Origin of the sequence: Streptomyces sp. NPDC005408 (assembly GCF_040606445.1) — a bacterium.
GTDB lineage: Bacteria > Actinomycetota > Actinomycetes > Streptomycetales > Streptomycetaceae > Streptomyces.
In genome coordinates, this window is the sequence record NZ_JBEXEX010000058.1 from 1 (window position 1) to 43,669 (window position 43,669).

Annotated in this window: 44 protein-coding genes and 4 pseudogenes; 16 read left to right on the forward strand and 32 right to left on the reverse strand. The window is 68.7% G+C overall.

Translation table 11 applies throughout. From position 1 onward, the window contains the following. From ABZS64_RS33395 to ABZS64_RS33405, 3 genes and pseudogenes are all read right to left on the reverse strand, one after another. Positions 1 to 500: pseudogene (locus ABZS64_RS33395) on the reverse strand (hypothetical protein); the annotation flags it as partial. Positions 501 to 612: 112 nt separating this feature from the next. Continuing rightward, a complete protein-coding gene (locus ABZS64_RS33400; RefSeq protein WP_355837808.1) occupies positions 613 to 1,002 on the reverse strand; it encodes a hypothetical protein in 390 nt (129 codons plus the stop codon). A gap of 35 nt (positions 1,003 to 1,037) precedes the next feature. Then, positions 1,038 to 1,481 (reverse strand): hypothetical protein, encoded by a 444-nt coding sequence (locus ABZS64_RS33405; protein ID WP_355837810.1) that lies wholly within the window; start codon positions 1,479 to 1,481, stop codon positions 1,038 to 1,040. A 278-nt stretch (positions 1,482 to 1,759) separates the two neighbouring features. Here ABZS64_RS33405 and ABZS64_RS33410 point away from each other — a divergent pair, with 278 nt between their 5' ends. Beyond that, a complete protein-coding gene (locus tag ABZS64_RS33410) occupies positions 1,760 to 2,413 on the forward strand; it encodes a hypothetical protein (protein WP_355837812.1) in 654 nt (217 codons plus the stop codon). Between the two features lie 82 nt (positions 2,414 to 2,495). Here the strand turns inward: ABZS64_RS33410 and ABZS64_RS33415 are convergent, their stop codons facing one another. The 9 genes and pseudogenes from ABZS64_RS33415 to ABZS64_RS33455 form a co-directional block, all read right to left on the reverse strand. Then, complete coding sequence (locus ABZS64_RS33415) at positions 2,496 to 3,263, reverse strand: Ku protein (protein WP_355837814.1); 768 nt, start codon at positions 3,261 to 3,263, stop codon at positions 2,496 to 2,498. Between the two features lie 64 nt (positions 3,264 to 3,327). Then, complete coding sequence (locus ABZS64_RS33420; protein WP_355837816.1) at positions 3,328 to 3,684, reverse strand: hypothetical protein; 357 nt, start codon at positions 3,682 to 3,684, stop codon at positions 3,328 to 3,330. After that, the gene (locus tag ABZS64_RS33425; protein ID WP_355837818.1) at positions 3,681 to 4,151 is read right to left on the reverse strand and encodes a DUF6247 family protein; all 471 of its coding nucleotides are present in this window, start codon (positions 4,149 to 4,151) and stop codon (positions 3,681 to 3,683) included. The genes ABZS64_RS33420 and ABZS64_RS33425 overlap by 4 nt, the downstream gene beginning before the upstream one ends. 65 nt (positions 4,152 to 4,216) lie before the next feature. Continuing rightward, complete coding sequence (locus ABZS64_RS33430; RefSeq protein WP_355837892.1) at positions 4,217 to 4,903, reverse strand: DUF4190 domain-containing protein; 687 nt, start codon at positions 4,901 to 4,903, stop codon at positions 4,217 to 4,219. A 12-nt stretch (positions 4,904 to 4,915) separates the two neighbouring features. Beyond that, positions 4,916 to 5,430: pseudogene (locus ABZS64_RS33435) on the reverse strand (Ku protein); the annotation flags it as partial. A gap of 325 nt (positions 5,431 to 5,755) precedes the next feature. Further along, positions 5,756 to 6,565 carry a Crp/Fnr family transcriptional regulator gene (locus ABZS64_RS33440; protein ID WP_355837820.1) on the reverse strand — a complete coding sequence of 270 codons (810 nt, stop codon included), beginning with the start codon at positions 6,563 to 6,565 and terminating at the stop codon, positions 5,756 to 5,758. Next, the gene (locus ABZS64_RS33445; protein WP_355837822.1) at positions 6,565 to 6,825 is read right to left on the reverse strand and encodes a hypothetical protein; all 261 of its coding nucleotides are present in this window, start codon (positions 6,823 to 6,825) and stop codon (positions 6,565 to 6,567) included. Before ABZS64_RS33445 ends, ABZS64_RS33440 begins: the two co-directional genes overlap by 1 nt. Before the next feature lie 904 nt (positions 6,826 to 7,729). Next, positions 7,730 to 8,818 (reverse strand): integrase, encoded by a 1,089-nt coding sequence (locus ABZS64_RS33450; RefSeq protein WP_355837824.1) that lies wholly within the window; start codon positions 8,816 to 8,818, stop codon positions 7,730 to 7,732. A gap of 2 nt (positions 8,819 to 8,820) precedes the next feature. Beyond that, complete coding sequence (locus tag ABZS64_RS33455) at positions 8,821 to 9,867, reverse strand: serine/arginine repetitive matrix protein 1 (RefSeq protein WP_355837826.1); 1,047 nt, start codon at positions 9,865 to 9,867, stop codon at positions 8,821 to 8,823. Between the two features lie 330 nt (positions 9,868 to 10,197). Between ABZS64_RS33455 and ABZS64_RS33460 the strand changes: the two genes are divergently transcribed. Then, the gene (locus ABZS64_RS33460; RefSeq protein WP_355837828.1) at positions 10,198 to 11,595 is read left to right on the forward strand and encodes a hypothetical protein; all 1,398 of its coding nucleotides are present in this window, start codon (positions 10,198 to 10,200) and stop codon (positions 11,593 to 11,595) included. A 580-nt stretch (positions 11,596 to 12,175) separates the two neighbouring features. Then, a complete protein-coding gene (locus ABZS64_RS33465) occupies positions 12,176 to 12,628 on the forward strand; it encodes a hypothetical protein (protein WP_355837830.1) in 453 nt (150 codons plus the stop codon). A gap of 108 nt (positions 12,629 to 12,736) precedes the next feature. On the opposite strand, the pseudogene ABZS64_RS33470 reads toward ABZS64_RS33465, so the two are convergent. Then, a pseudogene (locus tag ABZS64_RS33470) lies at positions 12,737 to 12,925 on the reverse strand (hypothetical protein); the annotation flags it as partial. A 180-nt stretch (positions 12,926 to 13,105) separates the two neighbouring features. Further along, a complete protein-coding gene (locus ABZS64_RS33475; RefSeq protein WP_355837832.1) occupies positions 13,106 to 14,269 on the reverse strand; it encodes a hypothetical protein in 1,164 nt (387 codons plus the stop codon). Between the two features lie 200 nt (positions 14,270 to 14,469). Here ABZS64_RS33475 and ABZS64_RS33480 point away from each other — a divergent pair, with 200 nt between their 5' ends. Then, positions 14,470 to 15,162 (forward strand): hypothetical protein, encoded by a 693-nt coding sequence (locus ABZS64_RS33480; RefSeq protein WP_355837834.1) that lies wholly within the window; start codon positions 14,470 to 14,472, stop codon positions 15,160 to 15,162. Positions 15,163 to 15,225: 63 nt separating this feature from the next. Further along, a complete protein-coding gene (locus ABZS64_RS33485) occupies positions 15,226 to 15,693 on the forward strand; it encodes a DUF6233 domain-containing protein (protein ID WP_355837836.1) in 468 nt (155 codons plus the stop codon). Positions 15,694 to 16,952: 1,259 nt separating this feature from the next. Here ABZS64_RS33485 and ABZS64_RS33490 read toward each other — a convergent pair. Then, complete coding sequence (locus ABZS64_RS33490) at positions 16,953 to 17,222, reverse strand: hypothetical protein (RefSeq protein WP_355837838.1); 270 nt, start codon at positions 17,220 to 17,222, stop codon at positions 16,953 to 16,955. A 130-nt stretch (positions 17,223 to 17,352) separates the two neighbouring features. Then, on the reverse strand, positions 17,353 to 18,537 hold the full coding sequence (locus tag ABZS64_RS33495) for a hypothetical protein (protein ID WP_355837840.1): 1,185 nt from the start codon (positions 18,535 to 18,537) through the stop codon (positions 17,353 to 17,355). A 579-nt stretch (positions 18,538 to 19,116) separates the two neighbouring features. On the opposite strand from ABZS64_RS33495, the gene ABZS64_RS33500 reads away from it, so the two are divergent. From ABZS64_RS33500 to ABZS64_RS33515, 4 genes are all read left to right on the forward strand, one after another. Next, on the forward strand, positions 19,117 to 19,308 hold the full coding sequence (locus ABZS64_RS33500; RefSeq protein ID WP_355837841.1) for a hypothetical protein: 192 nt from the start codon (positions 19,117 to 19,119) through the stop codon (positions 19,306 to 19,308). Further along, entirely contained in the window at positions 19,305 to 20,003 is a 699-nt protein-coding gene (locus ABZS64_RS33505; RefSeq protein ID WP_355837843.1) for a restriction endonuclease, read from the forward strand. Before ABZS64_RS33500 ends, ABZS64_RS33505 begins: the two co-directional genes overlap by 4 nt. Positions 20,004 to 20,135: 132 nt before the next feature. After that, on the forward strand, positions 20,136 to 20,819 hold the full coding sequence (locus ABZS64_RS33510; protein ID WP_355837845.1) for a hypothetical protein: 684 nt from the start codon (positions 20,136 to 20,138) through the stop codon (positions 20,817 to 20,819). Further along, positions 20,816 to 21,664 carry a hypothetical protein gene (locus ABZS64_RS33515; protein ID WP_355837847.1) on the forward strand — a complete coding sequence of 283 codons (849 nt, stop codon included), beginning with the start codon at positions 20,816 to 20,818 and terminating at the stop codon, positions 21,662 to 21,664. The genes ABZS64_RS33510 and ABZS64_RS33515 overlap by 4 nt, the downstream gene beginning before the upstream one ends. A gap of 60 nt (positions 21,665 to 21,724) precedes the next feature. On the opposite strand, the gene ABZS64_RS33520 is transcribed toward ABZS64_RS33515, so the two are convergent. From ABZS64_RS33520 to ABZS64_RS33555, 8 genes are all read right to left on the reverse strand, one after another. Beyond that, positions 21,725 to 22,435, reverse strand: coding sequence for a hypothetical protein (locus tag ABZS64_RS33520; RefSeq protein ID WP_355837849.1), 711 nt, complete (start codon positions 22,433 to 22,435; stop codon positions 21,725 to 21,727). Beyond that, positions 22,432 to 22,839 (reverse strand): hypothetical protein, encoded by a 408-nt coding sequence (locus tag ABZS64_RS33525; protein ID WP_355837851.1) that lies wholly within the window; start codon positions 22,837 to 22,839, stop codon positions 22,432 to 22,434. The genes ABZS64_RS33520 and ABZS64_RS33525 overlap by 4 nt, the downstream gene beginning before the upstream one ends. After that, positions 22,836 to 23,300: a DUF4326 domain-containing protein gene (locus tag ABZS64_RS33530; protein WP_355837853.1), complete on the reverse strand. Its 465-nt coding sequence runs from the start codon at positions 23,298 to 23,300 to the stop codon at positions 22,836 to 22,838. Before ABZS64_RS33530 ends, ABZS64_RS33525 begins: the two co-directional genes overlap by 4 nt. After that, positions 23,300 to 24,811, reverse strand: a complete 1,512-nt coding sequence (locus tag ABZS64_RS33535; protein WP_355837855.1) for a DNA cytosine methyltransferase — start codon at positions 24,809 to 24,811, stop codon at positions 23,300 to 23,302. The genes ABZS64_RS33530 and ABZS64_RS33535 overlap by 1 nt, the downstream gene beginning before the upstream one ends. Further along, positions 24,808 to 25,236 (reverse strand): hypothetical protein, encoded by a 429-nt coding sequence (locus ABZS64_RS33540; protein WP_355837857.1) that lies wholly within the window; start codon positions 25,234 to 25,236, stop codon positions 24,808 to 24,810. The genes ABZS64_RS33535 and ABZS64_RS33540 overlap by 4 nt, the downstream gene beginning before the upstream one ends. Continuing rightward, positions 25,233 to 25,511 (reverse strand): hypothetical protein, encoded by a 279-nt coding sequence (locus ABZS64_RS33545; RefSeq protein WP_355837859.1) that lies wholly within the window; start codon positions 25,509 to 25,511, stop codon positions 25,233 to 25,235. The genes ABZS64_RS33540 and ABZS64_RS33545 overlap by 4 nt, the downstream gene beginning before the upstream one ends. Then, positions 25,508 to 25,687, reverse strand: coding sequence for a hypothetical protein (locus tag ABZS64_RS33550; protein WP_355837860.1), 180 nt, complete (start codon positions 25,685 to 25,687; stop codon positions 25,508 to 25,510). The genes ABZS64_RS33545 and ABZS64_RS33550 overlap by 4 nt, the downstream gene beginning before the upstream one ends. 169 nt (positions 25,688 to 25,856) lie before the next feature. Continuing rightward, complete coding sequence (locus ABZS64_RS33555; RefSeq protein ID WP_355837862.1) at positions 25,857 to 26,051, reverse strand: hypothetical protein; 195 nt, start codon at positions 26,049 to 26,051, stop codon at positions 25,857 to 25,859. Positions 26,052 to 26,300: 249 nt separating this feature from the next. On the opposite strand from ABZS64_RS33555, the gene ABZS64_RS33560 reads away from it, so the two are divergent. The 4 genes from ABZS64_RS33560 to ABZS64_RS33575 all read left to right on the forward strand — a co-directional run bounded on the left by ABZS64_RS33560 (position 26,301) and on the right by ABZS64_RS33575 (position 30,624). Beyond that, entirely contained in the window at positions 26,301 to 26,480 is a 180-nt protein-coding gene (locus tag ABZS64_RS33560) for a ribbon-helix-helix domain-containing protein (RefSeq protein WP_355837864.1), read from the forward strand. Positions 26,481 to 26,555: 75 nt separating this feature from the next. Then, positions 26,556 to 27,881 (forward strand): DUF2637 domain-containing protein, encoded by a 1,326-nt coding sequence (locus tag ABZS64_RS33565; protein WP_355837866.1) that lies wholly within the window; start codon positions 26,556 to 26,558, stop codon positions 27,879 to 27,881. 191 nt (positions 27,882 to 28,072) lie between these two features. Next, positions 28,073 to 30,040, forward strand: coding sequence for a type IV secretory system conjugative DNA transfer family protein (locus tag ABZS64_RS33570; RefSeq protein WP_355837868.1), 1,968 nt, complete (start codon positions 28,073 to 28,075; stop codon positions 30,038 to 30,040). Then, the gene (locus tag ABZS64_RS33575) at positions 30,037 to 30,624 is read left to right on the forward strand and encodes a hypothetical protein (protein WP_355837870.1); all 588 of its coding nucleotides are present in this window, start codon (positions 30,037 to 30,039) and stop codon (positions 30,622 to 30,624) included. Before ABZS64_RS33570 ends, ABZS64_RS33575 begins: the two co-directional genes overlap by 4 nt. 61 nt (positions 30,625 to 30,685) lie before the next feature. Here ABZS64_RS33575 and ABZS64_RS33580 read toward each other — a convergent pair whose 3' ends face one another. Further along, positions 30,686 to 31,246, reverse strand: a complete 561-nt coding sequence (locus ABZS64_RS33580) for a hypothetical protein (RefSeq protein ID WP_355837872.1) — start codon at positions 31,244 to 31,246, stop codon at positions 30,686 to 30,688. A 438-nt stretch (positions 31,247 to 31,684) separates the two neighbouring features. After that, complete coding sequence (mobF, locus tag ABZS64_RS33585) at positions 31,685 to 36,202, reverse strand: MobF family relaxase (RefSeq protein WP_355837874.1); 4,518 nt, start codon at positions 36,200 to 36,202, stop codon at positions 31,685 to 31,687. A gap of 359 nt (positions 36,203 to 36,561) precedes the next feature. On the opposite strand from mobF, the gene ABZS64_RS33590 reads away from it, so the two are divergent. Then, positions 36,562 to 39,567 (forward strand): Tn3 family transposase, encoded by a 3,006-nt coding sequence (locus ABZS64_RS33590; protein ID WP_355837876.1) that lies wholly within the window; start codon positions 36,562 to 36,564, stop codon positions 39,565 to 39,567. 46 nt (positions 39,568 to 39,613) lie between these two features. Here the strand turns inward: ABZS64_RS33590 and ABZS64_RS33595 are convergent, their stop codons facing one another. Beyond that, on the reverse strand, positions 39,614 to 39,754 hold the full coding sequence (locus tag ABZS64_RS33595) for a hypothetical protein (RefSeq protein WP_355837878.1): 141 nt from the start codon (positions 39,752 to 39,754) through the stop codon (positions 39,614 to 39,616). A gap of 95 nt (positions 39,755 to 39,849) precedes the next feature. On the opposite strand from ABZS64_RS33595, the gene ABZS64_RS33600 reads away from it, so the two are divergent. After that, positions 39,850 to 40,092 carry a transposase gene (locus ABZS64_RS33600; RefSeq protein WP_355837880.1) on the forward strand — a complete coding sequence of 81 codons (243 nt, stop codon included), beginning with the start codon at positions 39,850 to 39,852 and terminating at the stop codon, positions 40,090 to 40,092. A 73-nt stretch (positions 40,093 to 40,165) separates the two neighbouring features. Here the strand turns inward: ABZS64_RS33600 and ABZS64_RS33605 are convergent, their stop codons facing one another. The 3 genes from ABZS64_RS33605 to ABZS64_RS33615 form a co-directional block, all read right to left on the reverse strand. Beyond that, positions 40,166 to 40,366, reverse strand: coding sequence for a hypothetical protein (locus ABZS64_RS33605; RefSeq protein WP_355837882.1), 201 nt, complete (start codon positions 40,364 to 40,366; stop codon positions 40,166 to 40,168). A 182-nt stretch (positions 40,367 to 40,548) separates the two neighbouring features. Beyond that, a complete protein-coding gene (locus tag ABZS64_RS33610) occupies positions 40,549 to 40,848 on the reverse strand; it encodes a DUF4158 domain-containing protein (RefSeq protein ID WP_355837884.1) in 300 nt (99 codons plus the stop codon). A 159-nt stretch (positions 40,849 to 41,007) separates the two neighbouring features. After that, positions 41,008 to 41,808: a hypothetical protein gene (locus ABZS64_RS33615; RefSeq protein WP_355837886.1), complete on the reverse strand. Its 801-nt coding sequence runs from the start codon at positions 41,806 to 41,808 to the stop codon at positions 41,008 to 41,010. A 243-nt stretch (positions 41,809 to 42,051) separates the two neighbouring features. Here ABZS64_RS33615 and ABZS64_RS33620 point away from each other — a divergent pair, with 243 nt between their 5' ends. Next, a complete protein-coding gene (locus tag ABZS64_RS33620) occupies positions 42,052 to 42,609 on the forward strand; it encodes a recombinase family protein (protein ID WP_355837888.1) in 558 nt (185 codons plus the stop codon). Positions 42,610 to 42,824: 215 nt separating this feature from the next. Here the strand turns inward: ABZS64_RS33620 and ABZS64_RS33625 are convergent, their stop codons facing one another. Further along, positions 42,825 to 43,343 (reverse strand): hypothetical protein, encoded by a 519-nt coding sequence (locus ABZS64_RS33625; protein ID WP_355837890.1) that lies wholly within the window; start codon positions 43,341 to 43,343, stop codon positions 42,825 to 42,827. A gap of 11 nt (positions 43,344 to 43,354) precedes the next feature. Then, a pseudogene (locus ABZS64_RS33630) lies at positions 43,355 to 43,669 on the reverse strand (hypothetical protein); the annotation flags it as partial.

Sequence of the window (43,669 nt, forward strand, 5' to 3'; positions counted from 1 at the left end):
GGGGCGTCCAGGTGCGGCAGGGATGCCGCCTCCAGCTTCCGTATCACCGCGGCGTACGCGGACACGGTGGCGGCCGTGATGCTGCAGCTGGAGAAGCCCAGCACGGGCTCCGCCTTCTTCGGTGGCTCCAGCCCCACCTCCTGCGCCAGCGCGGCGAACTTCTTGTTGTGCCACCGGTTGCCCTGGCTGGACGTGTCCTTGATCCGTCCCCGGACGAACGCGAGGGCGTGCGCCGACTCGTGGAGCATCGTCTCCAGCACTTGAGTGCCGCCCATCGCGATCGTCTCGCCCGCTACGAACAGCTCGGGACGACGGCCCGAAGCTGCGGCGTCGATCCAGCGCTCCGGGCTGTGGTGCCCCAGCTTCAGGTAGTTGCCCCGGCGCGGCTTCCCCGAGCCGGTCACGACCACGACGTCTGGAACGTCCGGATGCTTGCGCTGGATCGCGGCCCATGCCGCTTCCAGCGCGGTGATGATGCGGGTTCCCTCCCGAGTGACCATCACAAAATCCTAGCGTGTCCACGCTAGGACTTTGAGAGTGCTGCACCAACTTGGAACGGCTGACTTCAGCCGCTGGAAAGGCTGTTCCAACTGTCGGCCGCGAGCGCGGCGGTCACGCCCGGCCCCATGCGTCGTACTCCTGGCGGACGTACGGGCGGGCGCTCGGGTCCCACTCGATCGAGTCGGGTCCGCGCGGTCCGGAGACGAGGTGGCGGTGCTCGCGGTCGAACTGGGCGAGGGTCTGGGACAGTTCGACGGCCTCCCGCTGGTACCGCTCGTCCTCGGGCTCAGCAATCGCCATGCGGTCGGCCAGCGCCGCCCGGCGGAGTATGTATAGCCGCTCCTGCTCCTCATCGAGTTCCTGGCTCTGCTGGGCCTGGACGGTCAGCTGGGTGGAGATCCGCAGCAGCGCGGCGGCCTCCTGGAGTGGGTCTGGCGCGACGCGGTACGCGGCGTCCGGAGTGGGGGCGTCGAATCCGGCGCCGGTCTGCGGGTCGGGCACGTTTTTCCTCCCCGATCGTTGGGTGTGTACGGCGGTCAGCTGGTCGGGTAGCGGTCGGCGCGGGCGGTGTTCTCGGTGAGCCAGGGCCGGAAGTCGTGGGTGCCTCCGCCGGCGATGCGGTCGTGCCGTTCCTTCACCGTGGTGTGGTGCTGCCCGATCCCTTCACCCAGCTCGCGCCACGACATCTTGTTGCGGGCGTCGGCGGGCTCGCGGGCGATCAGCAACAGCTCTTCTTCGATGGCGGCCAGGCGGTTCTTCAGGCGGCGGATGTCGCGCAGGCCGTCCCAGATCAGCTTCTGCTGCAGGGGCTCCTCGGACTGGATCGCGTCCATGGCCAGGATGGCGGTGTTGGCCTCGCCCGCGATCTGCTGCTGCTTCCCGCCGTGGAACGCGAGCGTGTACGTGGACACCCCGTCGTTCCAGTGCGCGAGGCGTCCGGATGTCTCCCATACCTCCATGTCCGGTCGGTTGGCGGTCATCGGTTCGTCTTCCGGGTTCGGGAGGGGCTGGTACTGAGAGGTCATCATGTGCGGTTCCTTTCCTCGGTGTTGGGGTTCCCCAACACCTATGAATGTAGGGGTTCCCCAACACCCCGTGCAAGCGGTTCGGCACATCCGCGTCAGCCAGATCTGTGGCCAATCACCCGGCCCGGCTGGCGGGACGCCACCGCGAACGGGTATCTCTACGGACACGAGCGAACGGGGCAGGCGGTGATGGGGAGTTGACGCAGTTGGAGCTGTGGTGGAGGCGCGCGCCCGTGCCGGGCTCGCGCCGGTCTGCCCGCCAGCGCCAGGTCTCCGAACTGCACGCACAAGGGCTGTACGGCCCGACCCTGCGCGATGTCCTCCCGGGCTTCGTCGGTGTCGGCGTCGCGATCGGGTTACCGCTCGCCTTCCTCGTCTGGATGTACGAGCGCCTCGGCGTCCTCGGCCTCGTGCTGAGCATCGCGATCCTCGTCGGCCTGGCCGTCACACTGGTGCGCTGGCGGCAGGCAGTCGCCCGCCGACGGGGCGGCATCTACAGCGCGGCCCAACTCTCCGACCTGGACGAGCACGGCCTGGCGGTCGCCGCGCAACGGTTCCTGCGCCGCGACGGATGGCACGTCGTCTCGGTCCCCTTCAAGGGGCGGCCGCGGCTGTCCGCCCGCGACCGTACGGGCCGACAGCTGGACGTCACCTTCCGCCCGCCCGGCGCGTCCGCAGAGGGTGAACCTGGACGCGCTCCCCTTCGCGAGGCGGGGCGTCAAGGCGTCGACCGCATCATCCGGGTCATGGTCAACCCCGGCTCGTACAGCCGTACCGATGTGCTGTGGGCCAGTCGACAGGGCGGCGTCCATCTCCTCGACGGCGTGCAGCTGCGGCAGTGGGCCGCGGGGGCGTCACTCGACGACTTGGGCCTGCCCGCCGGGTAACAGTCCGCGTGACTGTTACCCGGGATGAGCTGGGAGACTTCTAAAAATGGGCCCCTATTTGAGGGCGCGTGCGTGGCTGCGGTCAATCCCCGCGCGCGGCCTTCGCCGTACGGACGCTCTCCTCCAGCGCGGCCATCAGATCTACCGCGGGCACCGCCTCCTGCAGCGGGGCCAGTTCGCCGCCGGCGGCCTTCGCCGTGACCAGCTGCTCAAGGGCATGGGCGTACTCGTCATGGAGCTCGCGTACCTCGATGCCGGTCAGCTCCCTGATCAGGACCTCGGCGAGCTCCAGCTCCCGGTCTGTGACCGGTGCGGACGGGGCAAGGTCGCCCGGGTCCCGCAGCTCGTCCTCCCAGAGCAAGGTCTGCAGGATGAGGATCCCGTGCCGTGGTCTCAGCAGCGCCAGGCGCTCGCGGCTCCTGATGGCGATCTTGGCCACGCCCACGTAGCCGGTACGGGCGAGCGCCTCGACCAGTAGCGCGTACGGCCGGTCGGCACCCGGGCTGTCGGGCCCTGCGTAGTACGGCCGGCTGTAGCTGATGGGATCGATGTCCTGCCCCGGGACGAAGCCGAGGACCTCGATGGTGCGCTTCGTCGGGAGCGGGAGATGCGCCAGGTCCTCGTCGGTGAGCGGGACCATGCGGCCGTCGGCCATCGCGAAGCCGCGCCCGACTTCCTCGTACGGGATCTCCCGGTTCTCGGCCTTGCAGAAGCGCCTGTGCTCGACCCTGGAGCCATCCGCGGTGTGGATCTCGTGGAGTCGCACCGGGTGTTCTTCGGTGGCCGCGTACAGCCTGACGGGCAGCGCGACCATCCCGAACTGGATCAGGCCGGACCACGTCGCCCTCATATCTCCAGCGTCAGCCGCCGCTGGTCAGGGCGCATCCCAGGGGTGCAGGGCGATGCGAGGCTGTCTAGCGGTCGGTGGCCTTGGGGTGCCCGGTGGAAGCGCGGTCGATCCAGACTGTGCGGCGCTCGACGTCGAGCAGGTACCAGATGCGGCCGCCGGCGGTGACTTCGATCTGCCAGCGGTCCATCGTCTCGCCGCGGTGGGTGCCGCGCGCGAGCTCGCCCTTGAGCCGGTGGTGGCGTTCGGTGCGGGTGGCCGGGGCCGGGTCGGTCCGCATGAGGTACCAGGCGGCGCGGGTGTTGCCCGCGGCCTGGGTGCCCAGCTGTTCCCAGCCCTTGGCGGCCTCTCCGTTGGCGAATCGGATGTCCCACTCGTCCGCGGCGGGCGGCGGTGCTGCGCGGTCGCCGCGCTTGGGGCTCACGCTGCCGCGCCGGGATCGGGCACGGGTCCGTAGTCCTCGCCCGAATCGGTGGTGAGCGCGGCGTACAGCTCGGGGTCGGCGTGCACCTCGGCGGTGTGCCGCCACTCGGTGATGAGCTGGGCGACGGCCGCCGTGTTGTCCAGCTCGGTGGCAGCGCCCAGGGCGTCGACCAGCTCGACGGAGAAGTCGCGCACGTCGTGCGCGGGGAGGTAGCGCACCCAGGGGAAGGTGGCGGGCAGCACGTCCAGCACCAGGGTGCGGCCCGCCGGCGTGCGCATCATTTCCACGAACATGCGGCTGGTCGCGCCCATCACCTCCTGGTCCTGCTCGGCTCGTGCGGCCGTGGTCAGCACCAGGTCCTCATCGCCTCGACGCCGGAGCACTATCCGGCGGGCGCCCCGGAGCGCGGCCAGCGTCGCCTTCGGCTTGTTCAGCAGATCCGACAGGTTCGTCTCCATCACGCTCATGAGTTGAAGCTTAGTTGACAAGTCTGCCGGATGGGAGGTCGTCGGCGGCGTGGTGGCAGCCGGGATCACTTCGGTGTGATGGTGAACGTCCACCGCCCCTGAGCGAACTGTACGTCGATGTAGTAGGTGCCCTTTTCGAGGTCGTAGACGTTCGTGTCGCCCGAGCCCGACCGGCCGATCTCGTTGACCAGCGACTCAAAGGCGGTTGTGTTGCCCGTGCCCTGCAGGGCGGCGACGAAGTTTGACCCGGTATCACCGGGGCCGAGGACGTTGTCCTTGTAGGTCCATTTGATGTTGTAGTCGCCCGACAGCTCCACTCGCTCGGTCTTCTTCTGGCCCTTGCCGGAGAAGGTGACGGCCTTGCCTTCGGTCTGGGCCGTCGCTGACGGGGTGGCTGAGTTCGTCGCCGTTGGGGCGCTGGCCGAGGTTTCGACTTTGACGGGAGTGCTCGTCTTGCCGTCCGTGTCGCCGACAACCGCTGCGATGATCAAAATCAGCAGGAAGATGCCGTACCCGACGCAGCCGAGGATGCCGGTCACCAGCCCGGCGATGGCCATGCCATCACCCTTCTGCCCGGTCCGCTTGATCTCCTTGCGGGCCTTGCTGGCAAAAATGACGGCCAGCGGGCCGGTGATGAGGCCGACGAACGGCACGACGAGGGCCGTTATACCGGTGACCAGGGACACCACAGCCTTGCCACTGGTCTCTGGCTGCGGCTGATTCTTGGGGTACTGAGGCTCGGCGGTACTCATTACAGCTCCTCTACGGGCAGCATGTGCCCGGAGCGCGCGGTCCGCTACTCGAAGACATGCGAAGCACATGAGTGCCGCTTGCCACCGCCCACGTGCCACCGTCAGACGGCGACGGCCACCTTCGCGCTCCGCTCCAGCGCCTGCCGCAGCAGCTTGTGCGGCTTGGCGGACACCTGGCCGTCTGCCGCGAGATGGTAGGAGTCACCGATCCGTACGGGGTCGATCGAGTCCGCCGGCACGAACGCCACGATCTCGATGGCCTTGGCGGTGGGCAGCGGCATGTTCTCCAGGTCCTGGTCGGTGACCTCGACCAAGGTGTCCTTGGAGGCCTCGTACGCCCTGCCGACCTCGTCGTCGCGCAGCTGCTTCCCCTCGATCTCGCAGACCTTGCGGTACCGGATCCGGCCCATGTCCTCGGTGTGGATCTGGTGGAAGCCGATGTTGTGGTTCTCGGTCGCAGGTAGCACCTTGATAGGGATGGTGACCAGGCCAAACGAGATTGCCCCGCTCCACACAGGCCTCGGCATGAGACACCTCCTCCACCCGCTGGGATTCCAGCCTAAACGGCATAAAAGACACAGCATGCGGACGGAGCTGAACGGATCACTGGGCCGGTGAACCCCGCCAGCCGGCCTAAGCGCACTAAAGGGGCAATAGCGGATTTGATGCCCAGGTGGTATCAAAATGCTCACACGGACGCCCAGGCGCCGTGTTCTGAGCCGAATCCTTTCTCCTGAAAATTGCAGCTCTGGAGTTCCACTCGGCATTCCGCCCGGGTCTAGACCTGTGCATGAAAAAGACGCTGGTCGGGAATGTGAACCCCGGCCGGCGTCTCTTTTATAGAGGGAGGTTCTAAACCCCGGAAGCTTCTCCCGTAACCATCTGCGAGGGAATTCGCACCTTACCCATCTCGGCGAGCCGACGCTCGGAGGGGAACTCGTAGGTCCGGTACCCGGTGACCACCAGCTCCTTGTCGCGCAGTATCCGCATCGCCGTCTCAATGGTGGCCCGGCTGATGGAGAGCGCCGCAGCGAGGTCGCTCTGGGAGGGGCCCTCCAGCATCCGCCCGAAGCGCGAGTTGGGGACCGCGCAGCCGTGCAGCAGGTGCACGAAGAGCCCCGCCAGCCGCTGCTCAGGGGGCAGCATGTGCCGGTTGTAGACCTGCTCACCGACCGCAAGCCGCTCGGTTATCGAGTTGCCGAGCGCCATCATGATGACGGAGTTGTGCTCGGTCATCGTCCGCATCCGCTCCAGCGGCGCGGCGAGTGTGTATGTCGTGTTCAAGCACCAGGTGGAGGGCGCGTTCAGCTGCTCGTTGAACACCTCGGCGTCGCCCAGCACCGCGCCCGCCCCCAGGATGCGCACGCTGGTGGCTTCGCCGTACGTCGACTCCTCTGCCACGCAGCCGCTCAGGATGATGTGGACCATCGAGCTGACCGTGCCGCGCAGTTGCTGCTTGCGCTCGTACGCACGCGCCGAGGTGTTCGCGACGAAGTCCCCCAGGAACGCGCGCGGGACCTTGGCCAGGAACGGGTTGTGGTCGAGCAGCGCCCGCTGGCCAGAGACGCGGTAGTCGACCCGGCCGGTCTCCTCGTTCCGCTCGTAGAGCGAGGTGCCGATCAGCATGGGCCGTCGCCTGATCCGGACCTCCCTGGCCCCCATCAGACCGCTCCCATCCCGGTCTGCGGTGCGGGCGGGACGGTGGTGGGTGAGATCGACCTGTTGCCCGGGGGCGGGGCCGGAGGGGAGGTGTAGCCGGGGGTCACCGGCGCGGGTACCTGGACCGTGACGGGCTCGGGCCGCAGTGGTTCCAGCACGTGCGGGATGGCGATCACCAGTCCTGCGATCGCTGCGATCACCGCAGCGATGCGTGCGGGGGTGGAAGAGAGGTACTTGACGGTCAGCACGACCGTCCCGGCCAAGATTGCAACGATCAAGACTGACGCTGCGAGAAATCCGTTCACAGACGGAGCCCTTTCACTTCTTCGTGATCGGTTATTTGGAGGGTGCAGCCGGGTAGTGCATTTGAAGATCACCGTGGATTGGTGGTCCACTCGAAATCGCGACCTTCTTGATCGGGCAGGATATAACACGGACATGCGGTTACGGAAACGTCACCCTGTCGGCATGGATTTAGTGCGGCGCTGATGCACTGCGTACGGGGATGCATTCCTTGAATCGAGGGAGTTACCCGAGGGTAGACGTGATAAATCCCTAACCTTAGGGAATGGATTCGGGGCAGGCACCGTTACATTCAACAAGCTGACGTTGAGCCTTGGAGGGTGCAGCATCAGCCGTCGGGTGGGGCCCCAGGGGGTGGTGCCCCGGGGGCCCCCCGACTCCGCACAAGCTTCCTACCAGGGAAGAGACAACCGAATGAACGGCTCATCATCCTGAGTGGCGGCGCGATGGCGTCGCCACTCAACGTTTTTCGGGGCGCTCGTGCTCGACTCGGTCAGAGGGGCGATACCAGCGTCAGCCGACTGAGCCGCGTGTGACCTGAGCCACACGAGAGCCTCCCGGGACGGGCACAGAGGATCGCTCTTCTCCCATGCCGGGCGTCTGCCGACACAACGATACGGTGCACCACTGACAGTCCGGCCAAACGGGCAAATGTCAGTGGGGGCCGCGCTGTTGGACCGGGTCCACTACCGGGCCCTGAGCAGGTGCCTTCCTCGTCGATCCCTCCCGGCAGGTACTAACGCGAGTACCTGCTGAGGGCAGCTCGACGGGCAACTAGCCGATCTCGAGGGCGTCCGAAGGAGGCGAACCGTCCCCTTCTTGATGTGCACGATCAGCTCCGCCAACTCAGTGGCGGCTGTGCTGTCAGGTCAGTCCGGCGGCGGCGTTGTCGTCCCAGCCGTCGTCGCGCTGCATGTAGCCGAGCATCGAGCGGGAGTGGCGGGCCCAGCCGCCCTGGTCGGCGATGGCGATGCCGTCCTTGCCCTGCTTGCGGCCGACGGAGGCCAGTCCGATGCGCAGGGAGTGGCCGGTCCAGTGGATCGGCACCCCGGCCCGCTCCGAGATCCGTTTGATCGCGCGGGTGACGGAGTCGGGGCTCATGCCGCCGGTGACGTTGCCCCACTGGTCGATGCCGACGAAGGCCGGGGTCGACGGGTCGGCCCACTGCTGGCCGTGCTCGGCAACCAGCCTGGTGCGGTAGGAGGTCCAGGCCCGCACCGGGCACAGCTCGGGGTCCTGGGCGTAGCCGATCTTCGCGTTGCGCACAGAGTGCTTGGTCTTGCCGGTGAGCACCGCAACGACCAGGCCGCGCGCGTGCAGGGTGACGTCGCTGGTCTGTAGTCCGGCCGGGTCCTGCGAGCGGGAGGCGTAGTTGAAGCCGGTCAGCACCAGCGCCTTGTCCCGGTCGCCGCTCAGGGTGTCGGGGCAGGAGCGGACGATGGCACGCAGGCCGCCGACGTCGGCGCTGACCGCCTGCCCGCGGCCGCGCCGCTCCCCGGCCTGCAGCAGCTTCACCGCCAGGCCCTCCAACGCGGCGCGGGCCTCGCCCTGGTCGTCTCCGCTGACCGCGACCTTGCGCTTGCGCAGGCCGACGACGGCGGCCGCGAGGTGGGTGCTGGCTGAACTCGGGGCGTAGCCCTTCCCGTTCTGCTGGCCCTCGCGCAGCATCCAGCTGACGAACGCGATGAGGGCGCCGCGGCTACCCTCCCCCTCCGGCAGGCCGGTGGCGGCGGTGAACCGCAGCCACACGCGCCACGACTTCGCGTACGTGTCGAGCGTGTTGTCGGGAGTGATCTCGGCGGCAACCGCGTCGGCGAGGTCCTCGGCCTCGGCGAGGCGGCGGGCTGCGTCGACGCCGTGACGTTCGGCCCATCGCTCGAGGAGGGCTTGGCGCTCGTCCAGCACCGCAATCGGTGCTGGGAGGGTCAGCGCTTCATCGGCGACGTCGATCACCCTTATCCCCACTCACCGTCGAAGCCGTAGTCCTCGGGACCTTCGTACTGCCGGCCGTACCGCTGCTCGTCTTCCAGGTCGCTCCAGCAGATGCCACAGAGGATTGTTCCGGTGTCTCCCTTGGCGTCGATCGGTCGCATGCACCGTTCGCAGGGCACAACGGTGGGGAACGCCATGGCGCAGGAAAAGCAGACGTGGACCGGCTTCGCGGGGTCGCTGCGGACGCGAACGGCCCACCCGAGCGTTTGCTGATCGCACTGCGGGCATGTGTTGAACTCGCTGGGCTCTTCCTGGTCTTGCCCGATGAAATAGCCCAGCAGCTCCTCCGGATCCCAGCCGCGCGCGCAGAAACGGCAGGTGGCGAGTTCGGACGCGGCAGTCGAGTCCGGCCCCTCGCACAGCACGAGGGCCAACTGCTCGCACTCGGGGCACTCGATGGTGCGGTTCTCGACGCCTTCGCTCTTCAACTCCCCGCCGAGCCGGTTCATCCGCTCGCGGACAAAGGAGTTGATGGCAGTCAGGCCGCCGCGGATGCTCGCCAGCATTGCCTCGGCCTGCGCCTTCTCCTGGCCGTCGTGAAGGTAGGGGACGAGACGGTCGTCGATGAAGCGGACCAGGAAGTCGAGCACCTCCGCCGCGCGGGCCTCGGCCACGCGCGCATCGAGGCTGGATCCGAAGTGCTGGAGCTTGTTGCGGTCGTCCCTCAGGTCCTTGAGCGCCTTCCGCTCCGAGTCCGTGAAGGGCACGCCCACGATGTTCCTGAGCCGGGTAATGGCCGCCTCGGTGGTGACACTCTTGAAGTCTGCACTGTCCCGCTTCTTCGGCGTCGCCTCGTCGGCGTTGGCGAAGACGAGGGTCCAGTGCTCCGCATACAGGCGCGCCTTGAAGAGCACCTCGACGGCCGCCTGGAGGTGGAGCACGGCGTACTTCACGTCCCGGTCTGTCACCTCGGACTGGTTCTCGTCCAGGTGGTCGACGACGCTCGCCAGGTAGTCCAGCCCGTTGCGGACGGGCGGGAAGTCGAGCTGGGGAGGTGCGGAGCGTCGCATCCGCCGGACTCGCTGCCGTGGAACGTCGTCCGATGTCGCAGCCGCCGACGTCGTCGCGGCGACCCCGTCTTCTCCGCTCTCTTGTGTCGGTGCCATCAGCCGTTCCCCGCCCCCTGTTTGACCCGTCGCCATGTCCGGGTTTGTCGCGTCGGATAAGGAGAGGTTATCCGACGCGATCACCTCCCGGGGCCGGTTGCCCGCGATTCACGGACGCCTGTCCGGGAGGTTGGCCGAAAGTAGCTGCACAAGACGGGTTGAGACCCATGTATAAGAGGGGAGGTAATGCGTTGCACAACACGTGCAGCACTCGACATGGAATGAGGAATCACGTTGGGCCACGTCCGTCCACTCGCCAACGGCCTGCGCACCGACCATCCGGTGCCGGGCCTGCCGTTCGTCGACGACTCCCACATCCCCCTCAACGAGGGGCCCGAGGCCATCGAGGCCGTCGGCCGCCACGAGGCCAGCGGCATGTGGGGCCGCTTCGACCCCAACCGTGAAGGCGGCGGCTGGCACGCCTTCACCACCGACCCTCTCCAGCACACCTTGGGCTGGTCGGTGCGCTACCACCCCGAGCACGGCCGGACCGTGCTGCTGATGAGCGACGGCGCCACGGCGTTCCTGCACAGCCAGTGGTCGCAGGACCAGCTGCTGTTCCGCGCCGGCGGCTACTGGTGGGACGGCACCAACTGGTACCGGCCCGGGCAGGTCTGGGATCCCGTCGAGGAGGACTACGAGCGGCGCAAGGCCCGCGCCGCCGTCACGGTCAGCGCCGCCGACATGCTCGACGGCCGTGCCGACCCCGCCCGGGCGTACATCGGCAAGGTCACCACCTTCGATCCCGAGGCCCCGGCCCCGGAGAACTGGCTCGACCACCTGACACTGTGGACCGAGCGCCACCAGGAGCAGGACGGCGCGCTGCCCCTGGAGAAGTGCGTGGTCGACGTCGCCAGTCCCGAGCTCACCGGCGCCCAGTTGCTCGGCATCCCGGAGATGGCCGAGCTCGGCGGCATCACCGCGTCCACGCTGCGGGCCTACATCTCGCGCAGCAACAGCGAGGTGCCCCAGCCGCAGGCGATGGTCGGCGGCCGCGCCCAGTGGGCGCGCGCGGTGGCGCAGGACTGGGTGGAAGCGCGCCAGCGCTCCTCGGAGGGCATCCGGGCCACCATGTCCGCCGGCGACCGCGACAACCTCTCACCCGGCGCGGCCGCGGTGCGAGACCGGTTCGCCGCCGACTTCCAGAACACTCTGTGGGGACGGCCGGACGTGCGAAAGCGGTGGATCCTGCGTCAGCGCAACGAGACGTCCGTACGCGAGGTCGCCGACACCCTGGCCTGGAGCGTCGCGGCCAGCCTGGACCGCATCCTGCCCACCGACATCCTGGGCCCGACCGTCCAGGGCGCCGTGCTCAACGACCTCGCCGAATCCATCGAGCTCCACGAGCACGGCAAGAAGCGGCAGAAGGACGCGTCGGAGAAGGCGTCCTGGTGGCACCTCAACCTCACGTTCCGCGTGGCCAAGATGCTGGACTGGTACATCCGCCATCACCCCGACGCCGCCCAGTGGTGCATCGGCGACATCATGCGCGAGGCCCACAGGCGGTGGGACGTCCCGCCCCAGCAGACGATCCGCACGCTGAGGCAGGCCCTCGCCCTCGACGGTGAACTGAGCGAGGAGGCCCGCGAGACGTACTTCGCCCTCCTCACGCCGCGCGAACACACCGACTGACCGCGTACGCCCAACAGCAGGGGCCGGAGCCAATGACAGTGGCTCCGGCCCCCTGCGCGCGACTGTAACCCGCCACGGTGCAGCCATCCACGCCGTGAACAACCGCGAGGTACTGCGGGACGCGTTCAAGGTCCACTCCCGTACGGCGGGGCGCTCCTATTACGGCCTCGGGGAACATCGGTACAGCCGTTGGCGCTGAGAACGATCATGGCTCCGTTGGCATGAGGATGCTGACGCGGTTTTCGTACTCGCGGCGGGCCTTGCGCTGGGCGGGGACCGCGGGAATGCCGTGGCCCCCGTCGAGCGGCTGGCAGCGGGTGAGGAGTCCGAGGTGCACGGCGGGGACGGCGTTGACGCGCAGGGTGTAGCCCTGGCCGCGTCGTACGTCCCCGTCGGGCGCTGCTGCAGCGGGTGCTGTACCTCGGACCGCTCCGGCGTCCACTTCGTCGCGGGACAGTGCAGCTCGGCGGGGGCTCTCACGGTCCGGATCCCGGCCTGTCAAGACTTCTCACAGCAACACCATTTTCCTGGTCCGTTCCTACTCGGAGCCCAACTCGTCTCACATGTAACGTGGTTGGCCGTGAGCAGCACCGATGGGGATGCCAACGAGACCGCCGAGCCACTCGAGATCCACGTTGACGCTCGAACGACTCTCTACTTCCACGGCCCCGTGCGCGCAACCCACGCCGCCGGGCCAGACTGGGTGATCCCGGTCATTGCTACGGCGAGCGTCCTGCCCTTCATGCAGGCGCTCGCTGCCGAGGCTGGCAGGCGCTCGTACGAGGCAGCCCGCGAGCGCGTTCGTAATCTGCTGCGCCGGGAGGGGATGTCCACACCACGCTATGACCTCCAGATCAATGTCCGAGAAGACACGTCTGGGCTCACCTTCGCTGTACCGGCGAACCTGCCCGATGAGGCTCTCGCGGCTTTGGCCGTCACGGATCTTGAACGACTCGTGCAGCCTGAGCATGGCATCCCGCCGAACGTCATCTACTGGGATGCCGCGGCCGGGAATTGGCAGAGCAGCCGATAATCTTGGAAGGGCTTTCCGCTGCCTTGCAGCTGATGTCCGAGCTGGGACTCAGGGGCAACGCCGTTCGCAGCCGACGCCGCCCTGGTGCCCGCTGGCTGACGGCCCGCTTCAGTCGGCGGCCGCCTCGTCCTCATCATCGTCCAGCTCCGGCGCATCCGGGTCACGCTGCGGGCGCAGGGCGCCGACGGCCGGGGTGGAGGCGGTGAAGCTGTAGCGGCCGAGCAGGTTCAGGTTGCGGTGCTTGAGCGGAGACAGGCGGGCGATGTCCTCCTCGCGGATCTCGTGGCCCTCAGCGCGGAAACGAGTGCGGCGGTACCGTGCTGACGATGTGACAGAGCGCCCCGGAGGCTCGACCCTTGGGGCGCGGATGGAGGGGGAGGCGGATGAGCCTCAAGGCAAAGTTCTACCTGCTGATCGCGCTCATCGTGATTGGCGTGCTGATCGGCCTCGGCAACCCGCCATCCTCCTGACCCGTCGTCAGCGGCGCGCCTTGTCGCCGCGGCCGTCCTGGCGGGGTACGTCGGATTTTGCGGGTCGAGTGGCGTGGGCGCTGATTCCGCTGCTGGCGGATGAGGTCTGCGCCGGCTGGCTGGGACGGGAGACGGCGTCTCGGTCGGCGTGCGTGCTGATGCCCTGCCGCATCGTCGCCACCGGTCGGGTAACGACGGCCACGGCCTGTTTGCTGGCCGGGTCGTAGCTGTCGCGGCGGGCGGCCACGATGTCGTCGCCCATGCCCGGGATCAGCCGGAACAACATCGCGCTGGCAAACACGGCGATAACGATGATGGCCAAACCCGAAACGATCGCGTTGGCAGGGTTGGTGTTCGGCTCACCGCCAGAGAGCGCAGAGGCGAGCATCAGCACGATGACGATGATCGGCTTTACAAGGATGATCGCCACCATCATGCCGACCCATCGGCGGACCCGACCCCAGAGGTCACGGTCAACCAGCCCCGCGTAGACGACCGTGCCGAGCACTGCGCCGACGTAGAGCAGCGCGGTCCGTACCACCAGCTCCAGCCACACCACTCCGGCGGCCAGGATCGACACTCCGGCAAGAATGATGCGCACGAGGGGGCCGCCGCTGTCGCCGCTCTGCTCCTTGCGCAGGGCTGCCGAGAAGGCCTCGAAGAATTTCGCTCCGGAGCTGCCGCCGGCGAGCGCGTCGGTGATGCTGTCGACGGCCGACACCACGGTGTAGAGGATCAGGGGTGTGAATGCCGATGCGAGAACGGTCAGCCACAGCAGGCCGACGGCTTCGCCCATTGCCCGGGTCAGTGGCACACCGCGTACGGCGCGCTTGGTGATGGCCCACAGCCACAGCAGGATCGTCAGGAAGGCGGATGCGGCGAACACCACGGCGTACGTCTTCACGAAACTTCCGTTGGCGAAGTCAACGTCGCCGGTCACTTTCACGGCGTTCGAGAGCTGATCCACCACCCACGCGGCCGCCTTGGCGAATCCGTCCGCCAACGACTGCAGGGGATCGAGTGCGTCCGTGGGGTCGTTGAGCGCCGGGCCTCCGCCTCCGCCGGTCGTGCCGTCTTCGCAGTAATCCCGTGCCAGGCCCTTGATCAGATCGCACTTGTTCTCTGTGGGTGAGGGGGAAGGTGTGGGTGCGGCGTGGGCGCTCGATGCCACGGCGATCGTTACGGCGGCACCAGCGACGGCAGATACACATGCGCGGGCCGCGGTACGTGCGGACACATCAACCCCCAGGCAGAGCAGTGAAATACGAGCTTCGCACGCGCATGCAGGTAGCGGCACCTGGGTGCCCGAGAAACAGACACCACGGCTACCGTCGTCCGCGAAGATGACCAAGAGGCGGAGGGGCGCACCAGATGAACACAAGCAACGGCCACGAGCAGGGCAGTCGTGTCAACGGCCACGCGGGAACGGCGCGCCTTCGATCGCCCCGTAGGTCTCGGCGCACCCTCATAGCCGCCGCCGGGGTCGTCGTCCTCCTCGTCGGAGCGATCGCTCTCACCGGGCGGGACTGGGACAGTGACCCCGGCTCGGCTCAACCGGCGCCCACAGACGGCTCCTCGTCCGCCGGGACGGTGCACAGCCAGCGAGGGGCGGAAGGCGCGGCCGCGCGCTATGCCGCGACCCTGGGCGGGGAGGGCATGTTCACCCCCGAGGCCCGGCAGGCGATCGTGCAGTCGATCGCCGACCCTGCCAAGCGTGGAGAGCTGCAGGCGGGCCTCGATGCGGACTACTCGACTGCCTTCAACGAGCGCATCGGCCTGGACGCCAGCGGGAGGCCTCCACAGGGCACGGTCTTCGTCAGCAGGACGATGCCGGCCGGGACGACCGTGGAGGTATACGAGGGCGACACGGCAACCGTGGCCGTCTGGTGCTCGGGGCTCTTCGGCGTGACCGGCAAGGACTCGAAAGCGCCCGTCAAGACCAACTGGTTCACCATGACCATGAAGCTCAAGTGGGCCGAAGGCGGCTGGAAGCTGACCGCGTTCACGCAGACGGACGGCCCCGAGCCCGCGCGGGGCGAGTTCGGCCAAGCTCCGCCGCTGTAGACAGCTGGTGGATGCCGGTCAGGGCAAGCAAGCACCTGACCGGGTCTCTCGTACCGTGGTGGCATGACCGCTCCGCCTCCGCCCCCGGTATGGGTCAAGCTGCCGGACGGCCAAGAGCTCCGCGGCCGACTCCACGCCAGGCTCCAGACGACCCGCGCGTGGATGTACAAGGTCGGGTTGCCGATGTGGCAGGGCACCGCAAAGGAGTGGGTGGAGCCTGCTGAGTACGTGGTGTGGGTGCCAGCCGACTACGTCCGGCCGATCGAGGGAGCCGATTACGACTCGGTACCCACGCAACGACTGCAGTCTGATGCTCCGCCTACGGATACCCGGTGGGCGTGGACCGTGCAGCGGCTCCAGGGACCTGACGGACGCGTACGCGGCACGGTGGTGCACTCGTACGACTGCGAGAACAGTCCACGCGGGGCGACGGAACTGAATCTGGACGAGGCGCTGACGGCTCTGCGGCGGCCAGGAGCATCGGCCTGCAAGGAGTGCGATGCGGCCGCGGCGCTCACACCGCTGGTGTAGAGCCGATCATCACTGCGGCGACTCCGCCCCTCGAATGACCATGACCGTACGGAAAAGGACTGCCACCCTGGCCGGTACCCGGGTGCGTTGGTGGCGAAGATAGTCGGTCAACTGCTGCACATGCGAACCCCTGTTCGGGCGGGAAGTGGGCCCTCCCTTCGGTCGGGGCTGGACATGTCGGGAGGGCCGATCCGGTTCTCTCCCTCGTCATCTGCAGGCCGGTGGGAGCTGGGCCGGATCGGCCCTCCCTCCTGCAATATGGACGCTCCGCGGCCCCTTCTGTTTCGGGCCTGCGGCCCGGTGAGAGGCAAGGACGGGCCTGCGGCCCGGCTGTGTTCCGGCTCCACCCGCGCACCCTCCGGGTGCCCGGAGCGGGTGGAGCGAGGACCCCCCCTAGTGAAACGGACAGAGATTCCCCAAGGGGTTCTGCCGTCTCACTAGGAGGGGGTCATCACGTGCTGAGGTGCGTACTCCGGTACGCCCATCGAGGCATCGCATCAGACCGGGCAGCGGGGATTACTCGCGCCCTGGGACCGGGATGTGCAGGAAGCTCTGGAAGGTCGCAACTCCGGGCGCTCTGCGCGCCCGCCGGCTCGGGTCCACCTTGTTCGCCACGGAATCACTCCCGCGGCAAGGCCGGTCGCGGCTCCTGCTCGATTCACCATTTAGCGTCTACAGCGCTCTCCCGCCCATCAGGGGCTCAGGTGAGCTACCTCTGCCTTACTCTCCCGGTGGCTGTGGCCGGGGTCGGTCTTGGTAACGCGGACCGTTCTCTACCGCGGGCTGTATCCGGACTCCCACGCTTCGCCAAACGGGGCCTCGGGCCGGTTTCCTGGGACCGGTCTCCCTGGGTGCTGTCACGACTCCGCGCCACCACGGCGGGCCGCGTCCTGCAGCGACGTACACGAGCAGGACGGGCGGGCCTCTGGCGGGCAGATCCCCAACGGCCGAAGGCCTGAGGAAACGGGTACGCGACGGCATGACCTGCACGAACTCCCGTACGGACACACCGAAACGAGGGCACGCTGGGCCGCCATCGCAGCAATGAGCTACGATGCGAATGCCTTTCTACGATGCGTGGAGAGAGCACACGAGAGGTGGGCGTCGGCCTAGAAACCGACACCTGGTTCGCGTGCTAACTGCAGATAGGGACTCTCAGGCCGTGCCTGGCAGCTTGGAGACTGAGATGTCCCGCCGAACGAGCGGTTGCCCTGGCTTGAAGGTTCGAGCCGGGGCTTTTCAGCGCGTCCGGACGTTAGTTATCCGGCCTGGGGCAGCTCCTCGTCCGTGGTTCCGGCTTCTCTTGCTGCCTTCGACGCGCGCCGCGACTTCCGGATCGACTCGCGCCGGTGCAGCTCTACGAGGGCTTCTCGGAGCACTTCAGCCCCGGAGATGCCCAGGTCGTTGACCAGCTCTTCGTACAACGTCCGTACGTAGTCACCGGGCTTCAGCATCACGGTGGCGCGCAGCGGTCTGTCGGGCGGGAAGACTCCCGTCCGTCCTGGTTGCTGTCGTCCACGTACTGCCACGGTCGAGATCCTAGTGCCTAAGTGATCAGTGTGGTCCACACTTTCGTGCGTGTCGTATTGGTTCTCCCGTGACGCGGGAGGCTAGTTGGCGTCTTCCCGTGTGACAGTTCGAGGCCAAAATCCCCGGGATTCAGGGGCTGACAGCCTCACTGAGAGACGCGAGGCGTCGCTGAATGTCTTCCCGCGCACCACTCTTTCCGGGGACCCTTGTCCGGAGGGTGACGAGGTTGACGGCCAACTCCCGAATCAAGTCCGGGGTGGTGACGTGGTGCCAGCAATGGTGGGCGCGGTCGACCGCGGCCGTGACGTCGAGGTGCGTCTCGCTCTGTCCCGTCGTCAAGCGGGTGATGGCGGCCCGCATCCACAGGTCGCACGCGCGGGCATGCTGCCCGGCCTGTCGCGCCAACTCGCCTTGAACCTCGATCCAGTGGACGGCTTCCGGGCTCTCCAGCCCGTGGGCGCGTATCGCTTCCTGCTCCCAGGCTGCAGCCATGGCGGCGGCTTCGCCGTGGCGTCCGGCGGCGGCCGCCTCGAACAGCGGCCGGTGAGGATCCTCGACCGCCTGGCGCGGTGCGGCCGGCGCGGGCTCGGGCTGTGGCTCGACCGTGCGCGGGGGCTCGGGGGCTGCCGCCTGCTGGTGCTCGATGTGCGGCTGCTCGGCAGGCAACGCGTCACCGAGCCAGAGCGTGGACGCTTCCTCGAGCGCGGCGGCTCGGACGGCCTGACGGTGCAGCGCCGTTGTGCTCGGTCGCTGGGGCGTGGTCCTCAGGATCTGCGCGAGCGCGTGCGTGTACGAGGGCGTGGGGCGGTGACGGCGGTCGTGCAGCTGCACCGCGCCGTACAGGTCGAACGGCCCCGCCAGATACGCCTCTCCGCTCCTCAGCGCCTGCCACACATCCGCGTCGGCGGTCGCGTCGACCAGCACCGCGGTGCTGCCGTGGGCGCGGTGCTGCAGCTCCGCCGCGAGCCAGTGCCACGGGAGGGCGGTGTACCGGACCGTTCGCGCCGTAGTGCGGGCCAGAGCGAGGTGTACGAGGTGCTGGCGTGCATCGAGCTGGAGGTGTCCGGCCAGATACACGAGCAGCGGGCCCTGGGTTGCGGCGGCTGTACGTATGGCGGTGAGCACGGTGTTCGGGTCGTCCGGGTTGGCCAGCTGCACGGCGGACGCGTACGCGGTGCCCACGAGATGCGCCGGCGGGACGGCCGCAAGCTGGGGCAGCACCGCAGTGACGGCCATCGGGGCGCGTACGGGCGGCTCGGTGGCTACCAGCAGTGCGTATCCAGGGTGTTGGGTCTCTGCCGTGCTGGTCGCCATGTCCAGCACCGTAACCGCGGCCGATCACGGAACGCACGGCGTTAGTGACGCGCGGTCTGTCGCCGTACGGCTTGTGCGTACGGATCCGCTCGGCGACAGCCAGACCTCTTCCTGAGCTGGAGGTTCCCTCCTTGGGCGGCAGGCTCCGCCCTACCGCGGTCGTCGTCGGGCTGCCAGGCTCGCGCTCGCGCGACCGCCGAAGGCGGCTTGGCATGGTTGCTCGGCGGCGGCTGTGGTTGCCTTCGGTGCTGCCCAAGGAGGGGGCCACCAGCGTCCACTCCCGACCTACCACCCACGATCCGCAGCCAAGATCGTTGCCCCCACGCCCTCCGCAGGGTGGCCCGCCGGAGGCAAAGAGTCCTGACCTGGACTGAATCCGCCCAGTGATCACTGCGGGTGTACGCATTCTGACCCATTGTCAGTGGCGGGTGCTTCGATGTTTCGTTGCGCGGGGAACGCATCGACCACGAGGGGGACGCTTTGCCATTCATCGGCAAGTACGTCAGGAAAGACGGCACGGAGGTCTCGGCGTACCACCGTTCGGCTCCGGGCTCCAGACATCAAATGACGCTGATAGGTGTGGCCGTGTTAGTGGTCTGGGGTGTGAGCGGGCAGAACGTCACCGTGCACACGCCGGGCAGCGGCAGGGTGCCGCGGCCGCAGAAGTCGGTGACCTATCCGATCGTCTTTCCGAAGACCGACAGGGCACCGCGGCCGCAGAAGTCCGTGACTTATCCGATCGTCTTCCCCTCTTCGGGGAGCCAGCGGTGAGCCGGCGGCCGCCTGCGCGGCGGCGGACACGTCGGAGGCGCTCGCGGAAGTCGCAGAGGGACGTCGAACTGCTGCTGCTGGTCGTCGCCCTGGTGGCGGCCGCCGGGCTGTTCCTCGCGGTCGTCAACTGGCTGGCCGCGCACTGGTGGCTCCTGGTCGTCGTCGGCGTCCTCGCGGCGGCCGCGGGCGCCTGGTGGCTCTACCAGCGGGCTCAGCGCGCTCAGTGGGACCAGGTCCGTGCCCAGGGGCTGCGCTACCAGCTGTCGCAGCTCGATGCCCTGCATCACCGGCAGTTCGAGCACGCGATACGGGACCTGATGCACCGGGACGGATGTCGGGACGCGCTCCAGGTCGGCGGTGCGGGTGACAACGGCGCGGATGTGAAGGCGACCGATCCATACGGGCGGCGGTGGGTGATCCAGTGCAAGCACCGCCGTAACGGGCTGGCCGGGTCGGCGGTCGGGACGCCGGATCTGCAGGTCCTCAACGGCACGGCACGGCCGGTGCACGGAGCGGACGTGGTGGTGCTCGTGACCAACGGCAAGTTCTCGCGGCCTGCGCTGCCGTTCGCGAAGACCCAGCGGATACACCTGGTCGACCGCCACTTACTGGGGGCTTGGGCGGCGGGCTCGCGCCCGCTGTGGGAGCTGCTGCAGCGGATCCCGCCCCCGCGGAAGGCCACGCCGCTGTCGTGAGTGGCTGTCGCCAATTGGCGACAGTTTGAGTCGGGGCCCGTCTCGATGGCGGGCCCTTCGTCATGTTGCAGATGCGGGGCAGAGGCCGGTCGGTACACGGGATCTCGGCGGGTGGCGGTACCGTCCCGTGCCATGACTACATCTCGCCCCGTTCCGGTGCTGCCCTCCGAGGGGCGCCGGGTAGCCATGATCGGGAAAGGCGGCGCGGGCAAGAGCACGTTGCTCGCGCACTGGCTGGCCTACTGGACGTCGTACGGAGTCTCCTGCATCGGCATCGACACCGATGTGCCTGGCGATGACGAGAACGGCACGTTGTACGAGCACGCGCAGGCGGTCGACCTGGGAGCGCCGGTCTACCCCGCGCCCGCCATACACCACATCCGCAATGAGGCGCTGCGGCTCACCCCGGAGAAGGGCCTGGGGGCCCTCGATACGGGGGCATGGGAGCGCAAGGCGGCTGGGCCACATATCGCCGTGCTGAGCGCGGTCGACCTGGCGGTGCTGTGTATGCAGCCCACGAAGAATGAGCTCAATCGTGCGGCCTCGGTCCTGGGCGCGATTCAGCAGCTGGAGGCCACAGGTGCGCGGGCACCGCAGCTGGTCATTCTGCTGACGATGGTCGACCGCAGCGCGGCCTCTGCGGACGATATCGACGAGATCCTGTCGGAGGCCGGTTACACCGTGCTGCGCTCGCGCTTCCACCAGTCCAACGGTCGGGATGGGTTCGCCCAGTCCTTCGGTGAGCCGATCAAGGTTGTGGAGGGCTCGGAGATGGACACGATGGCCCGCGAGATCCTGGACGTGGTGTCCCGGTGAGCAAGGCATCGGACAAGGCCAAGAAGGCTTTTGGGGCAACGCTCGTCTCTGGTCTGCAGAGCCGGGGCGGTGGGGCTCAACTGCCTGCCCAGGCCGCCGCGAGCAAGGCCGTGGACATCTCACCGGAGGCACGGCTCGCGGAGCTGGAGAGCCGCATCGAGTCCTCGGTGGCGCAGTACCAGCACAACCTTCGGCAGCTGCAGGTCCGCCACCGTCAGGAACTGGGCCTCTTGCTGGAGGAGATCCGCAACGGGGAGCTGTTCACCCTCGCTGGCTATAAGCGGTTCGGTCACTACATCAAGGGCCGATGGGGCTGGGACCGGTCGTACGCATACCGGTTGATGGACCTGGCCCTGGTCCGGCGGGCGCTCGCTCCACTGGGGCCGGCCGTGGTCGACGCCCTGCCGGAGGGGCAGGCCCGGCCGCTGGCGACAGTGGTCCGCTACAACGGTGACGAGGCGGCCCAGGGGCTGTTGTTGCGCTCCCGGGAGGCTGCAGAGGAGTCCGGGAAGCGGCTCACTGCAGCGCTGATCCAGGGGCGTCGTGATGCTGAAGGACTCGGCGTCCGCCCCTCGGAACTGTCGCCAATTGGCGACAGTTCCGACGAGGACGAGGTGGTCGACGCGGAGCTGGTCGACGACGACGCGGCGGAGCTGGTCAATGGGGAAATCCGGGCTGCAGCTGCGGCGGCCGAGAAGGCAGTGCGCCTGTTGGACGAGGCGCTGCAGCGGGACACGGCTCCGTACGACCTGGGGGAAGCTGCCAAGGATCTGAGCCGGGTCCGCTCGGCTGCGGTGAAGCTGCAGCGGCGCGCGGACGTCGTGCCTGGCCGGGCCGACGCGTAGCTGCGAGCACAGCGAAGGGCCCCCGCCACTGGCGGGGGCCCTTCGGTATGTGCGGCGCGGTCAGTTCAGCTCTGCCTGCTGCGCTGCCTTCAACAGAGCCTTGACGTCGAGCTCCTGGCCCGGCTCCAGGACGCGCTGCTGGCGCGCCTGCGAGGCGGCCACAATCGCCTCGACCTTCGCCTCCTCCGTCCTGTGCTTCCACTGCTCGATGGCCACCCGGGCGCTCGCCTCGGTGACGGCGAGCCGCCAGGCGTTCGCCCCGCGGGTCTCCTCCATCACCCGCTCGTGCTGCTGCTCGCGCGCCTCGCAGCGGTCGGACCGCCACATGGGCGCGCACACCGCGTACACCCCGGCCGTGGCGGCGGCCCACAGCAGCGCAGCCAGCTGCCAGTTCGGCGTCCAGGCAGACACCCCGGCGACCGCGAGCACCGCGCCCGCGGCGAACGAGATGCGCATGGTGTCGTTGTCGCCGTGCTGCTTGGCGGCGGCTACGCACCCGGCGCTGCCCGCGAGCGCGGCCAGCGCACCCGTGATCCACAGCGGCATGGTGGAGCCGTCCGGGATCTCTTCGTTCCACGACCACGCCATCGCGGACACGGCGGTGGTCGCGATACCCGGCGCGAAACGGCCGAAGTTGTCCCACAGCCAGCGGGCGGCGGACCGCGTCGCCAGCGGCGGGGCGGGCCGGAACGTGTCCGGCACCTGCGGCCGGTGGGCCTGCTCGATCAGGTAGAGCGCCGGATCGAACGGCGCGGGGCTCTTGTCGGTCACAGCGCTATCTCCTGTCCTTCTCGGTCTCGGTCGATTTCCTGTTGCTGGGCCGCTTGCTGGCCCTGGTCGCGGCGCTGGCGCTCCGCCTCCTCCCGCTCCCGGTTGTTGGGTCCGTCCTTGCCCCAGACGGTCACCTCCCCGGGCTTCCAGCCGCTCTCGGGCTCGGCTATGGATGCCACTTCCGTGTCGCGGTACATCACCGTGCCGTCCAAACGGACCTCGAATCCGGGGTCGCCCTTGGCGTGCTTCAGGTCGTCGCGCACCACGCGGCTGCCGTCGATCGAGATGCCGTAGCGGTCCAGGGAGACCTCGTGGCCGTGGCGCTCGACGGTCACCTTCGACCGCCCGCTGTCGAATGCCTCGCGGTCGAACTGCCAGGGGTTGAATTCCTCTTCCTTGCTCACCGGGCCACCTCCTGGTCCGCCAGTTCGGCCAGCACACGGGCGTGGCACGGGTCGCCTTCGGCACACCAGCAACCGAGCCGCCGGCCGCGCAGCTTCGGCACCTCGCGGGCGACTAGCTGCGGGCGCTCGCCCAGCCAGGCCCGGTACTTCTCGACCACCTGGGCGGCGTCGCCGTGGCGGCCGACTTTGAAGGGGTTGGCGAGCGGGTGGCCGTGCAGCTTCCACCCGCCCTGGTACATGGGGCGGCCGACGTACAGCACGTCCGCGAGCGCGGGGTCGTCCTGGTGCGCGTGGAGGTCCACCACCGTGGTGGCGGCCACGGGGGAACTGTCGCCAATTGGCGACAGCTGCTCGGCCTCCGCCGGGGCCGGGCCCGCCGTGATGGCGGGCTCCGGCTCGGTGGCGAACATGGCCAGCTGGTAGCCGCCGTTCATCTCCTGCGGGTCCTTGCGGGACGCCATTACAGGACCTCCAGCAGACGGGAGGCGATCCACTGCGCGACGTTTGCAGGAACGGCGTTCCCGGCCTGCTTGGTCTGCTCGCCTCCGTGGCCCAGCACCGTGTAGTCGTCAGTGAAGCGCTGGGCACGCAGGTGCTCGCGGGCGCTCAGCATCCGGAAGTAGCAGTCCTCCAGCTCGATCTCCGCAGGGACCGTGTCCGCTCCCAGCACCACGCCCGCCGACTCTCGCGTCGCAACGGTGTGCAGCGGCGTGGCGGTCGTGGTCGGCCCGCCCTTGCGGTACGGGATCACCAGACCGTGGTGGTTGCCCCCGGCGGTGATCGCGGCGAGCGGGTCGTTGATCCCCCGGGTGGTGCTGCCTCCGCCGCGGTGTTCGGTGATGAACGGGCCCGGCAGCAGCAGGGCCTCGCTCTCGGTCGTGGTGCGGGTCCGCATCGGCACGGTGACGGCTGCCGTGTCGCGGTTCCATGAGCCTCCGGTGGGGACCAGCATCGGCGGGATGGCGATCCCGTCGCCGATCCTCACCGTGCGGGTGGGCAGTGGAGCAGCGAGTGCCGGGAAGGCGCGGCCGTCGCCCTGGTCGGCGTGGTTGACCGTGACCACGGACGGCACGCGGTGCTTCTCCAGACCGAGCCGGATCTTGCGCAGGGTCGCGGCGGCCAGCGGGCGCATACCGCGTGCGGGCCGGTCGCCGATCCGGATACCGGCATCGGACCAGTTGATCGCGGTGGCGGCGGGGCGTACGTAGGGCTCCACGATCTGGTGGCGGCATCGAGTGTGCGGGCACCTAAAGTCGTACTGCTGCCGGTACTTGCCGATCGTCCGGCCGTTGCGCCATGCCTGAACCGCGCGCACGTCTTCGCCGCACCCCGAGCACCAGGCCAGCGGACGGACGCTCAGGTCCGGCGCGCGCATCTCCCGGCGGGTGAAGACAACGAAGATCCGGTCCCGCCACTGGGGGGCGTGGGGGTTGTCGTCTCCACCAATGTGGGCGGCGGTGACGGACACGATCTGGTGCCGGAAGCCCAGGATCTCCATGCCGTGCAACCACCACGAGAACAGCGGCCAGGCGGTCGCGAAGCGGGGGACGTTCTCGCAGACGACCGCGTCAAAGTTGTGGACCTCGGCGGCGCGCAGGATGTCGTACGCGGTGGCCCGGGTCCGCTCCCAGGCTGCGTCCTGGATCGGGCCCTCTTCGAGCAGGTCGAGCTGACCGGCGGTGGGCGCCGCCTTGGGCCGCTTGACCCCGTCGGCGGGGCTGCCTTCGGTGCAGATCGGGGAGCCGACCAGCACGCGGGCCTTAGGCAGGCGCCGCATGTCGTAGTGGTCCAGATCGACGCAGAGGTGTTCAGCCTCGGGGAAGTTGGCTGCGTGGGTCTCGACTGCCCGGTTCCAGTGGTTGGCCCCCAGCACGACATCGAACCCGGCGCGGCGGAACCCGTCGCTGTCCCCGCCAGCTCCGCAGAAGAGGTGAATGGAGGTCGGGCGGGAGGTGGCAGAACGGCGCGTCATCGGGACGTCTCCTCTCCCAGCAGTCGTGCGGCGGTGGCCTCGTCCAGCTGCTCGCGGACCTTGGCGAGCAGGTCAGCGGGCGGCACCCATAGGCCCTGAGCGCCCGTCCAGGGCACCGAGAGGGGGAGGACGGTCACCTCGTCCAGGACGTGGTGGAACTGGCCGCTGGCGGACCAGGGGGTGCACTCCCCGTCGTCCTCGTGGCAGTCGACGATCCGGGCGACCGCGAGCACGGCACCGAGGTCCAGCTGCAGCCCGCGCACCACGGCGGCCACCATGGGGCCGTGGCGCCGGTCCAAGGTCTTGCTGGAGTGGATGAGGACCGGCCCGCGGTACGACGTAGGCCAAGTCCGGTTCTCGATCCGCTTGTCGGCGTAGGCGATGGCGGCCGCCCACGGCTGGCGGATGGTCAGGGCCCTCGTCATACGACCAGCCCCACCACGGCCCGGCCCATCGCCCACAGCACCAGGGCGGTGACCACGGCGACGGCAACGAGCGGCTTGGAGGCACGGAGCAGTGCCCTGAGCCCCACCGACAGCAGCAGCGCCGCGAGCGCTGCGGTAAGCCCGTAGGCGGTGAGGGCGGTCACCAAGGTTGCGATCAGGGTCCGGCCGATCTCCAGGGAGGTCAGCGCGACCAGGGCGGAGAAGAGCAGCCCAGCGAAGGCGATCAGGCGCTCGCGGAAGGCGATCACTGTCACGCACCTCCCTGCGAGGCCACGACCACGAAGGTGCCGGTGGTCAGGTCGTAGTGGACGTGTGCGGTCGGGTAGTCGGCGGCGCGGTACTCCCCGGCCAGCCACTCCGCGCGGCTGTCGGCGCGCAGTTCGCTGTCGGAGATCCGCTCCAGGACGACGGTGTTGGTGCAATGCGACATGGGTGTGCCTCTCCATCAAGGCGCGAAGTGGAGGGCGGGGCAGCCCGCCGGAATCACTGGGGCTGGCCCTGCCGGGCAAGCTCTGCGAGACGTTCGGCCGCTTCTTGCGCGCGCCGAAGGTCTTCGGCGGCCTGGCGGCGGGCCTCTTCGAGGGCCTGCGCTTCGGGGCTCACGACGCGGCCGCCAGCTGGCAGCTGCAACTGACGGTGGTCAGCTGCGCGTCCCGGCGGACGACGGTCTGGAAGTCGTCGCAGTCGGGGCAGGTGCCGGTGAAGGCCGGACCCTTCTTGCCGACCAGCGCGAGCTGGCGCGACGCGGGGACCGGGATGGAGAAGCCGGAGGTACGGCTGACAGACTGTTGCACGGAGATCCCTCTCTTCACGGATTAGGGGTGTCCCAGCTCGGAAGGCGTTGGCGCGCCGTTCCGGGCGGAGAGGGTCGGGGCTGGAACCCCGGCCCTCTCGCTATTCCATTAACCTCCCCTCAAGCTAGCTTGTCAACAATATGGAATGCTGACTTCCTAGCTAATCTGGTGTACGGTCCTAATCGAGCGTCAGAAGGGAGGCGATCTAAGGTGCTCCAGACACTGGAACCACCCACGAGGAGAGGCCACGTGCCCGAACAGCGGGACCAGGCGGCCGGCGAGGCAGACGAGGAGCGCGTGCTGATCTCGGGTCGCGTGCGGGCGTCGGTTCGCAAGCGGCTGCGCATGTACGCCGCGGCGAACGACGAGAACTTGCAAGACCTGCTAGACCGCGCAATCGACGAATACCTGAAGAAGCGGGGCGGCTGAGCCGCGCAAAAAGAGTGAGCCCCGGCGGTGAGGCAACACCACCGAGGCTCAGACGCTGAAGATTTGGAGACCTGCATGCGTCACCACCAGGGTACGGCTGCTGATCCCCACGGGGCAGCGCCCACCCCCGAAGCGAAGAGGGAGATTCCGAAGCTCACCCGCGTTCACAAGATCCTGATCGGGCTGGTTACGGCTGGCGCGGTCGTCATCGCGGCTATCGGCTTCGCAGGCTCGTACGACGCGGTCCGCAAACTCGCTGTGGAGCAGGGTTTCGGCAACTTCTCCCTCGTCTTCCCCATCGGCATTGACGCGGGAATCGTGGTCCTGCTCGCGCTGGACCTCCTGCTGACCTGGATCCGCATCCCGTTCCCGCTGCTGCGGCAGACCGCTTGGCTGCTGACCACCGCGACGATCGCATTCAACGGCGCGGCGGCATGGCCCAACCCGCTCGGCGTCGGCATGCACGCGGTCATCCCGGTGCTGTTCGTCGTCTCCGTGGAAGCGGCCCGGCACGCGGTCGGCCGGATCGCGGACATCACCGCCGACAAGCACATGGAAGGCGTACGCCTCACCCGCTGGCTGCTCTCCCCGGTGCCCACCTTCAAGCTGTGGCGCCGGATGAAGCTGTGGGAGCTCCGCAGCTACGAGCAGACCATCAAGCTGGAGCAGGATCGTCTCGTCTACCAGGCCCGTCTCCAGTCCCGCTTCGGGCGCGGGTGGCGGCGCAAGGCGCCGGTGGAGGCGCTGATGCCGCTGCGGCTCGCCAAGTACGGTGTCCCGCTCGCGGAGACGGGGCCGGCGGGACTCGCGGCCGCCGGGATCGAGGTTCCTCAACTGGAGCGCGTGGACGTCCGCCCGGAACTGACCACGGTGCCGCACCAGATGGTCCGCGAGGACGTCCTGCCCCATCATCACCGCCATGGCAACAGGCAGGCACAGCAGCGGGAGCCTGAGCCGAGTCTCGAGCAGGGCGAGTACGAGGCCTTCGAGGCGTACGCCCGCGAGCAGGGGGAGTTCCCTACCCCCGAGCAGCTGGCGGAGCTGGCGCAGGTCCCGGTGGCAGCGCGCAGGGACGGGCGGCCGCCGATGGTGCAGGCGCGCGTCGGCTGGTTCGAGAAGGACCTCGTGCCGGACGCGGACGAGGCGGAGCTGTCGCCAATTGGCGACAGTCCCGAGCCGCTCGACAACGTCGGGCCGCTGCCCGAGCCGGGGCCTGGGCCGGAAGCGGAGGGAGTCGAGCTGACGGGGGTGGACCTGCTGGAGCACCGCTACCTGCAGCTGTCCCCGGAAGAGCGCGGACGGTCCGCAAGCGCAATCGCGCGGCTTTTGTACGAGGGATCGGGCTTCACGGTGGACACGGCCCGCAAGTACCTGCGGCCGATCATCGACAAGCACAGCTGACCCAACACGGCACCGTATGGGCGGACTTCATCCGCCCGCACCGGAACGAGCGGCACGTTAAAGGAGTCCCGACTGTCAGAGGCGGGACGTACGGTGACCAAGGGTCACCGGTTCTCATCCGTAAAGAGGCGCCCCCGGACAGGCGCTTGCACCGCCGGACCGGGGACTTCGCGACCAGAGGGAGACACCTCGTGTCACGCAAGGAAGAGAGTACGACCAGCCAGAACAGCCCCCCGACCACGGGTCTGGAACCGCGCTGGATGCGGCGCGCCATGGGCTGCCACTACGGCGGCATCACCGCCACCAAGCCCCGCAAGAGCGTTGCCGTGTCCGCGCTCGGCCTGCCTGTGATGGCGGCCGCCGGAGGGACAGAGGGCGGCGTTCCTGACCCGTCCATGGGCAGTCTGCTGGACGTCCTCGGCAACGTCGCCGCGCACTGGCCGATGGGCGGGTACCCGGGATTTGGCCTGACCATCGTGGCCAGTGCGGGCCTGGGCTACTACCACCTGAAGCAGAAATGGGCGGGCACCGGGCCGACCAGCACCCCCAAGGCATCGCGCGAGATCGGGTTCGCTAACACCAACGAACTTCGCGCACTGTCCGGGGCCACCCTGCGCAAGCGCGCAGCCGTCCTGCGTCCCTCCCTCGCAGACGTCAAGCGTCGGGAGATCAGCCCCCACGCCCTGGGGCTGTACCTGGGCACGGACCTGATACACAAGCGCGGGCTGTTCATGTCCTGCGAGGACACCGTGCTGATCATCGCCCCGCCCCGGTCCGGCAAGTCAGCGCAGCTCGGTAACGCGGTCATCGACGCAGCCGGATTCTGCGTGGTCACCTCGACCCGCGGTGACCTGTACGAGCACACCCACAACAAGCGCCGCGAGGAGAACCGGCCAGTCTGGGTGTTCAACAGCGACGTGGCCGGCGTCGCCAACTCGATGCGCTGGAACCTGGTGGAGGGCTGCCAGGATCCCGAAACCGCCGTACGGCGGGCGGGGTTCATCCTGGCCGCGTCCGCGTCCGGTGGCGACATGGAGAACGCGACCTTCTGGAACTCGCACTCCTTCCGGGTGCTGCGCTCGTACCTGATGCTCGCTGCCCTGGAAGGCGGGGACCTGCTGACCGTCCGGGCCTGGGTCAACAACCCGGACGGCAAGGATGGGCGTCGGGCGCTGGAAGATCACGCCGACCGGCTCCCGGAGGGCTGGTTCCAGGACCTCGACCAGCAGTTGAAGTCCCCGGAGAGGACACGAGCCTCCATCTTCCTCACCCTGGTGAAGAGCTTCGAGTTCCTGGCGCTGCCCCAGGTTGCCGAGATCGTGCGGCCGCGGCCGGGAGAACAGCGTTTCGACGTCGTCGACTTCATCCGGTCGCGCGGCACCCTGTACCTGATGGGCCGGGACCGCCCGTACGGGAGCATCGCCCCGCTGTTCAACTGCCTGGTCGGAGAGATCCACGCGGTGGCGTCGCTGATGGCCGACAACAACGGCGGCCGCCTCGACCCATACGGACGGTTCGTCCTGGACGAGGCGGCGATCATCTGCCCGCTGCCGCTGCACCAGTGGACGGCCGACTCCGGCGGCCGGAACCTGCAGCTGCTGATCTCGGTGCAGTCGATCAGCCAGCTGAAGGAGCGATGGGGTCAGTGGGGCGCTCAGACCATTTGGACCAACTCCTCCAAGATGGTGCTGGGCGGCCTGTCCGTCGCCCAGGACCTGGACGAGCTGTCGATGCTGTGCGGTGAGCGAGACGAGGAAGTCGCCTCCAACTCGACGACCGCGGACGGGGAGAAGGAGAGCAGGAACCTCTCGGTACGGCGGGTGCGTGTCATGCCGCCGGACCAGATCCGGGGCATGAAGGAGGGCACCGGGCTGTTCTTTCATCGCGCGCTCCCGCCGGTCCGGTACGCCTTCACCGCGGTGTGGGACCGCAAGGACATCAAGCAGCTGAAGAAGGCCGAGGCCAAGCAAGCGAAAGCGCACAAGCGGGCTGCGAAGACCAAGGGCTTCGATGCCGACGCGTGGCATGGGGTCGACTTCCCTGCGCAGGGGCTCGATGCACCGCCGATGCCGAGCACCGCGCCCGTGGTGGCCGAGCAGCCCGGGCACGGCATCCCCGCGCAGCCGCCGGCGGCTGAAGACCGGAGGTGGACGGCATGAGCGAGGCCAGCCGCAACGGTACGGAGCCGCCGAAAGACATCGCCGCGATGTTCAAGCGGACGCGGGACCTCAGCGACCGCATCGGCGCGCTGGAAGAGCAGAAGCTGGGCGACCGCCTGGCAGAGCTCGCGCTCGTGGTCCAGAAGCTGGCGGACAAGCCCGAGAGTCAGTCCGGCGGGGTCTGGAACTGGTCCGGGATGACCCCGGGCCAGCAGGCCAGCGCGTGGGAGTACCTGCTGGCGTGGATGGAGACGATCCTCAAGGGCCGTTTCCCCTCCTCCTATGAGGAGATGCTGCGGGCGGGGTGCTGGCACGAACACCCGGATGTCGTGGAGGAACTGACGAGCCTGTGCACCACTTGGCTGTGGTCGTACCAGGACAAGGAGGCCGGTCCGCTGCGGACTGCGGAGTGGCTCGACCGCTGGCTGCCCGCCTGCGTCCGGCACGTGAAGCTCATTCTGGAGAACTGCTCCCCACAGCACACGCCACCGCTCCAGCGTCATGACCGGGCCATGACGCAGGTAGAGGCACTGCAGCAGCGCATCGCGGCGCTGAAGGCGCAAGCGGCCCAACCCGGCGGCTGACCCTGGCAGACGAAAGAGGCCCGGACCATCTGGTCCGGGCCTCTTCGCGACCGTATGCCCGTCAGCCGGCGGGAACAGGGCGCTTCTTGTGCGGGCTCATCGCCCACTCCAGGCCGTGCAGCACGCCCGCGCCGTAATCTTCGTCCACGTCGAGCCAGGCGTTCCGCTCAATGCAGTCCAGCGCGCGCGATCGTTCCCTGCCAACAACGCGCCCCACGAAGGGGTATTCGTGCCATTCCTGGCTGATCGGGCTGGCCTGGCGCTCTCCGAGCAGCCAGCACATCGCGGTCCAGACGCCTTCGGCGACCGCGGCCTCTTTGCGGAAGTTCGCGTACACGTTCAGGCGCGCGTCCGCGCTGGCGTTGCGCTGGGCGAGGGCGTCATCGCGCAGCTGCTCCAGCTCCTCGAGCGGGCGCCGTACAGCGGCCGGGAGTCCGGGCAGCGGTTCCGGCTTCGGCGGGACGGGGCTCGGTCCGTTCTCGTGGCCAGGCCACTGGGGTGTGGCACCGGGCAGGATCTTCGGGTGCTCGGGGGTACCGAGGATCTCGCTCACTGAATGCCGCGGCGGATGCGTGGGTGGAGGCGGCCCCTGGCGCTCGTTCCACTCGCTGCTGCTGGCCATGGTGATGACGGTAGCTGCGGGCACTGACATGGGGCCAGAGCGTCATGGCCGGCGGGCCTCCCGCGTACGTCGCTTCGAGAGTGGGGTGCTCCCTCCTCGGTCGGGCAGGCGCAGCCCTACCGCGGTCGTCGTCGGGCTGCCAGGCTCGCGCTCGCGCGACCGCCGTAGGCGGCTTGGCCTGGTTGCTCGGCGTCGGCTGTGGTTGCCTCCAGGGGCCCGTCCGGGGAGGGAGTGCACCACGACCTCGCCCCCAGCTCCCCACCCACTCACGGCAAGATCTCCGAGAAGTGCCGCCCCCTCCGAGAGAGGGCCGGGGTGTGGGGCGGAGCCCCGCATGTCTGTGACTTGATGCCCGTGCGCTGTCGCCAATTGGCGACAGCGCACGGGGAAGCGGAAGGGGCGGGCTGTCTGTTCGACACCCGCCCCTGGATTGGCCGATCACATCTCGACTTCGTGCCCCTGCTGCACTTCGATGTCGATTTCCTGGCCCTGCTGCACCTGCGGTTCGTCGCGGCGCTGCCGCTCGGCTTCCTCCGTCGCACGCTGCAGCTCGCGCTCGGCCACGCGCTCGCTGGCACGTTCGGCGGTCCTGACCGCGTCGGTCAGCTCCTCGCCTGTCAGGGTGCGCTCCTCGTGTGCCCGCGCGTGCGGCTGCTGCAGCCGCTCGGGTTCCCGCTGCTGCTGCTCCCGTTCCAATTCCGGTTCCTGCTCGCCCTGCTGCAGTTCCAGGTCGTCGGTTTCCGGCGTGCGCAGTTCCAGCTGCTGGCGCGCTTCCTGTGCCTGCTCGCGCGTCTGCTCGGTCTCCTGGTGCCACGCCTCCCGGGCGCTGTGCACGGTTTCCAGCTGCTCGACCTGCTCGCTCAGCGACGTGGACAGAGCGTCGTACTCCTCCACGGTCTGGAACAGTTCCTGCTGCTGCTCCGGGTCGTCGGCCTCCATCGCGTCGATCCGCTTCTGCAGTGCATCGCGCTCGGCGATGGCGAGGGACTCGCTCGTCTCGCGCAGCTGGCCGGCGACGTGCGGCGGCGCCCACTCGGTCTCGCGGTCGTACTGCTCGACCATCCCCCGCAGTGTCGCGTCCGACGCTCCGACCAGTTCCATCCGCTCCTCGGGCTCGCCAAGCGCCCGGTACGCCCGGTCCCAGTCCATACGGACGTCGACCGCACCCCGGCCGGGCCGCTGCCCGATCGCGTCCCGCTCGGACTCGTACTCGTGCGCCTCGCGGTACGCAGCGACCGTTCCGGCCCGCTCGATCCAGTCCTCCCGCCGAAGCGGGTCCTCCGGAACGGATCCGAAAGCCCGCTCCGCCCACTGCGGTAGCTGCTCCGACTCGGCCAGCTGACGGCCAAGGTCCAGCCGTCGATCCTCCGCTAGCTCCGCGACCCCGCGCGCGTACTCGCCTTCCGGGCCCTCGATTCCAGCGGTCCGGGTCCGCCAGTCGGCGCGCTCTTCGGCAGCCGCCCGACGCTCATCCGCGAGCGCGACCCGCTCCTGCGGCTCCTGGTCACCGTGCAGGACCCCGGCCTGCATCTGCAGCTGCAGCGCCTGCTCCGCGGCGGCCAGGAGGTCCTCCTGCTCACCGCCGACCAGCTGAGCCTCGCCCATGGCCGCGGTAACAGTCCGCTCCTGCTCCTCAACCGCCTCGCGTACGCGCTGCTCATCCGCCCGGACCTGGCGCCGGTCCGCGTCCTCGATCGCCTGCTCCGCGCGCCAGTGCAGCACCTTCGCCAAGTCCTTGGCGTCGTCCAGCCCGCGCTCGGTGATGTCGCGCATCATCTCTACGGCGTCGTGGCCAGCGGCCTCGGCGCTGCGGCCCAGCCGGATGAGCGACCCGTACGCCTCGCTGTCGCGGACCTTCGAGAAGCGGTCCCCCAGCTTCTCGTACAGCACGCGCCCGAACCGCTTCTCCGCGTCGCGGTTCTGCAGGTCCTCCATCTCGTACGAGTGCTTGGCGAGCGAGGTGGACCATTCCAACTCGTCTTCCAGCACCTGGGTGGCGGACTCCTCCACGCTGGAATTGTCGAGCGTCTGGGTCAGCACCGCGAGCTTGTCGGGGCGCTGCTCCTGCGGCATGCCCGCCGTATCGGTGGCGACGTAGGCAGTGTTGGAATCGCGGCCGCGCGTCATCGCGACGTACAGCGATTCCCGCGTTCCAGCTCCTTCAACCAGGGTGTGGCAGGTGTCGACTGTGCGACCCTGCGCGGCGTGCACGGTGCCCGCGTACGCGAGGTCTACGTGGTCCTGAACGTACGAGGGCGGGAGCTGGAGCGTGTCTCCGTCGTCGTAAGCGACGGTCACCGACCCGTCGTCCTCGGTGGTCAGCACGCGCACGACGTCGCGGTTCGTCGCGAAGCGCTCACCGGAGGCGGTGGTGAGGCGGCGGTCGTTGTCCCGCAGCTGGATCATGTCGCCCACGCCAACCGTCAGACCACGGTTCTGCCCCAGTTCGACGCCCTCGTCCTGGACGACTCCGAGCCGCACAAGGTCGGCGCGGGCACGGGCCGCGAGCTCGTCCGACTGCTCGTTCGTCGGGGCGATGAGCAGGGAGGTCCGGCCCTTCATGTGGTCGGCCAGCCACGACTGGTAGGCGGCTTCCACCATCTCCTGGCGGGTGCCGCCGCGCAGCCGCCCGCGGTCCTCGTACGCGGCCAGGGCCTGGCGGTTGCCCTTGCGCAGTTCCAGCGACGCGTCCCGTTCCCACTCCCTGGAAAAGCGCATCACCTCGTCCAGCCTGTGCACGTTGGGCAGCTGGTCGGACAGCTGGGCGAACATGCCGCCGGAGCCCACTGCGGAAAGCTGGGCTCCATCACCCACGTACATAACCTTGGCTCCGGCGCGGTCCGCGTGGCGGCGGATCTCGTCGAGCTGGCCGGTCTCCGCCATGGACGCCTCGTCCACCATCACCAGCTGGCCCGGCTGCAGCTGGTGGGCTGCTCGGTCCTGGTCGGACACGGTGCTGCCCGCCTCGATGCGGCGGTTCGTGTCCAGGAACTTGGCGATGTTCGCGGCGGTCTCGACGCCCTCGTCGGACAGCACGCGGGCGGCGCGCTGGCTGACTGTCAGGCCGATGACCGGGCCGACTTCCTGCGTCCATACGTCGTGAATCGCGCCTGCCAGGCGGCTCTTTCCCGTTCCAGCGGCGGCGGCGACGACTTCCATGCGGCGCCCCGAGCCGAGGATGCTGCGGAACGCGGCCTCCTGGCCCTCGTTGAGCCCCACGCCGGCGGCGGCATGCTCGATCGCCTCGCGGCTCACGACCGGTGCCCCGAGCTCGGTGGCCTTGGCGATGATGCGGCCCTCGCGCTCCAGGTGAGCCTCGGTGGCGTAACGGCGGGCCCCGTGGCGGGCGTAGACCGAGAGACCGTCTTCGCGCTGCAGCTCCTGCGGGAGCGGCACCAAGTTGGGCGCGGTCAGCCGGATGACTCCTGCGTCCGCGCCCGGCTGCAGCGCAGCGTCGGCCAACTCGTTGACGAGGGCCGTCACCTGGTGGCGTTCCAACCCGCCCAGGCAGTCCGGCAGTCCCTTGGAAATCTGCACCACGAGATCCGCGCGACGCCATGCGGCCTTCTCGTCCTGGACGGTCTCGACCGCGCGCCGGACGACGTCCTCCGGGTCGAATTCCAACCCTGATTCCAAATCGACTTGGCGATGTTCCAACTGCGCAGTCTCGCGTTCCAACTGCGCAGAGACGCGTTCCACCTGAGCGGGAATCCCGGCCAGTGACTCGCGGGTGTCGGCCACCATGTCGGCCTCCCATCGGCGCAGCAGCTCCTCGCGCGGGACGGCCTCGGTCTTGTTCTTCCGCTCGTTCAGGTTCGCCCACTGGGCCATGCGCGCCAGCTCGTGCGCACCCGGCTCACGGCCGTTGCGCTCCTCCCACGCGGCCGCCAGATCAGCGGTCTTCGCCGTGATCGCCTTGCGGCGGGAGCTGTATTTGTCGCGCACCTCCTGGCTCACGCCGACAATCTCGCGGGCCATCCCGTCCGGGCGTGTGGCCACCCGCACGCCAAGCTTCCGGTACAGGGCCTCATCTGCCATCTTCTCCGCGAGGTGCCCGGCCGCTTTGGTGTGCCGGTAGATCTCCTGTCCGTCGATCGTCAGCCACTTGGAACGGGTCTCACCGGTCACCGGGTCGGTGGACTCGGCCTCAACCCGATTCCAGATCGCATTGTGGACGTGCAGCTGCGGGTCGTTGTCACGGCTCGTGTGCTGCCGGAATGAGGCGATCGTCCAGCGGTGCGCGTCGACCTGGCGGCCCGTCGGAGCCCCGTCGGCGTCCTTCGCGCCGTGACGGCCGTCGCGGGCATACCCGGCCTCTTCCTGCAGGAATTCCAGCCCGCCCTGGACGCCTTCCATCCACGCGTCCCAGACCGCATCGGCTTTCGCCGCGGCGGCCTGGGCGCCTTCCAGATCCCCGGCCTCGCGCAGCCGCGCGGCCTCGACCTGGTAGCCGGCGTGCAGGAGGCTGTACGACTTCGGCGCGGAGAACGTGACGTCGTAGTACGAGCGCGAGGCGGGCGCGTTCTGGCGGACCTTCAGCTCCGCCTCGCGGCGCTGTTCCGGCGTCGAATCCGGGCCCAGCTTCTCCAGGGCGGCCTGCACCTTCTCCTCCGTGGACTTCGTGTAGTCCATCGGCTTCCGGCCCACTCGCGCGGCGTCGTAGATGGCCGCAACTTCCGCCCGGTACTCGTCCGTTCCCGGCTCTGCATTGATTGCGGAGAGTGACGCGCGCACGGCCGCATGCAGACGCGGGTCCGTGAACTTCGAGTACATGTCGCTCATGAGGTCGTGGTCGACTTCACCGGTCAGACCAAGATCATTAGCACCGTCTCCGAGCCACATCCCGGCCGGTTCACCAGCCTGCTCAATGGCCTTCAGGTAGTAGTGCTCCCCGCCCTGCCCCACCTGATTGATCAGGTATCCCGGGTCTGAGCCCGGAGCGACAGTGGCGGTCATGGTGATCACGGTACGGGCCATCGGATGGTAATGCAAGGGTGTGTTAAAGAAGGTAAGGCATGTGGTTTTCAAGTGACAGAAGCTCAGGGGGTCTAGGACAGAGGGCAGTTCGGAGAGTCAGAAGATCGTGATGCAACAAGCTAGGTTCGGCCTGTATGTGTTCGGTGGTCAAGTCGCGTCCCATACCTGCTGATCCTCCTCGGGCGCGCGCACTGGCGCGAGCGGAAGCGGGCCCACTAGGCCCCGAACTCCTAGCGCAGACACCGGGGAACAAGTAACCCGCCGGTAGCTCCTGGGAGATCCGCAGGCGCCGTTCCCCGGCCCCCTGCGCTCTCGTTGAGCCGAGCGGGTGAACGCCCGTGAGGTCCGACGGCGAGGGGGCTGGTGTGCGGCAGGAGTGGTCACCAGAGGACGTGGTGGCGTGCTGGACCCTGGTGGATGGTGACTGGGAGCTGGTCGCGAACAAGTCGGGGCCGACCCGCCTGGGGTTCTGCCTCATGCTCAAGTTCTTCGAGATCGAGGCCCGGTTCCCGGAGTTCGTCGAGGAGTTTCCGCAGCCCGCGGTGGAGTACGTCGCCGGGCTGGTGAAGGTCCCGGCGGCCGAGCTTGCGAAGTACGACCTGGCGGGCGCGAAGCGGCACCGCAGGCAGATCCGCGAGGCGCTCGGGTTCAGGCCGGCGACGCTCACGGACGAGGAGGCACTCACCAGGTGGCTGGCCGCGGAGGTGTGCCCGGTCGAGCTGGTGGAGGACCGGCAGCGCGATGCCCTGCTGGTCGAGTACCGGGCGCGGAAGATCGAGCCGCCGGGCCGGACCCGTGTCGAGAAGATCCTGGTCGCGGCCCGGGGCCGGTGGGAGGCGACGTTCTGCGCCCGCGTCATCGAGCGCCTGGGCGAGACGGGCACCGCCCGGCTGCTATCCCTGGTGGCCGAGGACAACGAAGCGGGTACCGCCCTGCTGGCCGCGCTCAAGCGCGACCCGGGCGCCGTCGGCCTGGACTCCCTGCTCACCGAGATCACGAAGCTCAACGACGTCCGCAAGCTCGGGCTGCCCGACGGGTTGTTCGCGGACTGCTCGGAGAAGCTGGTGGCCGCCTGGCGGGCGCGGGCGATCAAGATGTACCCCTCGGACTTCCGCGACACGGCGGAGGGCGTGCGGATCACGCTGCTCGCGACGCTGTGCTGGTCGCGGCAGGCGGAGATCACCGACACCCTGGTCGAGCTGCTGGTCGCCCTAGTCCACAAGATCAATGCCCGCGCCGAGCGCCGGGTGGAGAAGCAGCTCACCGCCGAGCTGAAGAAGGTCCGAGGCAAGGAGGGCATCCTCTTCAAGCTGGCGACGGCCGCCGTCGACAAGCCCGACGAGGTCGTACGCAGGGCCCTGTTCCCGGTGGTGGGTGAGAAGACGCTGCGGGAGCTGGTGGCCGAGGCGAAGGCGAACGAGAAGGTGTTCAAGGCCAAGGTCCGCACCACGCTCCGGTCGTCGTACAGCTCGTACTACCGGCAGATGTTGCCGCCGCTGCTGAACACGCTGGGCTTCCGGTGCGACAACACCGCCTACCGGCCGGTGATGGACGCGCTCGCGCTGCTGGCCAAGTACGCCGACGTCGATGGCAAGACCCGCTTCTACGACGCCGGCGACGTGGTGCCGATGGACGGCGTGGTGCGCAAGGACTGGCGCGAGGCGGTCGTCGACGACAGGGGCCGCATCGAGCGCATCCCGTATGAGCTGTGCGTGCTGGTGGCGCTGAGGGACGCGGTCCGCCGCCGCGAGATCTACGTGGAGGGCGCGGCCCGCTGGTGCAATCCGGAGGACGATCTGCCCGGCGACTTCGAGGCCACCCGCGCGGTGCACTACGCCGCGCTCCGCCAGCCGCTGAACCCGCGGGCGTTCGTCGCGGACCTGAAGAAGCGCATGACCGCGGCTCTGGACGGGCTCTCGGCGGCGCTCGCGGACGGCTCGGCGGGCGGGGTGAAGGTCACCACCCGTAAGGGCGAGCCGTGGATCACCGTGCCGAAGCTGGAGCCGCTGGACGAGCCGACCGGTCTCCGGGCCCTCAAGGACGAGGTCGTACGACGGTGGGGCGTCCTGGATCTCCTGGACGTGCTGAAGAACTCCGACTTCCTCACCGGCTTCACCGAGGAGTTCTCCTCGGTCGCCGCGTACGAACGCATCGACCGAGACGTCCTCCAGCGCCGCCTCCTGCTGGCCCTCTTCGCCCTGGGCACCAACATGGGCATCCGGGCGATCGTGGCGACCGGCGAGCACGGCGAGACCGAGGCGGCCCTGCGGCACGTCCGCCGGCACTTCATCACCGTCGACAACCTCCGCGCGGCCGTCACCCGGCTGGTGAACGGCACCTTTGCGGCCCGGGACGCCGACTGGTGGGGGCAGGGCACCGCGTGCGCGTCGGACTCGAAGAAGTTCGGGTCCTGGTCCTCGAACTTCATGACCGAGTACCACGCCCGCTACGGCGGCAACGGCGTGATGATCTACTGGCACGTCGAGCGGAAAAACGTCTGCATCTACTCCCAGCTCAAGTCCTGTTCGTCGTCCGAGGTCGCGGCGATGATCGAGGGCCTGCTGCGGCACTGCACGGACGCCGAGATCGAGTCCCAGTACGTCGACACCCACGGTGCCTCGGTGGTCGGGTTCGCGTTCACTGAGCTGCTGAACTTCCGGCTGCTGCCGCGGCTGAAGAACATCGGCAGCATCCGCCTGTACCGCCCGGACGACGCCCCGCCGGGCTGGCCGGCGCTCGGCGGCTCGCTGACGAGGCCGATCCGCTGGGAGCTGATCGAGCAGCAGTACGACCAGATGGTGAAGTACGCGACCGCGCTCCGCCTCGGCACGGCGGAGGCGGAGCAGGTGCTGCGGCGCTTCACGCGCGGCGGCCCCAAGCACCCCACCTACGCCGCGCTCGAAGAACTCGGCCGCGCCGTGCGCACGGTCTTCGCCTGCGACTACCTCGCCAGCCCCGGCCTACGCCGGGAGATCCACGGGGGCCTCCAGGTCGTGGAGAACTGGAACTCGGCGAACACCGTGCTGCACTACGGCAAGGACGGCGCCCTCACCGGCCCGGACAAGGAGCACGCCGAGACCTCGATGCTCGCCCTGCACCTGCTCCAGTCCAGCCTCGTGCACGTCAACACCCTGCTGGTGCAGCAGGTCCTGGCCGAACCCGCGTGGGCGAAGAAGCTGAGCGACGATGACCGGCGCGGCCTGACCGCGCTGTTCTGGTCGAACGTCAACCCGTACGGCACGTTCCGGCTGGACATGGACAAGCGCCTCGACCTGGGGCTCACGGTGCCCCGCCCCCGTACTCCGGCGGACGCCGCCGACCGATCAACCGCGGAGGTGCGATGACGCACGCCCCGCACTGACCCGGCCTTGGGGAACATCGGTACTGCGGTTATCCCGCGTACCGGCTCGGGCGGCTGAGGCTGTCGCAGATCCCGCCGAACCGGATGGCGGCGCTGGCCCGGTACGCGCTGGGGTCGAAGGCGCCGCTGCTGGAGCGGGCGGCGGAGCCGAAGCGCACGGCGATGCTCACCGCGGTGATGCGGCAATGCTCATCCGGGCCCGCATCCAGCTCGGCGGTCGATCGTCCTGGTCTGGGACAACGTCCGCATCCACCTGACAGCCCTGTTGCGGGAGTTCATCGCCGCGAACGCCGACTGGCTCACGGTCTTCCAGCTGCCCTCGTACGCACCGGACTTGAACCCACAGGAGGGCATCTGGTCGATGGTTAAGCGCGACATCGGCAACCTTGCCGCAGCCGACCTGAGCCAGATCACCAGGGCCGTGAAGCACAGGCTCAAGCAGATCCGGTACCGCCCCGACGTGGTCGACGGCTGCCTCACCGGCACCGGCCTGGTCATGGACGACTGACAAACATTACGGATTCAAGTTCACTGCCCGCCTAGGCAAACGGCGCGCATCGTAGACACCGTAGCCTGCCGCGTCACTGACGATCGGCGATCAGCATTCCCAGTTCCTTAATCGCCGATTCCAAGGGAACTTTCGTCAATTTCTTCGTGACCTTGTTCTCGAAGGCACGCGCCGGTACAAAGATTTCAAAATCGCACCACTCGGACAACCGCGTGCCGAGCTCCACCATGGAGGCGTTTCGCACCGAGATCTGGACCATCGTCTCGCGGCTCAACCCGCGAGGCGCCTTCCCCTTGGTCTTGCGCTCGTATGAGCCATAGCACTCGCAATTGCAGTGTGGGGGGTCGTACACGTAAATGCAGATGCAGGAAGGGTAGCTGAGACAGAAGAACTCGCAGGAACACGACGCACCCGTGTCCACATCCGTTCTCTTTTGCGTCATGGGATATCACTTCCCTAGCTGCAACACGGTTTAATCAGCTGAAAGGGTGAAGGTCTTGGGCGGCGCCAACGCACCCCGAGTTCCCCCCCTCCCCGACCGGCCGGTCTCCGGCCCCCTCCGGGCAATCCTCTCCTGAATACAGGGTGAGGGCGGGATACCGCGCACAGCCGGTGATGCTCCGTCCGCCGCAGGGCGATCAGGTCCCGGTCCACGTCGTCCAGGAAGAAGAACCGCTCCAGCTCGGGCCTCGTCGGCTCCTCGGCGAACGTCCCGTACGCCTCGGCCTGCTCATCACTCAGAAATTCCACCGGCACGAGCCGGACCGTAGCCAGCCCGGGACCAGGCCCGGAGTCGTTTCACCGAACCCCAGCAGCCAAGTGGATCACTGTGCTAGACGGCCATGATCGTTCTCACCGATAACTGCTGTACCGGTGTTCCCCGAGGCCGTGACCGGCCGCTGCGTAGGCGGTCGGTCAGGGGTACCTGCGGTCGCCCGCGATCATCTCCGCGAGCACCAGGTCGCGGGAGACGTCGTCTCCGTCGGCGGGCCACCCGTGGCGCCCGTACGTCAGGAGCCGGGCAAGGGCGTCAACGAGGTGTTCGCGTACGCGCGGGTCCGACCACCCCCACTCCATCGCGTCGGCCAGAAGGTCCACCGGCGGGAACGCGAGCAGGTACCGCAGTGGCCGATCGCCCCACTCGTGGTCGCTGTAGAGGGCGAGCGCGGTGCGCATCGCGGCCACGGTCGCCGGACGCTCGGGACAGTCCCCTCCATCCTCCAACTCCGACTGCTCCGGCCGGTCCGTGACATCCAGGCCGTCGGTGACCGCGCGGTACCCGCGCGGGCCGGTGACGATGCCGTCGCTGCCGTCGCGGGCGTACCAGTCCTCCAGCCGGGCCGCGCTCCGCAGCGCGTCCACAGGTTCGCCCCGGCTGTGCCCCCGCCGGCCGTTTGCCTCCCACGCCGCCTGATGCGGTACCCACTTCTCGTGCGCCGACTGGCGCGTCATCCCGGCCGCTTCTCCGATCTGCTCCCAGGTCGCTCCGCACTCACGGCTGGCGATCACCGCGCGCGCGAGGAGGGTGGGGAGGAACTTGTCGCGGATCGTCAGGACGTCGCGCAGGTAGCACGCCGGATCACTGCGGCGCTCCTCGTACACGGCCGGCACCAAGCCGCGTGCGAGCTCGGCGACGACGCGGGCGGACTCGGCGACGGCCACCACCGCCTCGTCGCGGGGTGACAGCTGGGGCTTCCTGGGCTTCACATCGGTCATGTCTCCGCACTACGCCTGTTTGTCAGGTTCAGCCTGACAAACAGGAAAACCGGCCCTCTGGCAGGTTGGAACTCCGCGGCCGAGGCGGGCGCCCCGCGTTCATCAATCGACCGTTTACCGAACACGCGGCGAGTGGCCGTCCCGTGGCCCGGTTCCTTGCCGGAACTGTTCATCTTCCCGTTCATCAACTGCTAGCGTTCAGACCGCTGTCTGAAGACGTTTGATGAACGGAAGGGCTGCACCGTGGCGCTTATCGGACTGGTCCGCGTCAGCACCGACAAGCAGAAGACCCTGCGCCAGCACGACGCCCTCGATGCGATCTGCCTCAAGGTCTTCGAGGAGAAGGTCAGCGGCAAGCTCGCCGTGGACGAGCGGCCGGGCCTGACCGCCGCCCTGGACTACCTGCGCGACGGCGACATGCTCACAGTCCAGGAGGTCGACCGCTTGGGCCGCAACCTCCTCGAAGGGCTGATCGTCCTCAACGACCTCTTCCAGCGCGGCTTCGCCGTCAAGGTCCTGGAGGGCATCGCCGCCGGCGAGCACACGGAACGCTCCCTCATCCTGGACCTCGCGCTCGCGCTCGCCGAGGACCGGCGGCGCGACATCGTGAAGAAGACGAAGAACGGCCTCGACTCCGCTCGCGCACGCGGCCGTGTCGGCGGCCGCCGCCCCGTCGTGGACGACGACAAGCGCCGCGTGATCCTCGCCCGCCGCGCCGAAGGCCAGTCCATCCGCGAGATCGCCGCCGCCGTCAAGGTGTCCGTCGGCGTCGTGCACAAGACCCTCAACCCCACCCCGTAGCGACCACTTCCTACCAGTGGGTTACTTGTTCCCCGGTGTCTGGGCTAGGACTTCGGGGCCCACTACGGTGGGCGGAGACGACACAGAGCCCCACCCCGAGACGCGCGGGTGGGGCTCGACTGTTACCACGGGTGATTTCGGCGGCGCTCGCGCCGACGTGGCCGGTCGAGCCGGACGGCGACGGATCTAGCGTGGACACGCTATGAACTGCCCCTTCAGAAGAGGCTGTCCTGGTGGTCCCCGGAGGGGTGGCCGGCCGCGACTGCGGCGGCGATGGCGGCCTCTTCCGTGCCGAGCTCGGCGGCCAGGATCGCGTCCCGGACCGCGACCGCCCGGCCCGCCGCGCCCCGCATGTCCGCGAGCGCGTGCCCGGCCAGCAGTCGGCGGGACTGGAAGTCCTGGTTGTTCTGCACCCGCTCTCCCGCGAGCCAGTGGCGGGGGTTCTGGCACACGCCCTCGTCGCACGTGTGCCGAACCACGATGCCGTTCCGCAGGGCGGCCGCGCCGTGGTGTATCGCCCATCCCAGGACGTGGGCGGAGACCACGCGGGAGGTGCCTGCCGGGCGGCTCCCTGCCCGGAGCTTGCCGTGCCCGGAGTCGCTGATCGCCCCGAGCCACCACCAGCACTGGTTCTCACCGCGGCGGTACACCTTGGCCCGGTACCGGTCCACGGTCGCCGTGTCGGCGGCCAGCCGCTCCCAGGGAACCGCGGGGGTGGGCTCCTGCTCGTTCATCCGCGTCTCCGTCAGGCTGCCGACTGTCCGGCCTCGTCAGGCTCCGGATCCACCACGGCGAATCGCTGCTCGCACAGACCACAGATGATCGGCCCGTCGTCGATCACCTTGGGCGTCAGCTGCATGCGGCGGGGTGGAGTGCAGCCGCACTCTACGGCGGCCCTCCGCCCGCCCCGCTTCCCGCCCTTGCCCTTCCCGTCGCCCTCGTCCTCCGGCTTCGCGCTGGCGCCGGGGGCGTCCAGGTGCGGCAGGGATGCCGCCTCCAGCTTCCGTATCACCGCGGCGTACGCGGACACGGTGGCGGCCGTGATGCTGCAGCTGGAGAA

Excerpts from the sequence above, each read along its gene's own strand:
- ABZS64_RS33455 (WP_355837826.1), bottom strand. The coding sequence starts at position 9,867 with ATGCGACGCTCCGCACCTCCCCAGCTCGACTTCCCGCCCGTCCGCAAC.
- ABZS64_RS33625 (WP_355837890.1), bottom strand. The coding sequence starts at position 43,343 with ATGAACGAGCAGGAGCCCACCCCCGCGGTTCCCTGGGAGCGGCTGGCC.
- ABZS64_RS33535 (WP_355837855.1), bottom strand. The coding sequence starts at position 24,811 with ATGACGCGCCGTTCTGCCACCTCCCGCCCGACCTCCATTCACCTCTTC.
- ABZS64_RS33615 (WP_355837886.1), bottom strand. The coding sequence starts at position 41,808 with ATGACCGATGTGAAGCCCAGGAAGCCCCAGCTGTCACCCCGCGACGAG.
- ABZS64_RS33565 (WP_355837866.1), top strand. The coding sequence starts at position 26,556 with ATGCGTCACCACCAGGGTACGGCTGCTGATCCCCACGGGGCAGCGCCC.
- ABZS64_RS33495 (WP_355837840.1), bottom strand. The coding sequence starts at position 18,537 with ATGGCGACCAGCACGGCAGAGACCCAACACCCTGGATACGCACTGCTG.
- ABZS64_RS33530 (WP_355837853.1), bottom strand. The coding sequence starts at position 23,300 with ATGGCGTCCCGCAAGGACCCGCAGGAGATGAACGGCGGCTACCAGCTG.
- ABZS64_RS33425 (WP_355837818.1), bottom strand. The coding sequence starts at position 4,151 with ATGAGCGTGATGGAGACGAACCTGTCGGATCTGCTGAACAAGCCGAAG.
- ABZS64_RS33480 (WP_355837834.1), top strand. The coding sequence starts at position 14,470 with ATGAACACAAGCAACGGCCACGAGCAGGGCAGTCGTGTCAACGGCCAC.
- ABZS64_RS33580 (WP_355837872.1), bottom strand. The coding sequence starts at position 31,246 with ATGGCCAGCAGCAGCGAGTGGAACGAGCGCCAGGGGCCGCCTCCACCC.
- ABZS64_RS33485 (WP_355837836.1), top strand. The coding sequence starts at position 15,226 with ATGACCGCTCCGCCTCCGCCCCCGGTATGGGTCAAGCTGCCGGACGGC.
- ABZS64_RS33415 (WP_355837814.1), bottom strand. The coding sequence starts at position 3,263 with ATGAGGGCGACGTGGTCCGGCCTGATCCAGTTCGGGATGGTCGCGCTG.
- ABZS64_RS33510 (WP_355837845.1), top strand. The coding sequence starts at position 20,136 with ATGACTACATCTCGCCCCGTTCCGGTGCTGCCCTCCGAGGGGCGCCGG.
- ABZS64_RS33440 (WP_355837820.1), bottom strand. The coding sequence starts at position 6,565 with ATGGGGGCCAGGGAGGTCCGGATCAGGCGACGGCCCATGCTGATCGGC.
- mobF (WP_355837874.1), bottom strand. The coding sequence starts at position 36,202 with ATGACCGCCACTGTCGCTCCGGGCTCAGACCCGGGATACCTGATCAAT.
- ABZS64_RS33540 (WP_355837857.1), bottom strand. The coding sequence starts at position 25,236 with ATGACGAGGGCCCTGACCATCCGCCAGCCGTGGGCGGCCGCCATCGCC.
- ABZS64_RS33550 (WP_355837860.1), bottom strand. The coding sequence starts at position 25,687 with ATGTCGCATTGCACCAACACCGTCGTCCTGGAGCGGATCTCCGACAGC.
- ABZS64_RS33575 (WP_355837870.1), top strand. The coding sequence starts at position 30,037 with ATGAGCGAGGCCAGCCGCAACGGTACGGAGCCGCCGAAAGACATCGCC.
- ABZS64_RS33430 (WP_355837892.1), bottom strand. The coding sequence starts at position 4,903 with ATGAGTACCGCCGAGCCTCAGTACCCCAAGAATCAGCCGCAGCCAGAG.
- ABZS64_RS33405 (WP_355837810.1), bottom strand. The coding sequence starts at position 1,481 with ATGACCGCCAACCGACCGGACATGGAGGTATGGGAGACATCCGGACGC.